The organism is Bradyrhizobium sp. CIR18 (genome assembly GCF_014198295.1).
Classification (GTDB): domain Bacteria; phylum Pseudomonadota; class Alphaproteobacteria; order Rhizobiales; family Xanthobacteraceae; genus Bradyrhizobium.
The window spans coordinates 115,343-173,013 of the sequence record NZ_JACIHF010000011.1 but is presented as its reverse complement, the minus strand read 5'-3'; the positions used below and the strand labels follow the sequence as shown (position 1 = coordinate 173,013).

Here is a 57,671-nt window from a genome sequence, read left to right as displayed (position 1 = left end):
CATGATTGAGGATATGGTTGAAACCATGAGCCGCATTCCCAATTTCGCAGACGTCGCATTCGAGCGTGCCGCCACCGCTGCACCGTCAGGCAGCGCCGAGCCTTGGCTGACGCCCGAGGGCATTCTGGTGAAGCCCGCTTATGGCGAGGCCGATCTTGCCGGGCTCGATTTCCTCGAGACCTATCCCGGCATCGCGCCTTATCTACGCGGGCCCTACCCGACCATGTATGTCAACCAGCCCTGGACTATCAGGCAATATGCCGGCTTCTCCACGGCGGAGGATTCCAACGCGTTCTACCGCCGTAACCTCGCGGCCGGCCAGAAAGGCCTTTCCGTCGCCTTCGATCTCGCCACCCATCGCGGGTATGACAGCGATCATCCGCGTGTCGGCGGCGACGTCGGCATGGCCGGGGTTGCCATCGATTCCATCTACGACATGCGCACACTGTTCGCTGGGATTCCGCTCGACCAGATGAGCGTGTCCATGACCATGAACGGCGCGGTGCTGCCGATCCTCGCGCTCTACGTCGCCGCCGCCGAGGAACAGGGCGTGCCGCCGGAGAAGCTGTCGGGCACCATTCAGAACGACATTCTGAAAGAGTTCATGGTGCGCAACACCTACATCTATCCGCCGGCGCCTTCGATGCGGATCATCTCGGACATTTTTGCGTACACCTCGCAAAAGATGCCCAAATACAATTCGATCTCGATCTCCGGCTATCACATGCAGGAGGCTGGCGCGACGCAGGATCTCGAGCTCGCCTATACGCTCGCCGACGGCGTCGAATATTTGCGCGCCGGCCTAGCTGCAGGTCTCGACGTCGACCGCTTCGCGCCGCGCCTGTCGTTCTTCTGGGCGATCGGCATGAACTTCTTCATGGAAGTCGCCAAGCTGCGCGCCGCGCGCCTGCTCTGGGCGAAGCTGCTCAAGCCCTTCAACCCCAAAGACCCACGCTCGCTGTCGCTGCGCACGCACAGCCAGACCTCGGGTTGGTCGCTGACCGCGCAGGACGTCTTCAACAATGTGATGCGGACGACGGTCGAGGCGATGGCGGCGACGCAAGGCCACACCCAGTCGCTGCACACCAACGCCCTCGACGAAGCGCTGGCGCTGCCGACCGATTTCTCGGCGCGCATCGCCCGCAACACCCAGCTGTTCCTGCAGCAGGAGAGCGGCACCACGCGGATCATCGATCCCTGGGGCGGCTCGTATTACGTCGAGCGTCTGACGCGCGACCTCGCGGCGAAAGCGTGGGGCCACATCCAGGAGGTCGAGGAGCTCGGCGGCATGGCGAAGGCCATCGAGGCCGGCCTGCCGAAGCTGCGCATCGAGGAGGCCTCCGCCAAGACGCAGGCGCGGATCGACGCCGGCAAGCAGGCGGTGATCGGCGTCAACAAGTACAAGCCGACCGACGAGGCGCCGATCGACATCCTCAAGGTCGACAACACCAATGTCCGCCGCCTGCAGATCGACAAGCTGACGCGGCTGAAGAGCGAGCGCAACCAGAAGGACGTCGATGCCGCGCTCGCCGCGCTGACGCGCTCGGCCGGCGAGGGCAATGGCAATCTGCTCGCGCTCGCGATCGACGCGGCGCGCGCCAAGGCGACCGTCGGCGAAATCTCTGACGCGATGGAGAAGGTGTTCGGCCGCCACCGCGCCGAAATCAAGTCCATCACCGGCGTCTACAAGCGGGAGGCGTCCACCATGGGCAACCAGGTCGAGAAGGTTCAGGCGCTGATCGACGCCTTCGAGGAGGCTGAGGGCCGCCGCCCGCGCATCCTCGTCGCCAAGATCGGCCAGGACGGCCACGACCGCGGCCAGAAGGTGATCGCGTCCGCGTTTGCCGACATCGGCTTCGACGTCGACATCGGGCCGCTGTTTGCCACCGCCGATGAGGCCGCGCGGCAGGCGGTCGAGAACGACGTGCACATCCTCGGCGTCTCCTCGCTCGCCGCGGCCCACCTCACCGCCGTGCCGGAGCTGAAGGCGGCGCTCAAGAAGCAGGGCCGCGACGACATCATGATCATCGTCGGCGGCGTGGTGCCGCCGCAGGATTACGACGCGCTCTACGCCGCCGGCGCTGAAGCGATCTTCCCGCCGGGCACGGTGATCGCGGATGCGGCTGAAGAGCTGATCCGCAAGCTGAATGCGCGGCTCGGGCATAGCGAAGCGGCGGAGTAGCTTCGCCGTCTATTTCCCGACAAGAAGGAATTTGCGTGGTGTTTTTCGCGCCAATGTTCATGCGCGCGCTCAGCGTCGCCACGGTTTGCAGCGCGCTGTTCGGTCCCGCCCACGCCGCCGACCCCAAGCCCGACGCCGCCGTCAAGACCAAGAGCATCGAGGCGCGCATGTTCCTCGACGACAGGATCAAGGCGGATACGGCGCTGGTGGCGGATTGCGTCGCGGAGGGCAAAAAATGGCTCAACAAGAATGCCGCCGAAGCTGCCGCCGCGCGCAAAGCCGACCCGCAATTCTTCAAGGACGGTGGCTGGGATTTCGAGCGCAAATATTCGGTCCGCTCCGTCGTTGCCGACCGCTACGTCAGCGTCCTCCGCAACGACTATATGAACACCCGCGGCGCGCATCCCAACTCGGACGTGAACACGATCCTGTGGGACAAGGCCGACAACAAGCGCATCTCGATCCGCCCGCTCTTCACCGATACTGCCGATAACGGGGCGACGATGAAGGCGATGGTGAAGGCCGTGATCGCCTCGCTCCGCACCGAGAAAACGAAGCGCGACGCCAGCGAGACCGCAACCGACGAGTGGTTCAAAGAACTGAAACCGAGCCTGCTCAGAATCGGCGCGGTGACGCTCGCGCCGTCAACCGAGGCAGGCAAGAGCTCCGGGCTGACCTTCCACTATCCGCCCTACGCCGTCGGCCCCTACGCCGAAGGCGAGTATGTCGCCTTCGTGCCATGGGAGACGTTGAAGCCTTACCTCACCGCGGAAGGCGCGCGCATCTTCGGCGGCGCGCGGCCGAAGGGCGACGCCGAGGAGCCGTGAGCGGTCGCTAACTGGCCCGCGCCAGCGTCCGCGCAAGTGAGTCCGTCCAATCAGGAATCCAGGACGCGAATAGCGACTGCCAGCGATCGGCATCCGCCGGCTCGGTATCGAGAGCCACCGACCATTCGATGAGGGTGCGATCGCCCTCGATGATCGGGCGCAGATGCATGGTGCCTTGATAGCGCGTCGGCGCAGGCACCTGGCTTCCGTCATCTTGCGGATACGGCAGCGCGTCGAGACCGGCGTAGGTCAAGCTGTGCTGCCGATCCGAGTGATCGACCAGGCGCTGGCGGATCCAGTTTCCGAGATAGCAGAAGCGCCTGATCGCGCCGACTTCATCCCCGCGCTTGTCGTCTTCGATCTCGCTCTCGCTCACGCCGTCGATGTAAGCGGGATAGTTGTTGAAATCGCGGATCAGCGACCAGACTTCGTCCAGCGGGCGGTCCAGCACGGCGCTATAATAGGCTTGGGTCATCGATGGCTTGCCTTTGGCTTTCGTTACGCGCAGAGGTTGGCGAACTGCGCTAGCAAAACCCACCCGATTTCCGACCGCCCATCCGATGGGCATCATGGTTTCACACAACATGGCGATCTCGTTGGTAGCGCTACCTTGCGGCGGTGCTGCAAAGCCGACTAGAATGGCACATTGAGAAGAGCACCCGACGTCACGGGCGCCGCTGGGAGAGATTCAATGTCCAAGATTTCGCGCCGCACCTTTGCGGCTTCGACCGCCGCCGTTGCCGCGTCCGCGGCATTCGGCTTCAAGCCCGCACTTGCGCAAGCCTATCCGGCCCGGCCGGTCACCGTGATCGTGCCGTGGGGCGCCGGCGGGGGAACCGACGCGACCGCGCGCATTGTCGCAGCACTTCTGGAAAAGGACCTCGGCCAGCCCTTCAATGTGGTCAACCGCACCGGCGGCTCCGGCGTGGTCGGCCATAGCGCGATCGCGACCGCACAGCCCGACGGCTACACCATCGGCATGCTGACCGTCGAAATCTCGATGATGCACTGGCAGGGCCTCACCGAGCTGACGCCGAAGAGCTACACGCCGCTGGCGCTGATGAACGAGGATCCTCCGGGCATCCAGGTCTCCTCGTCCTCGCCCTACAAGACGGTCAAGGAGCTCGCCGACGCGATCAAGGCGGCGCCTCCCGGCAAGTTCAAGGCTTCCGGCACCGGCCAGGGCGGCATCTGGCATCTGGCGCTGGTCGGCTGGATGCAGGCGATGGGCCTGCCCGCCAACCAGGTCGCCTGGGTGCCGTCGAACGGCGCGGCCCCTGCGATGCAGGATCTCGCCGCCGGCGGCCTCGACCTCACCACCTGCTCGGTGCCGGAGGCGCGCGCCATCATCGAGGCCGGCAAGGCCAGGAGCCTCGCCATCATGGCCCCCGCGCGCAACCCGATCTTCAAGGACGTGCCGACGCTGAAGGAAGCGATGGGCATCGACTATGCGACCGGCGCCTGGCGCGGCATCGGCGCCCCGAAGAACCTGCCGCCGGAGATCGCAACCAAGCTCACCGCGGCGCTGAAGAAGGTCTACGAGTCCGCCGAGTTCAAGGACTTCATGAGCAATCGCGGCTTCGGCACCGTGTGGGGCGATGCCGGCCAGTTCGCAGGCTTCATGGACAAGGGCGACGCCCAGATGGGTGAAGCGATGAAAGCGGCGGGCTTGAGCAAGGCGTGACCTTTCACAGCTCTCGCGTGAGATGACTTTGGCTGACGTGGTTGGTTCGCTCACTGCATCACCTCTCCCCGCGTGCGGGGAGAGGTCGAATTCGAGCTTTGCTCGAATTCGGGTGAGAGGGACTCTCCACGCCTCCAACTCTCACCTCGCCCGCGGCGAGCCCCCTTCACCCCAACCCTCTCCCCGCAAGCGGGGAGAGGGAGCGCACCTCCTGTAGGACTCCTCCCCATGCGTCTTCCCGACTCCGTCACGGGATCGTTTCTCGTCGTGCTCGGCGCGGCTGCCGCCTATGGCGGCTATATCCTGCCGCCGGTGCCGGGCCAGCCGGTCGGCCCCAACGTGTTTCCGCTCGTGATCGGCACCGGCCTTGCGCTGTGCGGGCTCGCGATCGTGTTCGGGATCGGCCACTCCTTCGAGGAGGAGGAAGAGCTGATCCCGCTGGAGGACGGCCAGGCGGCCGCTCCACCGCCGCAGGGCAAGCTCTACGGCCTGCGCGCTTTGCTGCCGCCGGCGCTGCTGCTGTTTTACGTCGCCGCGGCCGACCGGCTCGGCTTCATTATCACCGCGGCGATCATGGTCTACGTGACCTCGACCGCGCTCGGTGCGAAGTGGAAGCTGGCGCTGCCGCTTGCCGCGCTGTCGCCGTTCGCCATCCACCTCATCTTCGGCAAGCTGCTCCGCGTGCCGCTGCCCGCCGGCCTGCTGCCGACGCCCTGGTAATCCCATGCTGAAGACCCTGATTGATGCCTTCGCGCTGATCTCCACCTGGGAGGTCATCATTTCGATGTTCGCGGCCTCCGTGTACGGGCTCGTGATCGGCTCGCTGCCGGGCCTGTCGGCGACGATGGCGACCGCCCTGCTCGTCCCCGTCACCTTCTACCTCTCGCCGATCGCGGCGATCGCGACCATCGTCGCGGCGTCCTCGATGGCGATCTTCTCCGGCGACATTCCCGGCGCACTGCTGCGCATTCCCGGCACGCCGGCCTCCGCGGCTTACGCGGACGAAGCTTACGCCATGACGCGCAAGGGCCAGGCCGAGCTCGCGCTCGGGGCCGGCGTGTGGTTTTCCGCGGTCGGCGGCATCGCCGGCGTGCTGTCGCTGATGATCCTGGCGCCGCCGCTTGCCGAGATCGCGCTGTCGTTCTCGACCTTCGAATATTTCTGGCTGGCGCTGCTCGGCCTGATGTGCGCCACCTTGGTGGCGCGCTCCTCCCCGGTGAAGGCGATCGCCGGCATGTTCCTCGGCCTGCTGGTCTCCTGCATCGGCATCGAAAATCCCGGCGGCGTGCCGCGCTTCACCTTCGGCCTCACCGATCTGTTCGGCGGCATCGAGCCGATCCCGGCGCTGGTCGGCGTGTTCGCGGTGGCGCAGGTGATGCGCGCGATGCTGACCCCCGAGCCGCCGCCGCTGCCGCGACGAAAATTCGGAAGCATCATGGCAGGACAGTGGAGGCTGACAAAGCTATATCACTGGCAGATGACGCGCGGGAACATCGTCGGCATCATCATCGGCGTGCTGCCCGGAGCCGGTGCCGACATGGCCGCCTGGGTCTCCTACGCGATGTCGAAGCGTTTCTCCAAGGAGCCGGAAAAATTCGGCACCGGCCATGTCGAGGGCCTGGTCGAGGCCGGCGCCAGCAACAATGCCAGCATCGCCTCGGGCTGGGTGCCCTCGCTGCTGTTCGGCATCCCCGGCGACACCATCGCCGCGATCGCGATCGGCGTGCTCTACATGAAGGGCCTCAATCCCGGCCCGACGCTGTTCACCGAGAAGGCGTCGAGCATGTACGCGATCTATCTGATGTTCATCATCGCGAACATCATGATGATCCCGCTCGGTATCGCCATGATCCGGGTTGCCGCCTACATCCTGCTGGCCCCGCGCTCCGCCATCATGCCGATCATCATGCTGTGCTGCGCGGTCGGCTCGTTCGCGATCGGCAACAACATGTTCGGCGTCGTCACCGTCGCCGCCTTCGGCGTGATCGGCTACGTCATGGAGGCGAACGGCTATCCCGTCGCCGCGATGGTGCTCGGCATCGTCATGGGCACCATGGTCGAGCAGGCCTTCGTGACCTCGCTGATCAAGTCGGACGGCAGTATCCTGCCGTTCTTCGAGCGCCCGGTCGCAGCGATCCTCGCCGCCATGGCGATCGGCGCCCTGCTCTGGCCGGTGATGGTGTGGGTCTGGCGCAAGGTAAAACAGCCGCAAGCCGCGGCAGCCACGAGCCGGTGATATCGGGCGGGCGGGCCTCGCCTGCCCCGCCTCGGCATTGTAAAGCAGGGGCATGACTGAGAAGAAGCCCTCGCTCGACATCAAGACCCTCGCCAAGGAGCTCCGCGGCGGCAGCCGCGCGGCGCTGGCGCGGGCCATCACGCTGGTGGAGAGCCGGCGCGCCGACCATCAGGCGCTGGCGCGGGAGCTGGTGCAGAGGCTTCTGCCGGAGACCGGCAAGGCGTTTCGCGTTGGCATCACGGGATCGCCCGGCGTCGGCAAGTCCACCACCATCGATGTGCTCGGGACCTATCTGATCGAGCAGGGCCACAAGGTCGCGGTGCTCGCGGTCGATCCGTCCTCGGCTCGCAGCGGCGGCTCGATCCTCGGCGACAAGACGCGGATGGCGCGGCTGTCGGCCTCGGACGATGCCTTCATCCGCCCGTCGCCGTCCTCGGGCACGCTCGGCGGCGTCGCCGCGAAAACGCGTGAGGCGATGCTGTTATGCGAGGCCGCCGGCTTCGGCGTCGTGCTGGTCGAGACCGTCGGCATAGGACAGTCCGAGACCGCGGTCTGCGACATGACCGATTTCTTCCTCGCGCTGATGCTGCCGGGCGGCGGCGACGAATTGCAGGGCATCAAGAAGGGCCTGGTCGAGCTCGCCGACATGATCGCGATCAACAAGGCCGATGGCGACAATCTCAAGCGCGCCAACATCACCGCCGCCGATTATCGCGGCGCGCTGCATATCCTCAGCCCCCGATCCGAGCATTGGCACCCACCCGTCGTCACCTATTCGGCGCTGGCCGGCACCGGCATCACCGACCTCTGGCAGAAGGTTTTAGACCATCGCAAGGCGATGAACGCGTCCGGCGATTTCGCCGCGCGGCGGCGCGACCAGCAGGTGAAATGGATGTGGTCGATGCTGGAGCAGCGCATGCTGGCGCGGCTGCGCAGCGAGGCCTCGGTTCGCACCAAGGTCCGGAAGATCGAGACCGAGGTCGCCGACGGCCATCTCACGCCGGCCCTCGCCGCCGAGCAGATCTTGGAGTTGCTGAAATGAGCGAAAAGCTCCGCATTCTCCTCACCGGCTTCGGCCCGTTTCCCGGCGCGCCCTATAACCCGACCCAGCCGCTGGTCGCGCGGCTCGCGCAACTGCGCCGTCCGGCACTCGACGATGTCGCGATCTCCAGCCACATCTTCCCGGTCACCTATGCCGCGGTCGACCGGCAATTGCCGGAGGTGATCGCAAAGGTGAGGCCGGATGCGCTGTTGATGTTCGGCCTCGCCGCGCGCACGCCTTACCTGCGGATCGAGACCCGCGCGCGCAACGCCGTCACCATGCTCTGGCCCGATGCCGCCAACACCCGATCGAGCAAGCGCGGCATCGCCGGCCATGCCGACGCGATGAATTTCGGTCCGCACACGGCAAGGCTGCTGCGCGCTGCGCGCCTCACCGGCATCGATGCGCGCTCCTCGCGCGATGCCGGCGCCTATCTCTGCAACTACCTGAGCTGGCGCGCGATCGAGAACGTGAAGGCGGGCGGCCCGCAGCTCGCGGCGTTCATCCACATTCCCTCGCTCGCACGCAGCGGCGCGGTTCGGCGCAAGGGTGCGCCGCGGATCACGCTGGAAGAGCTGGTGGATGCGGGGGAAGCGATGCTGATGGAGATGGTGGCGTTGGCGAGGAAGGGGCGGAACACGCCGGCTTCGTAGAGTGGGCAAAGGCGCCCCTGCGCCGTGCCCACCATCTCGTTCCATCTCCCGTCAAATCGTGGGCACGCTACGCTTTGCCTACCCTACGGCACCGTCTCTGCGTAAACATTTAACCCTACCGCGAACAATCCCCGCGCCCTCGCCTGCCCTGCGCTACCTAGTCGGCGCGGATGCCCTCCCGCCTCCGCCGGAGGACGCGTCATGGACCTCAATCGCCGTCATCTCATCGGGGCTTCGACCGCAGGCATCGCGGGCGCGCTCGCCATGCCGGCCGACGCCGCGCGCGCGGCACCACTGACATCCCTGCTCGGCCGCGATGCCACACAATACGGCGTGCGGCCCGGCAGCAGCGAAGATCAAACCCGCGCGCTGCAGCGCGCGATCGACGAAGCTGCACGCGCACAGCTGCCGCTGGCGCTACCACCCGGCGTCTATCGCGCCGGGCTGTTGCGGCTGCCCAACGGCGCGCAATTGATCGGTGTGCGCGGGGCGACGAAACTCGTCTTCACCGGCGGCGCCTCGGCGATCCAGAGCGACGGTTCGGACTCCATCGGCCTCACCGGCATCACTTTCGACGGCGGCAGCATTCCGCTGCCGGCGCGGCGCGGGCTGATCCATGTCCTCGGTGGGCGCGACACGCGCATCACTGATTGCGAGATCACGAATTCAGGCGGCAGCGGCATCTGGCTCGAACAGGTGTCCGGCGACATCTCCGGCAACATCTTCACTGACATCATGGTGACGGCGGTGGTCTCGTTCGACGCCAGGGGCCTCAGCGTCTCGCGCAACACGATTCTCGGCACCAACGACAACGGCATCGAGATCCTGCGCACCGCGATCGGCGACGACGGCACGCTGGTTGCCGACAACCGCATCGAGAACATCAAGGCCGGCCCCGGCGGCTCCGGCCAGTACGGCAACGCCATCAACGCCTTTCGCGCCGGCAACGTGATCGTGCGCGGCAACCGCATCAGGAACTGCGATTACTCCGCAGTGCGTGGCAACTCCGCCTCCAACATCCACATCACAGGCAACAGCGTCAGCGACGTTCGCGAGGTCGCGCTCTATTCGGAGTTTTCGTTCGAGGCCGCGGTGATCGCCAACAACACGGTCGACGGCGCCGCGGTCGGCGTCTCCGTCTGCAATTTCAACGAAGGCGGCCGCATCGCGGTGGTCCAGGGCAACATCATCCGCAACCTCGTTCCGAAGCGCCCGATCGGCACCGCGCCGGACGACGATGCCGGCGTCGGCATCTACATCGAGGCGGATACCTCGGTGACCGGAAACGTGATCGAGAACGCACCGTCCTACGGCATCGTCGCCGGCTGGGGCAAATATCTGCGCGACGTCGCGATCACGGGCAACGTGATCCGCAAGGCCCTCGCCGGCGTCGGCGTCTCCGTCGTGTCGGGCGCCGGCATCGCGCTGGTCAACAACAACATGATCTCCGATACCCCGCGCGGTGCCGTGGTCGGGCTGGACCATGCGCGTGCGGTGACGTCGGATCTGTCAGCCGACGGCGCGCAGCGGTTCGCGCAGGTGGTGCTCGGCGGCAATGCGGTGCGGCGCTAAAGCCGCCCGTCGCCTCTGGCCGCCAGACGCTAGAACGCGTTCCTGAGCAGCGGGTACTTGGCTTCGAGGCCGTCGAGGCTGAAGGTGAATTCGACGACGCGCTCGGGGGCTGCGACGATTTCCTCGGCCGGCGGGGTGAACTGCGGCAGGAGCGATGCCATTGCAGCAGGCGCAGCCGTCGGCGGCTTCGCGGCAGGAACCGCGAGTGGCGGCCTCACTTCAGGCGCCGCGCGCGGCGCCATTGCGGCGGGCACGGCGAGCGGTGACCTCACGGCAGGTGCGGTCAGCGGCGCCCTCGCCGCGGGAGCCTTGAGCGGCGGCATCTCGGCAGGCGCGATAAACGACGCCATCGCAGCGGAGGCTGCGGGCGCGGCGAGCGGCGCGATCGGGGCTTCGGTGATCTCGGCGAGAACGTCCGGCTTCGGATCGAGCCTGACCGGCACGGCGGTCTCTGGGGCGATGTTGACGGCCTTTGGCTGTAGGGTCTTGGGCTGCACGATCTGCGCCTGTTGCTCGCGCGGAAACACGCGGGGCATGGTCGCCGGCGACCAGCCGAATGCCGGCGTCACGCTCGCGGCCGCCTCGGCGACGTCCCCACCGGTCGCGAGCGCGCGCCAGGTCTGGACCGCGCGCTTGGCTTCCTGGATGTTTTCGAGGAATGCGATCTCGGAGTGATAACGGCGCCAGCGGCCGGTCTCGAACATTTCGGAGAGATGTTGCAGCCGCTGCTCGGCGAGAGCGCACCAGCGCGCCGCGACGTCGCGGCCAGCAACCACAGCACGCGCAGACGCCCAATCGGACGTGCAGCTAGACTCTTGGCGATGTGTCATGAACCAGCCCGTCAGGGGAAAACACGGACGCGGAGGACGCAACGCACACGAATCAATTTAGACGCGACATGAATATTTTGTGGAAAAGTTTTGACTTGTCCAGCAACGACACGGCATTCGTCGTCAATCACCGTAGTCGTGCGGAGATTTGCTGTGTTTTCGAGTCAAGCCTCGCACAAGCATAGCGGAGGTGCGACGCGCCGGGCGAACAGCCGACTCGAACATGGCGGCGTCCCATCAACCGCAAGCTGAACGACGCGAGGCTTCGAAGAATCGGATGCCGAAAAGAAAAGACCCGTCCGGGGGGACAACCGGACGGGTCAAGCCATATGGGCGCTTGGGGTGGATGGGCGCTCGCGCCTGATATGACTGATGGGGAGGGATGACCGCTCCCACATAATTTGGTCGTGGCAGCTGGCTGAACGTTCAATGCGGGGTTCGATTTTTTGACCTTCGGCCCGCGCGCATCTTTGTCGCAGCCGCTATCGCGTCGCCGGCCTATCCGCCTGAGAAATCGTGGATTTATCGTCCGCACTCGACAACGAAGGTTGTTCGATCGCGCGGGTGCCAGGCTCGTCGCGACGCTTGCCGGCATCTTCACGTTTTGTTGTACCGGACGCAGCCGCAACCGGCGTCGCGCCGTCGGCGGGAACAGCCATGACCGCGGCAAACGCATCGGTCTGGCCGTCGCCGAAAAGCTCGTCACGCCCGGGGGAGCCGAGGTCGCGCGCGGTCTTCGCCAGCGTCACGCGCAGCGCTTCCGGCTTCAAGGTGTAATTGCGCTCGAGCAGCAACGCCGCGACGCCTGACACATAGGCGGCCGAGAACGAGGTTCCCGATGCCATCTGGTACTTGCCGTCCGGCGCCGGCAGGAAGATGTCGACCCCGGGCGCCGCGACGGCAATGTAATTGCCGCGGTTGGACGCGGTGAACAGCCTGTCCTGCTGGTCGGTCGCGCTGACCGCGATCACGTTCGGATTGGCGGCCGGATAGAGCGGCGGCGATTTTGCGCCGGCATTGCCGGCGGCGGCGATCAGCACGAGGCCGCGCGCGGCGGTCGCCGCGATGGCGCGCTCGATCACCGCATCCTTCGGACCGGCAAAGCTCATATTGACGATCTGCGCGCCGTGCTCGGCGGCGTAATTCAGCGACCGCAGGATGATGTAGGACGAGCTCTCGGCGCCGCCATTGCTGCCACCGAAGGCACGGATCGCGATGATGCGCGCCTGGGGGGCGCTGCCCATCAGCCGGTCATGCGCCACGATGGCGCCGGCGATGCCGGTGCCGTGGACGTGCGGCCCCTCCGCGCTGCCGAGTGCATCGAAATTGTCGGCGACGGAATTGGCGAGCTCGGGATGCCTGGTGTCGATGCCGGAGTCGATCACGGCAACCGTGACGTTGGCGCCGTGCGCCAGCGTATGCGCCTGCGGCAAGCGGAGCTTTGTCAGTGCATATTGCGCAGGATCGCCTTCGGTCGGGGGCGGCGATTTCTGGTCCTGCAGCACATAGCGGAAGTTCGCCTGGACCGAGCGCACGCTGCCGTCGGCCGCGAATTCGCGCCGCACCGTCTCGTACGGCCGGCCATCCGTGATGCGGAACAGACCGAACGTAGCCCCGATCAGCGGGAAGCTCTCCGACGAGATCCGCGTCAAGCCGTGCCGGCGGGCCAACGCGTCGGCATCACCGGGCGACAATGTGCCGTCGATCTCGGCCACGAATTCGTTGGCGAAGCTGCGAAGATTGGCGGCGGCCGGCGTGGCGTTGCCGCGGCCCTTGCCGGCGCTCTTCTTGGCGGCTTTGCCCGAGCCACCGCCGCCGGCATTCGGCTGCGCCAGGCATTCGCCGTCGGCATCGCGATAGGGCGCGGTACAGGCCGGATACAGGTTCGGCGAGTAGCGCGCATAGGGCAGCACCGTCGTCGTCGGCCGCAGGCGCGACGTCGTGGTGTGGGGAATGGTCGCCATCGTCCGCGGGCCGCGGTCGACGGACACCGCCCTGGCCGAGATGGTCGGACCGATGCGCGGGGCGATGCTCGGAGAGATGGTCGGCGTTCGCGTGGGCACGCTGATCGTCGGCGTGCGCATGATCGCCTGCGCCTGCGCAACCTCGACGCCGAGACAGGCGGCGATCAGAAGCGCGGCGCCGACCGATGAAGCGTAGGCCCCGGCGCGCACCCTGCTCTCGGACTTGCCTGTCATCGGATCAGCGGCGCGCTCAAGGCGCCGCGACGGCGAGGTTGACGAACTTCTCGCGCTGCATCTTGCCGAGCAGCGAGGCGAGCTCGTCCTGGCTCATCGCCTTGTCGAACTGGAGACGGAACATGCCGCCCTTGGCATCGCCGATGATCGAGGCCTGGTAGCTGTCGAGCAGCGCGGTGATGTCGGCAACGCGGGCCTCGGGCGTGAAGCGCACCAGCGCGCGCGCCGGCGGAACGGTGGTGCCGAGTTCGCGAGTGATCGGACCGCTGGTCGAGAGCGAAGCGGTCTGGAAGGTCGCGGGCTGGTTCTTCATCAGCACGGCGCCGATGATTCCGGCTTGCAGCATCAGCGCGATGGCGCCAAGGCTCGCCGACCAGGCCAGCGTGCGCGGCGACAGGCTCGCGAAGAAGGTCGAGATGCGCGCCGACAGCGGCAGCGAGCCGCTCGCCCGCGCCGGCTCGGCGTCGATCGCGGCGAACAGCTTCTGCAGCGCGCGCGCCGACGGAGCCCCCAAGCTCTCGTTCAGATGAATGGTCTCTTCATACTCGCCGCGGATTGCGGCATATTGCCTGGCAAGCTCGGGATCGCGCGCCAGCGCATCCTCGACCCGCCGCGCATCGCGCGCGTTCAGCGTGCCGGCCGCGTGCCACGGCAGCAGCAGTTCAATTTCACTGGGCTCTTGCTCCAGCATCTTCTTGCTCAAAGCCATCATGGCCAGCCTCGCTCAACGCCGGCTGCCTTCAGCAGTTCGGCCAGTTTCTTGCGCGCATAGAACAAGCGCGTCTTCACAGTGTTTTCCGGTATTCCGACGATTTCGGCCACCTCTTCCACGGACTTCTCGTGGTAGTAGACGAGATCGACGATTTCCCGATGGTCCGGCGAGAGGCCCGTCAGACACTCCCGCAACGCTTCACTGGTATCCTTTTTCTGCACCACCGTTTCCGGATTGTCGGACGTATCCTCGATCGCGTTGGCGGCGTCTTCGTCCAGTTCGAAATCCTTCCTGCGCCGGAGCGCAGACAGGGCCTTGAAACGGGTGATTGCCAGTAGCCAGGTAGAAACGGCGGATCGGCCCTCGAACTTGCCGGCTTGACGCCAGACGTCGAGAAATACCTCGCTGATGAGGTCTTCCGCCGCCTGCTCGTCCCGCACGAGCCTCAGCCCGAACCTGTAGACCCTGACATGGTGCCGCCCGTACAGCACCTGCATGGCGAGCCGGTCACCTTGGGCGATCCTGGCGATCAGGACCTCGTCCGAAGCCGCCTGTGTCACGCTCAATGCCCGTCTCGCAAAGTTGGTCGGGTCGGCGCGGCGGACGGTTCGACCGGGGGCGCAAAATTGTTCAATCTACCGCAGTCGTACGGTCGCCTATGTGACCTACCCCACATACGCGTATTTTTCTTGTCCCACCTCCGGCCATCGGCCGTCTTCATCCAGATCGGTAACATAATACTGCGATACTTCCCTGCGGAATGCCTGTCCGGCACAGGCGGCCCGGCCTCGTTCGGTTCCATAGCAACCCTGCACGACATATGTCTCGCCAAGCCCGGCTTAGGCTCGATCGCATCGCAAACGGATGCCTGATCGCCGGCAAAATTTCCCCGCCAGCAGCCTAGCACCTTGTTCCGCGCTGCATGGTTCGGATTCGGTTTCAAAGGATACCAAACCTAAAGGCTTGCCACGTAGATTTTTACGCTGACATCACCATTGGCGGGACCATGAGCACGGCCGCGACGTCCTTTCCCGAGAGGAATGCCGCTGAGGTCGCGGATCTCGTGCTCACGCCCGAGGCGGCGGCTTCTGAAGTGCTGGCGCGCCGAGCCCGGCAGCGCCGCCAGATGTATATCGGCCAGGTGGCGAGCTATTCGCTCGGCGCCTCGGTCCTGCTGCTCTACGCCTATGGCGGCACGGTCTCCATGGCCGTTCCGTCGCTGTTCTGGCTCGGCGGCCTCCTGATCATCGGTACGTTCACCGTGCTGTCGGAAGCCGGCTTCGGCGACCGGTTTGAGGATCATTACCTCACCGTCTTCCAGATCTCGGCGCATATGGCGCTGCAGCTGCTGTTCCTGCTCGCCGTGCCGACGGCCGGGGTCGCTTTCCTCGCCGTGCTGTTCCTGATCTTCGCGTTTGGCACGCTGCGGATGACCTCGAGCCAGGCGATGGTGACCTGGGGCCTCGCCACCTGCGGGCTCGCTTTGGTCTTCCTGGGCTCGGACCTGCCGATCGGGCTGCCGGTTGCGACCCGGCTGGAGCGAACCGCCTCGATGCTCTGTTTCGTGCTGGTGATCGGCCAGTGCGCCTTCCTCGGCCTGTTCGGCGCCACGCTGCGCAAGATCCTGTACCGGCGCAGCATCGAGCTGAAGGCCGCCTATCAGCGCATCGAGGAGCTGGCCGAGCTCGACGAACTCACCGGCTCCTACAATCGCCGCTGCATCATGCGGCTTCTCGACTCCGAGATCGAAAAGTCGCGGCAGGCATCGACGCCCTGCGCGATCGCGCTGATCGATCTCGACTGGTTCAAACGCATCAACGACGCCCACGGCCATCCCGTCGGCGACGAGGTGCTGCGCACTTTCGCGATCACCATGTTCGCCAACATCCGGCCGGCCGACTGCTTCGGCCGCTACGGCGGCGAGGAATTCCTCCTGCTGCTGCCGGACACAACGGGCGAGGCCGCACAGCGCACGCTCGAGCGCTTGCGCGGCATCGTCGCCGATCTCGACTGGAGCGCATTCTCCCTGAATTTGCGCGTGACCATTTCCGCGGGCGTCGTGACGCTGCGCGACGTCGATACTGCCGATACGTTTCTCGCGCGCGCCGATCGCGCGCTCTATTCCGCCAAGGCGCAAGGGCGCAATCGCATTGCAACGAGCTGACCAATCCATTTCTTCCCGCTGCGACAGAAGCCGCCGCCGGACCGAGCGCTCCAGGACAGGGCCATGAGATCCAGATCCGCAAAAACATCCGAAAATTTGCTCGAGGAACTGCAGGCTGCACTCTCGCACGGCACCGTCGCGCGCCGGGTCAAGACGCTGCGCCGCGTCACCGATCTGTTCGTGGGCAACGCGGTGGATTATTCCGACGACCACATCCGCGTGTTCGACGACGTATTCCAGTGCCTGATCGAGCAGATCGAAACGTCGGCCAAGGCGCTGCTCGCCGACCGCCTCGCACCGATTGCGGCCGCGCCGCCGAAAATCATGCGCACGCTCGCGCTCGACGAGGTCATCGAGGTCTCCGGCCCCGTGCTGTCGAAATCGGAACGGCTCGACGAGACGACCCTGATCGAGATCGCGCGCACGCGAGGTCAGGCGCATCTCAAGGCGATCTCGCTGCGGCGGGTGCTGTCGGAAGCGCTGACCGACGTGCTGGTGACGCGCGGCGACGAGGACGTGGTGCAATCGACCGTCAGCAATCCGGGCGCGCGGCTCTCCGAGGGAAGCCTCACCGATCTCGTCATCCGCGCCGAGCGCGACGACGACCTCGCCACTTGCATCGGGCTGCGGCCGGACCTGCCGCGCCATCACTATTTGAAGCTGGTCGCGAAGGCGTCCTTGAGCGTGCGCAGGAAGCTCGAGGCCGCGCATCCGGAACTCATGGACGAGGTGTCGAGCGTGGTGCAGGAAGTGGCCCAGAGGGTCCGCGCCGCCGCCATGACGAAGCAGACCGAGATGGCGCGCGCGCTGGTGAGGTCGCTGCACGAGGACGGCCGTCTCAACGAATTCCAGATCACCAGTTTCGCCGAGCAGGGCAAGTTCGACGAAACCAATGCGGGGCTCGCGGCGCTCGCGGGCGTCGCGGTCGAGACCGCCGAGACCATGATGATCGAAAGCCGCACCGAGGGCGTGATGATCCTCGCCAAGGTCGCGGGCATGTCCTGGCCAAGCGTGCGCGCCATCATCGCCATGCGCGAGAAGCTCTCCGGCGGCTCGCAGACCGACATGCTGACGCTGCGCGACGTTTACGAGGCGCTGCGCAGCTCGACCGCGCAGCAGGTGCTGCGCTTCCACCGCATGCAGCTGGGCACGACGCCGGCGGCGTGAGGTCGGCGCGCTAGTAACGCAAAACCCTCGCCCCGACCGCCGCGCCGATCGCGGTCACCAGCGCGGTCGCGAGCGTGTACCAGGTCGCGACGAACAGCGGCGAATCGTCAGTGCAGTGCGAGGCATAGAGAGTCGCGGCAAGGCCGGCCGACACCAGGCCGGCGAGCGCTCCGGCAAGCGCCGGCCGCGACGGCGCGCCATGGCGCAGGCCGAACAGCGCCCCCGCAAGCAGCGGCAGCGACATCGCCGGAATTGCGACCAGGCACACCCTTGAGTTCTTGCCCATCAAGCGCATCGTCATCGGCATGGCCGGCGCCATCATCGCCTCACTGCCGATCGCGACCGCGAGCAGTCCGACGGGAAGCAGCAGCAGCCAGCCCCAGCCGCGCAGCAGGGCTTCCGGACGCGACAGATGCAGGCTGACGATGATGGCGGGAATCGCGAGCGACAGCGTCACCGCGAATTTCATGTCGAAGAACGGATTGTGCATCGCGCTCATCACGTCGTGACGCACGCCGAGGAACGTCGCGAAGATCAGGATCGACAAGGGCGCGGCCAGCAGGAGCGCCGTGGTCAGCACGGTGCCGACGCGCGGCGCCCGATGGGCGTTGTCGGCTGCGAGCGAACGGATGAGTTGATCGGTGTCCATGACTACTGATCCCGCAGTTTGGTCGTCAGCGCCGCAAGTCCGCGATGCAGCGCGACCCGCACGGCACCCTCGCTCATCGAAAACTTCGCCGCCGTATCCTTGATCGAGGCGCTCTCGACCGCGATCGACTGCAGCACGTCGCGCTGGCGCTGCGGCAGGGTGTTGAGCTGGGCCGCGACCTCGCCCGCGGAGGCCGTTTCCTCGGGCGCCTCGCCCGGCAGGGTTTCGGCGAAATCGTCGATATTGACGAAGACGCGCCTGCCGCGCCGGCGCAGCGCGTCGATCAGCTTGTTGCGGCCGATGGCAAACAGCCAGGGCGCGAAGGGGGCTTCGCTGTCCCAAGTGTGCCGCTTCAGATGCACCGCCAACAGAATCTCCTGCACGATATCCTCGGCCTGGTCGGGAGGCTGGCCTGCCCGTGCCAGGCCTCGCCTCGCGGCAGCACGCAGCACCGGCGTGACCGCCCTCAACAGGCGATGATAGGCCGCATCATCGCCAGCCATGGCCGACCGCATCAGGCCGGTCCATTCGTCCTCACGTCCGCGCACGCGCGCCCCTCACCATGCAATTCGGCCGTCCGTTCAATTTGTTACGCGGGTCCGACGAGATCACGAATTCGTGATATGCCCCGGACCTCGCGACCGATCCGGCCGTAAACGTCTGCGACGGCTCATAACACCGATCGGCCCGTCCCGCACCCGGCGGCTGGCTTCATGGGGTCCGGTCTGCCCCGGTTTTGCCCGGTGTAGCCCGAAGATTCCCATTTTCTGCCCCGCTGTGGTCACGCCCCGGGGTCTCTGTTCGTTTCCGGGACGGGCGGAATTGGGGAGATCATCACCATGATGAAAGCCAGCGGGCGCGCGGCCCTGATCGTTCTGGCCGGCCTATTGTTGCTGTTCGGAGGCCTTGCACAGGCGGCCCCAAGCTCAACCACAAGCAATTCGGACAGCGCGGGCAAGCAGGCCGACGCGGCCAAGCCGAGCAAGCACCGGCGCCATGAGTCACGCCGCACCACCACCAGCGGCAAGACAGCACAGAAATCCGACGACAAGACCGCCGCTCCGGCCCAGGCCGACGAGGCCAAGTCCGACAACAAGGCGGCCGACAACACGGCCGATGGTAGCGTCCCGGCCTCGAGCCAGATGCCGCCGGCGGTCGCCAACGCCAATGCGCAGGTCGCCACCACCGACACCCCGACTGCGGCAGCGGCCTCGGCGATGACGGACCGCGCCAACACCAATGTCCAGGCAGCGGCCGATAATACCAGTGCCGCGAACGCCGAGAGCCAGGTCGTCGCGCCCGATCAGCTCAACGACATCGACCGCGCTGCGCAACAGGACAACCCGCCGGCGCAGAAGGCGGTGATTGCCGCAACCGAGGCCCAGCCCCGGCCGGCACCGGTGATGGCAAGCGCCCAGCAAAGCTCTGCCTGGGACCAGAGCTCCCTGATCGGCAAGATCTTCATCGGCGTCGGCACGCTGCTGACGCTGGCGTCCGCCGCGCGCATGTTCATGGCGTGATTGCGGGCCCGATCCTGGCCTGAGAAACCTCCCCGGAACGCGCATTTCGCTGCGTGTTCCGGCGGCCGTTAGCCCCTTGAAGCTCACCGCGCCAGCGGGCACATTGCCTGCCCAATCAAAAGCGTGGGTGGAGCATGAGCACGTTCGAACACATCATCGTCGAAAGCAAAGGCGCGGTCGGCATCATCAAGCTGAATCGGCCGAAGCTGCTCAACGCGCTTTCCTTCGGCGTCTTCCGCGAGATCGCAGCTGCCGTCGACGATCTCGAGGCCGATGACGCCATCGGCTGCATCGTCGTGACCGGCAGCGAGAAGGCCTTTGCCGCCGGCGCCGACATCAAGGAGATGCAGCCGAAAGGCTTCATCGACATGTTCTCCGAGGATTTCGCCGCGATCGGCGGCGACCGGATCGCGCGGTGCCGCAAGCCGACGATTGCCGCGGTTGCCGGTTATGCGCTCGGCGGCGGCTGCGAGCTCGCCATGATGTGCGATTTCATCATCGCCGCCGACACCGCAAAGTTCGGCCAGCCCGAGATCACGCTCGGCACCATTCCCGGCATCGGCGGGACCCAGCGCCTGACACGCGCGATCGGCAAGTCCAAGGCGATGGACCTCTGCCTCACCGGCCGCATGATGGATGCGGCGGAAGCCGAGCGAAGCGGGCTCGTCAGCCGCATCGTGCCCGCTGACAAGCTGATGGACGAAGTGATGGCGGCGGCCGAGAAGATCGCCGCGATGTCGCGCCCTGCGGCCGCGATGGCCAAGGAAGCCGTGAACCGCGCCTTCGAGACCACGCTCGCCGAGGGCATGAGCGTCGAGCGCAACCTGTTCCACTCGACCTTCGCGCTGGAGGACCGCTCCGAGGGCATGGCGGCGTTCATCGAGAAGCGCAAGCCGGTGAACAAGAACCGGTAACGTCAGGGAACGGGTCAGGCTGGTGTAAGGCTCGGCCGCGTTCCCGTGAAACCCTGTGACGAAGCTGCAACAAGCACGGATTTCATGGGGGTTTCGCCCGCGGCAGTTTGCCTGCGGGACCTCGGCTGGTTAAACAGTTAAGAGGCCACCGTCGGCGGGGGCGGACAGCCGAGGTTAAGCGGGAATACATGATTGGGCGTACCGCCAGAGCTGGTCGCGAGTTGACGCGGCATCGATCGGGCGTGGGTCCTGTACTTGCGACATGGACCACGCTGGCGCTGTGTTGCGCCCTGCCCTCCGTCGCCTGGGCCGAAGCCCTGCCGGAGGCGCTCGCCAAGGCCTACCAGACCAATCCACAGCTCAATGCCGAACGTGCGCGACAACGCGCCACGGACGAGAACGTGCCGCAGGCCCTCGCCGGTTACCGGCCGCAGATCGTGGCGAGCCTCAGCGCCGGCCTGCAATCGGTGCGCAATCTGCTGCCCGACAACACGATCCAGACCGGCAATTTGAAGCCATGGATCATCGGCGTCACCGTGACGCAGACCCTGTTCAACGGCTTCCGCACCGCCAACAACGTGCGGGCCGCCGAGCTCCAGGTGCAGTCGGGCCGCGAGGCGCTGCGCAATGTCGGCCAGGGCGTGCTGCTCGACGCGGTCACCGCCTACACCAACGTGCTCGCCAACCAGTCGCTGGTCGAGGCGCAGCGTTCCAACGTCGCCTTCCTGCGCGAGACGCTCTCGGTCACCCAGCGCCGTCTCAACGCCGGCGATGTCACGCCGACCGACAGCGCGCAGGCCGAAGCGCGCCTCAACCGCGGCCTTGCCGATCTCAACGCCGCCGAGGTCGCGCTTGCCGTCAGCCAGGCGACCTATGCGCAAGTGATCGGCAATGCACCATCGCAGCTTCGCCCCGCCGAGGCCGTCGATCGCTATCTGCCGAAGAGCCGCGAAGACGCCATGACGATGGCAATCCGCCAGCACCCGGCGGTGATGGCCGCCAGCTTCGACGTCGATGTCGCCTCCACCAACATCCGCATCGCCGAAGGCTCATTGCTGCCGAGCGCCACCATCCAGGGCAGCGCCAGCAAGAGCCGCAACAACGACCCGACGCTCGGCACCTTCGCCGAGGACCAGGCCTCGATCGTCGCCAATGTCACCGCGCCGATCTACGACGGCGGCCAGGCCGCCGCGCAGACCCGGCAGGCCAAGGAGATCACGGCGCAGAGCCGGCTCGTGCTCGACCAGGTCCGCAACCAGGCACGCACGGCGGCAGTGAGCGCCTGGGTCGCCAATGAAGGCGCCAAGATCACCGTGTCGGCCTCGGAATCCGAAGTGAAGGCTGCGACCGTCGCGCTCCAGGGCGTGCAGCGCGAGGCCGCCGGCGGACAACGCACCACGGTCGACGTCTTGAACTCGCAGGCCGATCTAATCCAGGCCAAGGCCCGCCTGATCGGCGCCAACCGCGATCGCGTCATCGCCTCCTACACGCTGCTCAGCGCCATCGGCCATCTCGACGTCAAGACGCTGAGCCTGAACACGCCGGATTATCTGCCCGAGGTTCACTACCACCAGGTCCGCGACGCCTGGCACGGGCTGCGCACGCCGTCGGGGCAGTAGTTTCAATCTATCGGGCCGGTGCCCATGAAAAGCCGCCGCATCCATCTGACGGGCGCTTCGGGCTCCGGCGTGACGACGCTCGGCCGGGCGCTCGCCGGCCGACTTGCGCTGCCGCATCACGATAGCGACGACTATTTCTGGCTGCCGACCGCGCCGCCCTACCAGACGACGCGCCCGGCCGCGGATCGGCTACGCCTGATGCGCGAGATGTTCCTACCGCGGCACGACTGGGTCTTGAGCGGAACCGCCACCGGCTGGGGCGACGAACTTGTCGCGTATTTCGACCTCGTGGTCTTCGTGGTCACGCCCCGCGAACTACGGTTGACGCGGTTGCGCGCCCGCGAGGCCGCGCATTTCGGTGCTGATGCCGTCGCACCGGGCGGCTGGCGTCATGAGCAGACCGAAGCCTTCGTCGAATGGGCTTCGCATTACGAGGCCGGTGACCGCGAAGGTCGCAGTCTCGCCAAGCATGAAGCATGGCTCGCGGGCCTGCCCTGCCCGGTCGTGCGCGTGGACGGCTCACGTCTGCTTGCGGACATTGTCGAGCAGCTATGCAACGAAGCGCAGCTTCGATCCGGCTGACGTGGTACCGTCCCGGCACACTACCAAATAAAACAACCAGGGAGAGAAACCGTGCTTAATCGACGCAGCGTCCTGCTTGCCTCCCTCGCCGCCGGAGTAGCCATGACCAACAGAGCCCACGCCCGCGCGGCGCAGCCTGCGACGCCGGTCAGTTTCGACGTCCCCGCGCATGCCTGCGACTGCCACACTCATATTCATGGCGACGTCGAGAAGTTTCCGTTCTTCGCCGGGCGCGTCTACACGCCCGAGCCGGCAAGCCCCGAAGAAATGGCTGCACTGCACAAGGCGCTGCATATCGAGCGCGTGGTGATCGTCACCCCCAGCGTCTACGGCACCGACAATTCGTCGACCTTGTTCGGCATGAAGGCACGCGGCGCCAATGCGCGCGGCGTCGCCGTGATCGACGACAAGACGACCGAGGCACAGCTCGATGCGATGCAGGCGGACGGTTTCCGCGGCATGCGCCTCAATCTCGCAACCGGCGGCGTCAACGATCCCAATGTCGGCAGGTCACGCTTCACCACCGCCATCGAGCGCATGAAGGCGCGCGGCTGGCACGTGCAGCTCTACACCACGCTTCCTATGATCTCGGCGATCAAGGACCTCGTCGAGACGGCGCCGGTACCTGTCGTGTTCGACCATTTCGGCGGGCTGGAAGCTTCGCTCGGCCTGGAGCAGCCGGGTTTCTCCGATCTCGCTGCGCTGGTGAAGTCCGGCAAGGCCTATGTGAAGATCTCCGGCGCCTATCGCTCGTCCAAGCTCGCGCCGGATTATCAGGACATGGTGCCGTTCGCGCAGGCGCTGATCGCGGCCAACCCGGATCGCGTCGTCTGGGGCACCGACTGGCCGCATCCGGATTCGAGCCGTGTCGAGGGACGCAAAGCCACCGACATCGCGCCGCTCTATCAGATCGACGACGGCCGCCTGCTCAACCAGCTTCCGGTGTGGGCACCGGATGCCGACGTGCGCAAGAAGATCCTGGTCGACAACCCGGCACGACTCTACGGATTTTGACGGTCAGCGCGCGCGGCGCGAGAAGAACGAGATCAGGACCGGCAAGGTCACGAGGATCACGACCGGCGCCAGCATCATGCCGGTGACGACGACGACCGCGAGCGGCTTCTGCACCTGCGAGCCGATGCCCTCGGACAGCGCCGCCGGCAGCAGCCCGACGCCGGCGACGACGCAGGTCATCAGCACCGGCCGGAGCTGCAACTCACCGGTGCGCACCACCGCGCTCGCGCGGTCCATGCCCTCTTCGATGAGCTGGTTGAACTGCGACAGAATGATGATGCCGTCCATCACGGCGATGCCGAACAGCGCGATGAACCCGATCGCTGCGGAGACGCTGAACGCAGTGCCGGTAATCAACAGGCCCAGCACGCCGCCGAAGATCGCCATCGGGATCACGCTCATCGCGAGCAGCGTGTCGGTCATCGAGCCGAAATTGAACCAGAGCAGCACGCCGATCAGCGCCAGCGAGATCGGCACCACGATCGACAACCGCCGGATCGCGTCCTGGAGATTGCCGAACTCGCCGACCCAATCCATGTGCGAGCCCGGCGGCAGCTGCACCTGCTCGGCAATCTTCTGCTGCGCCTCGCGGATCGCACTGCCGAGGTCGCGCTCGCGCACCGAGAACTTGATCGGCAGATAGCGCTCCTGCTGCTCGCGATAGATGTAGGCCGCGCCCGAGACGAGGCTGATGGTGGCGACCTCGCTCAGGGGAATCTGCGTGACGGTGCCGTTCGGCCCGGGTGCGCCGATGCGCAAATTCTGGATCGCCTCGGCACTGCGGCGGTATTCCGGCGCGAGGCGGACGATGATCGGGAAGTGGCGATCGGAGCCGGACTCGTAGAGATCGCCCGCCGTGTCGCCGCCGATCGCGACCTTGATCGTGGCGTTGATGTCGCCCGGCGCAAGGCCGTAGCGCGCGGCCTTGGCGCGGTCGATGTCGATCTGGACGGTCGGCTGCCCGAGCGAGGTGAACACCGCAAGGTCGGTGACGCCCTGCACCGTGGCCAGCACCGACTTGATCTTGTTGGCGGTGTCGGTGAGCGCCTGAAGGTCGCTGCCGAACAGCTTGATCGAGTTTTCGCCCTTCACGCCGGACACGGCCTCGGAGACGTTGTCCTGGAGATATTGCGAGAAGTTGAACTCGACGCCCGGGAAGCGATCGTCGAGCTGCTTGAGCAATTGCGCGGTCAGCTCTTCCTTGTCGCGGGTGCCGGGCCACTGGCTGATCGGCTTGAGCGGCGCGAAGAACTCGGCATTGAAGAAGCCGGCTGCGTCCGTGCCGTCGTCGGGACGGCCGTGCTGCGACACGACGGACTCGACTTCGGGCCGGGCGCGGATCACCTTGCGCATCTCGTTGACGTAGCTGTTGCCTTCCTGCAGCGAGATGGTCGGCGGCAGCGTGGCGCGAATCCAGAGATTGCCCTCTTCCAGCTTCGGCAGGAATTCGAGGCCGAGCAGCCGGCTGAGCGCCACCGTCATCAGCACGAGGCCGACCGCACCGCCGAGCACGATGTTGCGGTTGGCGACCGCCCATCGCAGCAACGGCGAATACAACCGGTGCAGGATCCGCATCACCCTGGTCTCGGTTTCCTCGACATGCGCGGGCAGGATGATCGCGGACAGCGCCGGCGTGACGGTGAAGGTCGCTAGCAGCCCGCCGGCCAGCGCATAGGCGTAGGTGCGGGCCATCGGCCCGAAGATGTTGCCCTCGACGCCGGACAGCGTGAACAGCGGCAGGAAGGCCGCGATGATGATCGCCGCGGCGAAGAAGATCGAGCGCGAGACGTCGGCGGCCGCGCTGAGGATGGCGTGGCTCTTCATGCCGAACAGCGTCTCATGGGACATATGCTCGGTCTCGGACATCGGCGTCGTCTGGGTCAGACGGCGGAAGATCGCCTCCACCATGATGACGGTGGCATCGACGATCAGGCCGAAATCGATCGCGCCGACCGAGAGCAAATTGGCCGATTCCCCGCGCAGCACCAGGATGATGACGGCGAAGAACAGCGCGAACGGAATGGTGGCGCCGACGATCAGCGCGCTGCGCAGATCGCCGAGGAACATCCACTGCAGCAGCACGATCAAGAGAATGCCGACCACCATATTGTGCAGCACGGTGTGGGTGGTGAGCTCGATCAGATCGCCGCGGTCGTAGATGCGCTCGATGCGCACGCCGGGCGGCAGGATGCTGGAATTGTTGATCTGCTGAACGAGCTGATGGACCCGCTTGATGGTCGGCGAGCTCTGCTCGCCGCGGCGCATCAGGACGATGCCCTGCACGATGTCGTCGGACTCGTCGAGTCCGGCAATGCCGAGGCGCGGCTTCTGACCGACGGTGACGGTGGCGACGTCCTTGACCAGCACCGGATTGCCGCCGGTCTGCGCCACCATGGTATTGGCGAGATCGTCGATCGAGCGGATCAGGCCGACGCCGCGCACCACGGCCGATTGCTGGCCGATATTCACGGTGTTGCCGCCGACATTGACGTTGGAATTGCCGACCGCCTGGAGCAATTGCGGCAGCGTCAGACCGTTGGCGACCAGCTTATTGAAGTCGACCTGGAGCTCATAGGTCTTGCTCTTGCCGCCCCACCCCGTGACGTCGATGACCCCCGGCACGGCGCGGAAGCGGCGCTGCAGGATCCAGTCCTGGATGGTCTTGAGATCGAGCACGCTGTAGTTCGGCGGACCCACGAGACGGTAGCGGAAGATCTCGCCGATCGGGCTAAGCGGCGAGATCTGCGGCTGCACGTTGCCCGGCAGCGGCGCCAGCTGCGCCAGGCGGTTCAGCACCTGCTGCAACGCCTCTTCGTAAGTATAGGCGAAGGAGAATTGGATTTTGACGTCGGAGAGACCATAGAGCGAGATGGTGCGGATGGTCGTGATGTTCTTCAGGCCTGCGACCTGGGTCTCGATCGGGATCGTGATGTAGCGCTCGATCTCCTCCGCCGACAGCCCCGGGCTCTGCGTCACGATGTCGACCATCGGCGGGGTCGGATCGGGATAGGCCTCGATGTTGAGCTGGTTGAAGGCGATGACGCCGCCGATCAGCACGGCGACGAACATCCCGACCATCAGGAAGCGCCGGTTGACGGCAAGGGCGACGAGACGATCCATTCAAGCTTCAGTTTGTCTGCAATTTTTTGGGTCGTCGATCAGCTGCCGGACGCCGCGCGGTCGATGAACAGGCTGCCTTTGGTGACGATCTGCTCGCCGGGCTTCAGATTGCTGGTGACCTCGACGAGGTTGCCGTTGATGAGGCCGATCTTGATCTGGCGCAGCTCGACCGACTTGTCCTCGCGCGCGACCCAGATGCGGACCTTGTCGGCCTCGTAGATCAACGCCTGCTTCGGCACAGCGGGCGCTGCGCGATCGCCGGCCGAATAAATCGTGACGTTTGCGAACATCTCGGGCTTGAGCAGCCCGTCCTTGTTGTCGATGGTGGCGCGAACCTGCAGGCGGCGGGTGTTGGGGTCGATCGCGGCAGCAACGTAATTGATCTTGGCGGTCAGGGGGCGGCCCGGCAGCGCCATCACGTTGACCGTGATGTCCTGCCCGATGCAGATCGCGGCCGCATCGCTCTCGCGCACGAAGGCGGTGAGCCAGACCGTGGAGAGATCGCCGACCACGAAGACCGGATCGCTGGCGCCGGAATTGACGTACTGGCCCGGGCCGATCTTGCGCTGCACGACCGTGCCGGCGATCGGCGAATAGATCGTGACTTCCCGATTGATCACGCCCTTGTCCTGGAACGCCTTGATGGTCTCGTCGGTGAAGCCGAGGATGCGCAGCTTGTTGCGCGCGGCTTCCAGCGCAGTCTCCGACGAGCGCATGTCGTTGCGCGCCTGAACCTGGGTCGCTTCGGCCTGCTGATAATCCTTCAGCGGAATGGCATGGCCCTCATAGAGGTCCTTGGCGCGCTTGAACTGGATGTCGGAGAGCTCGAGCGCCGACTTCGCCTTGTTCTGCGAGGTCATCGCCGCGATGAAATCGTTCTGGGCCTGCACGGTGTCGGCGGCCTCGATCGTGAACAGCGGTTGGCCCTGCTTCAGCATCTCACCCGGCTTGGCCAGCAGCTTGGTGACGCGGCCGGCATAGGGCGAGAACACCGGTGTCGAGCGGTCCTCGTCGACGGCGACCTTGCCTTCGGTGACATATTCGGCGCGGAAGGCCTTGGCCTTGACCGGCTCGATCGTCAGCGTCGCCCATTCCGACGGCGTCGGCGTGAAATTCTGCGCATTCCTGCGCGACTGGCTGGAGATCTCGGAGTGCTTCTTTTCTTTGGCGCCGACGTAGCGAAAGCCGTAGGCCCCAACGCCGGCAAGAGCTAGTAAAACTACGGATGTGATCACCCGTTGTTTTGTAAACACCTGCAATCGCTTGGTATTTTCAACTACCATGGAGCCCGGTCGTGTCTGCGACGATCTCGGCAGATGCCTGCCTTATCGGTTGCGCTAATAGTGCCGAATTGCAATTCCAAACAACCTAAAAAACGCTGCGCGCCTTTCGGTTTGCGTTAAAATTTCGCGACATGTCAGCTTCACGTCAGCTTCGCGCCGGCCACTGTGCCGGATGACTGCCGAGCGGCATTGCCGGGCGGCTCCATTGCGCCGGCGTCTTCGACAGCATCGCCGCATGGCGCACCGCCTTCAACATGCCGAAGCCAGATGGCATGCTCTCGATGAACGCAGTATGTACGGCTTCGCCCGTAAGATCCGGGGTATGCAGTCCGCCATCGAGCCGGCGGAGATCCCAAAGCCAGCGCCCGGTCTGCGCCAGCGACACACGCACGTGCCAGCTGCCGCCTTCGCGCGCCTGACGCGCTTTGGCCATCATCGCACCGAACGCCATCAGATAGCCGGTGGCGTGATCGAGCATCTGTGCCGGCAATTCCTTGGGACCATCGAGACCGGCAGCACGTCCCTCGGCATGATTGAATCCGGTCGTGGTCTGCACGAGGGAATCGAAGCCGCGCCGCTCGGCCCAGGGGCCGGCGTGGCCATAGGCCGACAGCGTCACATAGACGATGCCCGGATTGATCTGCGCTGCATCCTCGGGAGCAAAGCCGAGGGCGGCGAGCGCGCGCGGGCGATAGCCCTGCGAGAAGATGTCGGCGTTCCGCAACAGTTCGCGCATTTGCGCCCTGCCCGTCTCGCCCTTCAACTCGACGAACGTGGTGAGCTTGCCGCGGCCGGTGTCGATGGTGAGCCAGGGAATGGCGGGCAGCTCCGGCCCTGACACCAGCAGAACGTCCGCACCATGCGCAGCGAGCGTGCGGCCGGCGACGGGCCCCGCGATGACGCGGGAGAGATCGAGCACGCGCAGGCCCGCAAGCGGACGATCGCCTTTTGGCCACGGCTTTGGCGGGGCCTCGCCGATCTTCTCGATCGAGAGCAGCGGCAACCCGGCGAGCGCGCGCGCCTGCGGCAGAGCCGACCATTCGTCGTAGCTCCGCATCAGAGCGACCACGCCGCCCGCGGCGTAAGCCGCAGTCTCGAAATCCTCGCCCTTCCACTGCATCAGCGCGGCCTGCACCTTGTCGCGCTCCGCCTCGCAGCCGAGCACCTTGCAGACGGCGTCGCGGTGATGCGGGAAATTGGTGTGGCAGCGGACGAAGCGGCCATCGCCGGTCCTGTAGACGCCGGCGATCGCGTCCCAGGCCGGCGGCGGCGGCTTGTCGTCGAGGCGCAGATAGCGCTCGGAGCGACATTCGGCGACGGCGTGGCGCATGTCGACGGAGACGTTTTGGGTTTCGCCGCTGCGTTGTCTCCATATCTCGGCCGCTGCAAGGCCCGCCGCAGCAATCGTGGTTTGGCCGGCAACAGCAACACGAAAGGAGGATGGAATCTGCGGCTCCTCTCCGGTCAAGCGCACACGTTCGAGCGCGGACGCATCGCCGCCGGCGGAGGTCCAGATATCCCTGAGAATGTCGGCGGGGCTTTGCATGACCCTTCTCTCCCTTTAGCTTTCAACATCCTATTAGCATATAAGGACATGCAATGGCCGCCATCGATCCTCTCACCGCAGGTGCCGTGTTCATCGCAACGGCGGCCACAGACGCGGTCTATGTGATGTTCACCTCGGCTGTAATCGCGCGCAAGCGCATGTCAGCTGCGAACTGGAGCGCGGTCTGGTACATGCTCTCCTCCTACGCCGTGATCAGCTACACCGAAAACGCGTTCTATGTCGCTTTCGCGGCGATCGGCTCCTGGGCCGGCGCCTACGCCTCGCTGACCTTCCTGCACCGCCCGCCCGGCGGCCCGCCGGTCGGCGCTGCGCCGGAGTGAGGACGTAAAGTGGTGGCATGTCCTCCAATGCTAATCCCGTCATCCTGAGGTGCGAGGCTTGCGATGCATCGCGTCGCAAGTCGAGCCTCGAAGGATGCACGGCCGAGGTGGCAGCCGGGCTGTCGCTCTTCGAGGCCTCCGCTACGCTCCGGCACCTCAGGGTGACGGTCGAACAATGGGATTTGCGGCGATGCCGCGCACGCGGCTACACTCTCCACGACCAACAAAAAGGAAACCCAACAATGGATCTCGGTCTCAAAGGCAAGAACGCCATCGTGCTCGGCGGCACGCGCGGCATCGGGCGGGCGATTGCGGAGACGCTCGCCGGGGAAGGCACCAATGTCGCGGTGTGCGCGCGCAATGCCGATCAGGTCGCGACCACCGTTGCCGAGCTGAAGGCGAAGGGCGTCAACGCCACCGGCGGCCCGGTCGACGTGACCGACGGCGCGGCGCTGAAATCCTGGATCGAAGGTGCCGCAAAAGAGCTCGGCGGCATCGACATGCTGTTCTCCAATGCCGGCGCGATGGCGCAGGGCCACGATGCCGCATCCTGGCAGCAGAATTTCCAGCTCGACGTGCTCGGCGCCGTGCACGCGTTCGATGCCGCGCGGCCGTTCCTTGAAGCCAGCGGCGAGAAGAGCGGCGACGCCGCCTTCGTCATCATCTCCTCGATCTCGGCGGCGCAGGCGGACACGGCCAGCTCCTACGGCCCGATCAAGGCGGCGCTGATCCACATGGCCAAGGGACTGGCGCGGCAATTTGCGAAGAAGAAGATTCGCGTGAATGTGGTGTCGCCCGGCACCGTCTATTTCAAGGGCGGCGTCTGGGAGATGGTCGAGAAGAACATGCCCGAGCGTTACAACGACGCGATGAAGCGCAATCCGACCGGCCGGATGGCAACGCCGCAGGAAATCGCGAGCGCCGCGGTGTTTCTGGCAAGCCCGGTGTCGGGGTTTACGACGGGGTCCAATCTCGTCGTGGACGGCGCGATCTCGAACCGGGTGAATTTTTAGAAGGGCACACTGTCATCGCCCGACTTGATCGGGCGATCCAGTATTCCAGAGACGGCGCGGCTAGAGCCGAGAAGCCGCGGCGTACTGGATACCCCGCTTTCGCGGGGTATGACGGCTGAGCGTGGGGCACGCTACTTCAACAGATTCGTCATTGCGAGCGTGAAACTCGTAGGGTGGGCAAAGCGACTTGTCCGCCGTAGCTCGAAGAGCGAAGGCGGAAGCGTGCCCACGTCTTCGCGACGAGCCGCAAAAGGAGGTGGGCACGGCGCTTAGGCGCCTTTGCCCACCCTACGGCAGCCGTACGTGGCAGCACTCCGCGCCACCCCTCAATGAAAATCCCGCGATGGCGGCAGGATGCGGACGTTGCGGGGGTGGCGGTGTTTTTGCGCCGGCATGTCCGTGAGCGCGCGAGGGTCTTCGTTAAGCGGCTCGACCACGGTGGCACCTGCCGGCACCGGATGCTTGCGGCTCAGGGCGTCGTTGGCGAGGCCGACCAGATCGTGCGAGCGATCGATCATGCGCTGGGCGATGAGATGCGTCACCTTCTCGGGACTGCTCTGGATATAGCCTTCGACCAGGATGAGGCGCGCGCCCATCACCTCTTTCCGGTACTGCTCCATGATCTTGGGCCACACCACGACATTGGCGATGCCGGTTTCGTCCTCCAGCGTCATGAACACGACGCCGCTGGCGCTGCCCGGCCGCTGCCGCACCAGCACCACGCCGGCGCAGCGGACGCGCCGCCGCTCGTTCGCGTGGCTGACATCCTTGCAGGCGACGACGCGCTCGCGCGAAAACATCTCGCGCAAGAATTCCATCGGGTGCCCCTTCAGCGATAGCCGGATGGTCTGGTAGTCCGCGACCACCTGCTCGGAACGCGGCATCACCGGCAGCGGTTGCGCGTGCTCGTCCGGCTGCTCGCGCGCGGTCGCCGCCTCGAACAGCGGCAGCGGCACGTCGTCGGGCAGCCGCCGCACCTGCCACAGCGCCTCGCGACGGTCGAGCCCGAGCGAGCGAAACGCGTCGGCATCGGCCAGCAGGATCAGCGCGCGCTTGGGCAGGCCGGTGTCGCGGGCGAAATCCTCCAGCGAGGTGAAGGGGCGACGGTTACGGGCGGCGATGATGCGGTCGGCCCAGTCCTCCTGAGTGACGTAGACTTTGCCTTGCCGCTTCGCCTGCTCCTTCTTGAGGACCTCCTCATCGGGATCGAGCCAATGGAAGCCGTCGATCTGGCGAAAGCCAAGGCGGACGGCACAATACCTGCCGTCAGTATTCTCCAGCGTGTTCTGCGCAAAACTATAGGACACGTCGATATCGCGCACCTCGACGCCGTTCTTGCGGGCATCGCTGACGATCTGTGCCGGCGCATAAAAGCCCATCGGCTGCGAGTTCAGGAGGCCACAGCAGAAGGCGTCGGGGTGATGATATTTCAGCCATGACGAGATGTAGACGAGCTGGGCGAAGCTCGCGGCGTGGCTCTCCGGGAAGCCGTAGGAGCCGAAGCCCTTGATCTGGTCAAAGCAGCTTCTGGCAAAGTTGGCATCGTAGCCGCGCGCGACCATATTGCCGATCAGCTTCTCCTCGTATTGGCCAATGGTGCCGACATTGCGGAAGGTCGCCATCGAGCGGCGCAGGCCGTTGGCTTCCTCGGACGTGAATTTTGCCGCCTCGATCGCGATGCGCATGGCCTGCTCCTGGAACAGAGGCACACCCTTCGTCTTGTGCAGCACCTTGTAGAGCTCGTCCGCGGGGCCATGCTCGGGCGATGGTGAAGGATAGGTCACTTTCTCAAGCCCGTTCCGCCGCCGCAAATACGGATGTACCATGTCGCCCTGGATCGGACCCGGGCGCACGATGGCAACTTCGATGACGAGATCGTAGAAGATCCGCGGCTTCAGGCGCGGCAGCATGTTCATCTGGGCGCGGCTCTCTACCTGGAACACGCCGAGCGATTCCCCGTCACACAGCATGTCGTAAACCTTGGGGTCGTCCTGGGGAACGCTCGCCAGCACAAAACGCTCGCCTTTGTGGTCTGCGATCAGATCAAAACATTTCCGGATGCAGGTCAGCATGCCCAGCGCGAGCACGTCGACCTTCATCATGTTGAGCGCGTCGACGTCGTCCTTGTCCCATTCGATGAAAGTGCGGTCGTCCATCGCCGCGTTGCCGATCGGGACATAGGTGTCGAGCCGGTCCTGCGTCAGCACATAGCCGCCGACGTGCTGGGACAGGTGGCGCGGAAATTCGATCAGCTCGGTCGCAAGCTCGACAGCAAGGTTGATCATGGGATTTTGTGGATCGAGCCCGGCCTGCCTGACCTGCATGTCGTTGAGACCCTTGCCCCAGCTGCCCCAGACGGTGTCGGCGAGCGCGGCAGTGACGTCCTCGGTCAGGCCCAGCGCCTTGCCGACGTCGCGGATGGCGCTGCGCGGGCGATAGTGGATGACCGTTGCGATGATCGCGGCACGGTGGCGGCCGTAGCGGCGATAGACATATTGCATCACCTCCTCGCGCCGCGAATGCTCGAAATCGACGTCGATGTCGGGCGGCTCCAGCCGCTCCTTGGAGATGAAGCGCTCGAACAGCAGATCGACCTTGGTCGGATCGACCGAGGTGATGCCGAGCACGTAGCACACCGCCGAATTCGCCGCCGATCCCCGCCCCTGGCACAGAATGTTCTGGCTGCGCGCGTAGTGCACGATGTCGTGCACGGTGAGGAAATAATGTGCGTATTTCAGCTCGGCGATCAGCGCGAGCTCTTTGTTCAACGTCGCGCGCAGCTTGTCGTCGATCTTACCTCCAAAATATTTATCGACGCCCGCCCAGGTCAAATCCTCCAGATGCCCTTGCGCGGTCTTGCCCGGCGGCACCGGCTCGTCCGGATACTGGTATTTGAGCTGGTCGAGCGAGAAGTCGATCTTCCCCGCAAAACGCATGGTCTCCGCGATCGCCTCGGGGATATCGCGGAACAGCCGCGCCATCTCCCTGGGCGTCTTCAGAAACCGCTCGGCATTGGCTTCCAGCTTCCGTCCGACTGCCTCGATCGTGGTCTTTTCCCGAATGCAGGTCAGCACGTCCTGAAGCGGACGGCGACCGGGATCGTGATAAAGCACCTCGTTGGTCGCGAGCAGCGGCACTTTTGCTTCGGCGGCGAGGTCATCGAGCCGTGCCAGGCGGCGCCGGTCGTCGCCGCGATAGATCAAGCTCGCGGCCAGCCACACGCCTTCGGCGCGGCTCGCCTTTAGTTTTGCAAGCACATCCAGCGCCTGCGCCGGCTCGAAGCGATGCGGCAACGTCAGGACCAGGAGCTGGCCTTCCGAAAATTCCAGGAGATCGGCGAAGGTGAGACGGCACTCGCCCTTCTCGATCCGCGTGATGTCGTCGCCGCGCTTGCCTTTGGTCAGGAGCTGGCACAGCCGGCCATAGGCGGCGCGGTCGCGCGGGTAGACAAAAATGTCGGGCGTGCCGTCGATGAAGACGATGCGCGCACCGATCAGCAGTTTCGGCTTGTGCAACACCTTGTCATTGTCGAGCTCATTCCAGGCCCGCACCACGCCGGCGAGCGTGTTGTGGTCGGCGATTCCGATCGCGGGAATGCCGAGCTTGCTCGCCTGATGCACATAGGCTCGCGGATCCGAGCCGCCGCGCAGGAAGGAGAAGTTCGTGGTGATGCCGATCTCGGCATAGGCGGGGCTATTCATGCGAAAAGACCGTGCACATACCAGCCGGGAGAAGCAGGCTCACCGTCGCCGTCGAACACCTCCCCCTCGTAAAGTCCATCGCGAAAAATCCAGAAGCGCAGGCCCTCGGCGTCCTCGATGCGAAAGTAATCCCGCGTCAGCTGCTTGCCGTCCTGCCGCCACCATTCCATCGCGATACGCTCGGGTCCTTCCACCCGCACCACGGCATGCAGCGCGCGGCGCCAGGTGAACTGATGCGGCGGACCATCCGGCACGGCCGCGAACGGCACCTTGATCGGCTCCGGCTTGTCGAACAGCCTTAAGGGACGCAGCGGCGGCTCGCTTTCGGTCCGTGCCGGCCATTCGGCCTGCATGGCGGCGGCGAGATGATGCTGCGCCGGCGCGGCCATCACAGCGCATTCGGGGATATGGGTATCCTCAGGCAGGTGCACGACGACGCGCTTTCCGCCGATGCGCGCGGCGATGCGGTCGATCAGCGCGGCAAGCTCGTCATTGTCGTGGACATGGGCGTCGAGATCGCGCTGCTCCTGCACCACGATCTCGGTGCGGCTCGCCGACAGGCGAACCATGTCGAAGCCGAAACCGGGATCCAGCGGATCGGCGAGCGCGTCGAGGCGCTCGCGAAACAGCCGGTCGATCACCGCGCTTCGCGTCACCGGACGTCCGGTCTCGACCATGATCGCGCGCACCACGCCGTCGGTGCGGAAGAACGCGGCTTCCAGCCGGCGCGCGCCCTTGCCCTGCTTCTCCATCGACGCGATCAGCGTGTCCGTCAGCCGCGACAGCGTCATTGCGATCATGGTGTCGGTCGCGATCGGCTCGGCGAAACGCTTCTCCACGATGTAATCGGGCAGCGGCTTTCGCGGGTTGATCGGCGCATCGCCCTGCCCTAGCGCATGTGCGAGCAGCGTGGAGAACCGCGCCCCGAACCGCGCCGTGATCTCGCTCGGCGAGCGCGCGGCGACGTCGCCGATGGTCTTGAGGCCGGCGCGGCGCAGGCCGGTGGTGATGGCTTCGTCCGCACCGAGCGCGGACACCGGAAACCGGCTGATCGCCCTCGCCTCTTCGCCATCGGCAACGATGGTGCCCGTGGCCTGCCGCGTCAGCGTGCGCGCGCAGACCGAGGTGCCGGCGATTGCCGCGCTGACGGCAAAGCCTTGTCGGCCGAGCGCACGAACCAGCGCTTGCAGCAACGCAGCCTCGCCGCCGAACAGATGCGCACAGCCGGTGATGTCGAGGAACAGCCCATGCGGCGGGTCGAGCGCGACCAGCGGCGTGAAGCGGTCGCACCAGTCGGCGATGTCGCTAAGCGTCTTCGCATCGGCCGCGACATCGGCATCGAACACTTTCAGGTCCGGGCACATCGCCCGCGCATTGGCCAGCGGCTGACCGATGTACAGGCCGAGGCGCTCGGCAGCCTCGTCCAGCGCATGGATCACCAGCGCATTGTTGTCCTTGATGACGACGATGCTCGGCTCATTATTGGTTTTACCCAGCCCGGCGCTGTTGAAGAACCGCTGGATCCGGTCGATGGGCAGGCGCGGCAGCCACAGGCTGAGAATACGTCGACGGTTCACTGAACTGGCACTCATCACAATTCCATTCCATGATCCACCGGCCGCAGGGGCCATGACGATTACGCAAGAGTTCGGCATCGAAACGCGGCGCGCCCCATGCGTCCCACACCGATCCCGGCGGCGAATGCGCCGCGCGCAGCATCCACCTGGTCTCCGCGGTCGAAGGCAGCGGCTGCGCCGCCATCCGCAGCATCAGGCCGGTGACGCCGGAGCTTTGCGCGGCCAGCGTCAGCTTGCGGCTCGCCACGAGATCGAACTGCCTGGTCTCGCCCCAGAGCTCGAGCACGACGGCGCCGAGCGCATCGCAAGCGAGCGCATCGGCCGAGGTACGCAGCGCGCTCTCGACATCGGCGGCGCGCACCATCACCACGCGGCGCGGATCGAGGCCGAGCTCGGCGAGCCCGCTCATCGACAGCGCGCCTGCCTCTATCTCCAAGAAATCCTGCCGTACCCACAGCAACGGCCGCTGCGCCGAGACGCGCCCGGCAAGCCCCATGACGAAGCCGGTCGCGGCCGTCCCCTGCCGTCCCTCACAAAACACCTCGTGGATCGCCGCGCGCGCGAGCCCGCCCTTCAGCGCGTTGTCGGCTTCGCTATGACCGAGTGCGACGCGATCGTGCGGATGCACGACCGTCGCCGTCTCGATACGCTCGATCTGGCCGCGCAAGGTCGCAAGCGCGCTTGTCCGTGCGCCGCTCATGCTCGCCGCTCCTTCAGAGGTGATTGCCGATGGCTCTCAAAAAGAGAACCAGCGGCTGGCTCATTTGTTCATGATATGTTCTAATATAAAGCTAACGGCGCGTAGAGAGTCAATCGAATTGGCGCGCAAGCGGATTCATGAGCTGAATCAAAGGGATTCCAAGATGGACGTACAACGCAAGCTGGAAATCCTGGCGGACGCCGCCAAATACGACGCGTCCTGCGCCTCCAGCGGCACCGAGAAGCGGGATTCCAGCGACGGCAAGGGCATGGGCTCGACCGCGCCCGGCATGGGCATCTGCCATTCCTATGCGCCGGATGGACGCTGCATCTCGCTGCTCAAGGTGCTGCTGACCAACGCCTGCAATTACGATTGCCTCTATTGCGTCAACCGCGCCTCCTCGAATGTGCCGCGCGCCCGCTTCACCGTCGACGAATTGGTCAAGCTCACGCTCGACTTCTACCGTCGCAACTACATCGAGGGCCTGTTTCTCTCCTCCGGCATCATCCGCAGCCCCGACTACACTATGGAGCAGGTGGTGAGCGTCGCGCGAAAGCTGCGCGAGGAGCATCACTTCCGCGGCTATATCCATCTCAAGACCATTCCCGAGGCCGACGATGCGCTGATCGCGGAAGCCGGCAAATATGCCGATCGTCTCTCCATCAACATCGAGATGCCCGAGGAGACGAGCCTGCAGCAATTCGCGCCGGAGAAGGACGTGCGCGCGATCCGCCGTACAATGGGCCGGCTGCGGCTGAAGCTCGACGAGGCCGAGGAAGGCCGCAGTGCGAAGACCAGGGCCAAGCCGCAGCGCTTCGCGCCGGCGGGCCAAAGCACGCAGATGATCGTCGGCGCTGATGCTGCCTCCGACCACACCATTCTCCACACCAGCGCCAATCTCTACGGCGCCTACCGCCTGCGGCGCGTCTACTACTCCGCCTTCAGCCCGATCCCCGACGCCAGCCGCGCCTTGCCTCTGGTGCAGCCGCCGCTGCTGCGCGAGCACCGGCTCTACCAGGCCGACTGGCTGATGCGGTTCTACGGCTTCGACGTTGCGGAGATCGTCGACGACAGCGCGATGCTGCCGCTCGACATCGATCCAAAACTCGCCTGGGCGCTGCGCCATCGCGACCGCTTCCCGCTCGACGTCAACCGCGCCAGCCGCGAGGAGCTGCTGCGCGTGCCGGGCTTCGGCACCAAAACGGTCGAGCGCATCATTACGACGCGGCGCACCACCACGATCCGTCTCTCCGATCTCGCGCGGCTGCACGTGCCCAAGCACAAGGCCCTGCCATTCATCGTCCTCAGCGATCACCGCCCCTCGCCGCATCGTCTCGATGCCGCCGGGCTGATCGAGCGCTTCAAGCCGAAAGCAACTCAATTGGGATTTGGCTTCTGATGCAATACATCACCCTCGACAACGAAACCGATTTCGACGGCTGGCGCAAAGCCGCGCGCAGCCTCGTGCTTCATCATGTGCAGCCCACCGATGTCACCTGGACCGTGCGGGGCGGCGAAGTCGATTTGTTCGCGCCGCAAGCGCCGTCTCCGATCCTCGAGGTGAACGACGGCACCTTCAATGTCTCCGCAAAATTTGTCGAACTCGCCCAGGCCGCAATCCTGCACCGCGATATCAAGCGCTTTGCGATCCTCTATCGGCTGCTGTTTCGGCTGAAGGACAACCACGACCTCATCGAGGTCGCGACCGACCCTGATGTCGCGCAGGTCACGGCGATGGCGCGAGCGGTCCATCGCGACGAGCACAAGATGCACGCCTTCGTCCGCTTCCGCGAGGTCGGACGCGAGCGCGCAGCGCATTACGTCGCCTGGTTCGAGCCGGAGCATCACATCGTCGAGCTCGCCGCGCCGTTCTTCGCCAAACGCTTCGCAGACATGCCCTGGTCGATCCTGACGCCGGACCTCTGCACACATTGGGACGGCCACGCGCTCGCGTTCACGCCGGGCGTCAGCAAGAGCGATGCGCCGGGCGAAGACCGGCTGGAGGAAACCTGGCGGCGCTATTACGCCAGCATCTTCAATCCAGCCCGGCTCAAGGTGAAGGCGATGCAGGCCGAGATGCCGAAGAAATATTGGAGGAACCTCCCCGAGGCTTCGATCATTAAGCCCTTGATCGAGGACGCCGAGCGCATGACCGGCGCCATGATCGCCAATGCCGCAACCGATCCGCACAAGCCTCAGAAGCGGCCGGAGGCTCCGATGAAACGCAAGCGAGCTGCCGACGATCTCGAAGCGCTCCGCGAGGAGGCCGCGCATTGCCGCGCCTGCCATCTCTACAAGGACGCGACCCAGACCGTGTTCGGCGAGGGCCCGAGATCCGCCAATATCATGCTGGTCGGCGAGCAGCCCGGCGACAAGGAAGATCTGGCCGGCCATCCGTTCGTCGGTCCGGCCGGCCAGATGCTCGACCGTGCGCTGGAGGAGGCCGGTGTCGATCGCAAGAAGGTCTATGTCACCAATGCGGTGAAGCACTTCAAATTCGTGCCGCGCGGAAAGATCCGCCTGCACCAGAAGCCGAATACGCCGGAGATCCGGGCCTGCCGGCAATGGTATGAGCGGGAAGTCTTGGCAATTCAGCCTGATCTAATCGTGGCGATGGGTGCCACCGCCGCGCAAAGCGTGTTCGGCAAGATCACCCCCATCGGCAAGACCCGCGGCCGGCTCATCGACCTTCCCGACGGACGCAAAGCGCTGGTGACGGTGCACCCGTCCTATCTGCTGCGGCTGCCCGATCCGGAAGCCAAGGTGCGGGAATATCAGCGCTTTGTCGACGATTTGAAGATCGCTGCCGGCTTGCAGAAGAGAGCCGCGCGGGCCGCCTAAATACTGGCAGGAAAACGGTTTTCAACCGCCGCTTGTCATCCAGCCTTCAAATCCATCGCGGACAATACCCTTACTTCAAAGTTAAGGGGCGTCCAGACATGACCGATGTAGCATTCGACCGCGCGGTAGCCGATCCCGCGCCGATCCAGCCGGCCTCGCGGCCAAATCTCGACAAGGGCTTCAATCCGCTGACGATGATCCTGTTCTTCGGCATCCTCGCCGCGGGCCTGCTGTTCGTCGCCTACAGCATCTATGTCGACGTCAACGCGACCGGCGCGCGCGTGACGAGCTACCTGCCCTACATCCTGTTGTTCGTCGCGCTGCTGATCGCGCTCGGCTTCGAATTCGTCAACGGCTTCCACGACACCGCCAATGCGGTGGCGACCGTGATCTACACCCATTCGCTGCCGGCCGAAGTCGCGGTGATGTGGTCGGGCTTCTTCAACTTCCTCGGCGTGCTCATGTCCTCCGGCGCGGTCGCCTTCGGCATCGTCTCGCTGCTGCCGGTCGAGCTGATCCTGCAGGTCGGCTCCAGCGCCGGCTTCGCGATGGTGTTCGCGTTGCTGATCGCCGCGATCCTGTGGAATCTCGGCACCTGGTTCTTCGGCCTGCCCGCCTCCTCGTCGCACACGCTGATCGGCTCGATCATCGGCGTCGGCGTCGCCAACGCCGTCATGCGCGGCCGCGACGGCACCTCGGGCGTGGACTGGACCAAGGCGACCGAGATCGGCTACGCGCTGCTGCTCTCGCCGCTGTTCGGCTTCATCTGCGCCGCGACGCTGCTGCTGCTGCTCAAGTTCGTCGTGCGCAATCCGGCCCTGTATGCCGCGCCCGAGGGCAACAAGGCGCCGCCGCTCTGGATCCGCGGCCTCTTGATCGCGACCTGCACCGGCGTCAGCTTCGCGCACGGCTCGAACGACGGTCAGAAGGGCATGGGCCTGATCATGCTGATCCTGATCGGCACCGTGCCGACCGCCTACGCGCTCAACCGCGCGCTGCCGGAATCCCAGGTCGCCCAGTTCCAGAAGGTCTCGGATGCTGCTTCCAAGGTGATCGCGGCCAAGGGTGCCGGTCACTCGATCATCGGCGATCCCCGTCCTGCGGTGACGCAGTACATCACCTCGCACCACATCAGCGAAGGCACCTACCCCTCGCTGTCGGTGCTGGTGAAGGATGTCGGCGACCAGGTCGCGAAATACGGCTCGCTCAACAAGGTGCCGGCGGAAGTGGTCGGCAATACCCGTAACGACATGTACCTGACCTCGGAAGCGATCCGCTTCCTGATGAAGGACAAGGAAAACGACCTCAACAAGGAAGAGGTCGCGACCTTGAACGCCTACAAGGGCGGGCTCGACAGCGCCACGAAGTTCATCCCGACCTGGGTGAAGGTCGCCGTCGCCATCGCTCTCGGCCTCGGCACCATGATCGGCTGGAAGCGCATCGTCATCACGGTCGGCGAGAAGATCGGCAAGAGCCATCTCACCTACGCGCAAGGCGCCTCGGCCGAGCTGGTGGCCGCCGCTACGATCGGCGCCGCCGACGTGTTCGGCCTCCCGGTCTCCACCACCCACGTGCTGTCGTCCGGCGTCGCCGGCACCATGGCCGCGAACGGCTCGGGCCTGCAAATGGCGACCATCCGCAATCTGCTGATGGCCTGGGTGTTGACGCTGCCCTGCGCGATCATGCTGTCGGCCACGCTCTACGTGATCTTCTCGCGGATCTTCTGAGCAATCACGCTCCTCAAAGACAAAGGACCCGTGCGATGCACGGGCCCTTTTCATTTGCGCTTGAAGCTCGGCGTTACGACGCCGCGAGCGATTCCTCGACCAGCTTGACCCAGTAGGACGTGCCGAACACGATCGCCTCGTCGTTGAAATTGTAGGCGGGGTGATGCAGGCCGGCGCTGTCGCCGTTGCCGCAGAAGATGAAGGCGCCGGGCCGTGCTTCCAGCATGTAGGCGAAATCCTCGCCGCCCATCAGCGGCGGCATCTCGTGCACATTGGCATCGCCGGCAACCTGCTTTGCAATGCGCCGCGCCACCTCGGTCTCCGCGGCGTGGTTGTTCACGACCGGATAGTTGCGCTGGTAGCGCAGGTCGATCTTGGCGCCGGTGATTTGCGCGACGCCCGCCACCACCTCATGCACGCGCTTCTCGACCAGCTTGCGCACCTCGGGCGAGAGCGTGCGGATGGTGCCCCTCAGTGTCGCGGTCTGCGGAATGACGTTGCGGGCGTTGCCGGCGTGGAATTCGCAGATCGAGATCACGGCCGATTCCAGCGGATCGACGCTGCGCGCGACGATCGACTGCAGCGCGGTGATCACCTGCGCGCCGACCAGCACGGAATCGACGCATTTGTGCGGACGCGCGGCATGACCGCCGAGGCCCTCGATCATGATATCGACCTCGTCGGTCGCTGCCATGATCGGGCCCGGCCGGATCGCGAACGAGCCGATCGGAATACCGGGGCCATTGTGCATGCCGTAGACCTGCTCGATGCCGAAGCGCTCCATCAGGCCGTCCTTGACCATGGCCGCGCCACCGGCGCCGCCCTCCTCGGCGGGCTGGAAGATCACGACCGCATCGCCGGCGAAATTGCGAGTTTCGGCGAGGTAGCGGGCGGCCCCGAGCAGCATCGCGGTGTGGCCGTCATGGCCGCAGGCGTGCATCTTGCCCGGGGTCTTGGAGGCGTAAGGCAGGTTGGTCTGCTCCTCGACCGGCAGCGCATCCATGTCGGCGCGCAGGCCGATCGTCTTGAGCCCCTCGCCAGCCGGCTTGTTGCCCTTGATCACGCCGACCACGCCGGTCTGGCCGAGCCCGCTGACGACCTCGTCGCAACCGAACTCGCGCAACCGGTCCGCGACGAATGCTGCAGTGCGATGAACATCGTACAGCAGCTCGGGATGCTCGTGGATGTCCCGGCGCCAGGCCTGAATATCGGGTTGAAGGTCGGCGACGCGGTTCACGATGGGCATGGAAGGTCTCAAGCTTTGTTGAAAATGCAGGATTGTCTACCATGCAAGCGCCAGTCCACCCAACTGCCGCGGGCCGAGGGTAACCCTGTCCTCTCGTCATGGCCGGGCTTGTCCCGGCCGTCCACGTCTGACTATTAGAACAGAAAGTGCGTGGATGCCGGGACAAGCCCGGGCATGACGCCGGTTGGGTGGAAGCAGAATGCCGAGACGGCTCGAGGGTGAATTTGATTACATTGTCGTCGGGGCCGGTACGGCGGGCTGCATCGTCGCCAACCGGCTGTCGGCCGATCCCGGCAATCGCGTCCTCGTCCTCGAAGCCGGCGGCGACGACAACTGGATCTGGTTCCACATCCCGGTCGGCTATCTCTTCGCGATCGGCAATCCGCGCTCGGACTGGATGTTCAAGACCGAGGCCGAGCCTGGCCTGAACGGCCGTTCGCTCGCCTATCCCCGCGGCAAGGTCATCGGCGGCTGCTCGGCGATCAATGCCATGATCTCGATGCGCGGCCAGGCCGCGGACTATGACCACTGGCGACAGCTCGGCATGACCGGCTGGGGTTATGACGACGTGCTGCCGCTGTTCAAGAAGCTCGAAGACCACTTCCTCGGCGCCAGCGAGCATCACGGCGCCGGCGGCGGCTGGCGCATCGAGGCGCCGCGGCTGTCCTGGGACGTTCTCGATGCCGTCGGCGATGCCGCCGAGGAGATGGGCATCAAGCGCATCCCGGATTTCAACACCGGCGACAACGAAGGCACGAGCTACTTCCACGTCAACCAGAAGCGCGGCCGGCGCTGGTCCTCGGCGCGCGGCTTCCTCAAGCCCGCCTTGAGGCGCCCCAATTTGCGGCTCGAGAAGCACGTGCTGGTCGACCGCCTGATCATCGAGCAGGGCCACGCCGTCGGCGTGCGCTTCATCCAGAACGGAGAGCTGATCGAAGCGCGAGCGAAACGCGAGGTGGTCCTGTCGGCCGGCTCGATCGGCTCGGTGCAGGTGCTGCATCGCTCCGGCATCGGCCCTGCCGACTGGCTGTCGCCGCTCGGCATCGACATTGTCATGGACAAGCCCGGCGTCGGCCGCAATCTGCAGGATCACCTGCAGCAGCGTGCGATCTACAAGGTCGAGGGCGTGCGCACGTTGAACGAGACCTATTACAATCTGTTTCGCCGCGGATTGATGGGCCTCGACTACGCCTTCCGTCGCCGCGGTCCCCTGACCATGGCGCCGTCGCAGCTCGGCATCTTCACGCGCTCCGACGCGACGCGCGCCCGCGCCAACATCCAGTTCCACGTGCAACCGCTGTCGCTCGACAAGTTCGGCGATCCCCTGCACCGTTTCCCGGCCATCACGGTCAGTGCCTGCAATCTTCAGCCGACCTCGCGCGGCACCGTGCGGCTGCGTTCGGCGAGCCCTGACGAGAAGCCGATCATCGCGCCGAATTATCTGTCGACCGACGACGACCGCCAGGTCGGCGCCGACGCCATCCGCACCACGCGCCGCCTGATGCAGCAGAAAGCGCTGGCACGATACCGCCCGAGCGAGTATCTGCCCGGCCCCTCCGTCGGCGACGACGATGCCTCGCTCGCAAAGGCTGCCGGCGATATCGGCACCACCATCTTCCATCCCGTCGGCACGGCGAAGATGGGCGCGGTGAGCGATCCCATGGCGGTGGTCGACGAACGCCTGCGATTCTACGGGCTCGAAGGCCTACGCATTGTCGATGCTTCGATCATGCCGACCATCACCTCCGGCAACACGAATACGCCGACGGCGATGATCGCCGAGAAGGGCGCGACGATGATTTTGGAGGATGCGAAGTAGCATCCTGTCGCATGATCAATCCTCACCGCTTTTCAATCGGCCCCGCCGACGCAGCGATCGCCATGCTGCAATGGGGTGAAAGCGGCAAGCCGCCTGCTCTGCTCGTGCATGGCACCGGTTTCGTCGCCGACGTCTGGGACGAAGTCGCGCGCGAGCTAGCATCGACCTATACGGTCTATGCGCTCGACCGCCGCGGCCATGGCGCCAGCCACAAGCCCGGCGCCTATCACTTCCTGGACTATGCCGAGGATGTCTGCCGGGTGATCGATGCACTCGAGCTGCGCGACGTCTACGGCATCGGCCACAGCGCCGGCGCCACCGACCTGCTGCTGGCGGCAAATCTCTTGCCCGGACGCTTCACACGCCTGTTCGTGATGGAGCCGACTATCATGGACCCGCGCGCGGCGCGCCCTGGAGGGTTGGGCGAGGAATCCCTGTCGCGAGTCCAGGGCACGCTGCGCCGGCGCGCCGAATTCGACAGTGCTGAGGCCGTCTTCGAACGCTATCGCACCGCGCCGGCGTTTGCGGATTGGACCGAGACCTCGCTGCGGGCCTATGTGCGCCACGGCTTCGTGCCGCTCGACGATGGCCGGGTGCGGCTCTGTTGCACGCCGGAGATCGAGGCCGCAATCCTGCGTCCGATCTACGAGGCGATGGAGCAGGTCTATGTCGGCGATGCCCGCGGTAATCCGTTTGCCTCGCTCACCGAAATCGACTGCCCGGTGCGCGTCACGACCGCGGCGAAGTCCGGTCCGATCTACTGGGAGATGGCGCGACGCGCGGTGTCGCTGATTCCGCGCGTCAGCACGCTGGTGTTCGAGAACGCCGGGCATTGCGTGGCGCAAGAAGTGCCGGAGCGTGCGGCCGAGGCCGTGAGAGAGTTCGCAAAATAGTCTCGTGCCCCGGACGCAGCGCAGCACGCAGTGATGCGCTGCTGAGCCGGGGCCCATCTCACCGCGTGCCGTGCCGCCTTCTGGGTCCCGGCTCTGCACCGCATCACCAAGAGGTGCTGCGTTGCGCCCGGGACACGAGACTTCCCCTCACGAAATCGTCATCACCTCCCGCGAATAAGCCCCCTCCTCCGCTGATCACCTCCTCTGAAAGCCCAATTCCGGGCGACGTGGAGAGATGCGATGAGCGGACATGATCACGGCGGCGACGGCGTCAGCCGCCGCAAGGTGCTGGAATGCATGACCTGGGCCGGCACCGGGGTGCTCTGGACCGTCGCCGGCGGTGTGCCGCGCTCGCTCGGCATCATCGATTCCGCACAGGCTGCGATCGAAGCCGCGCCCGGCATGAGCTTCCTCCAGATCAGCGACAGCCATGTCGGCTTCGACAAGCCGGCCAATCCCAACGCACTCGGCACGCTGGAGGAGGCTGTGGGCAAGATCAACGCGATGCCGGCCAAACCGTCCTTCATGATCCATACCGGCGACATCACGCATCTGTCCAAGGCCGCCGAATTCGACAATGCCGAGCGCATCATCTCGCAGAGCAAGCTCGATGTGCACTACGTGCCCGGCGAGCATGACTTCCTCGACGAGGAGGTGAAGTTGTATCGCGAGCGCTATGGCCGCGGCACCAAAGGCCAGGGCTGGTATTCCTTCGATGCCGGCGGCGTGCACTTCATCGGCCTCGTCAACGTCGTCGACCTCAAGGCCGGCGGCCTCGGCAATCTCGGCGCCGAGCAACTTGCCTGGCTCCAGGACGATCTGCGCGGCAAGTCGAAATCGACGCCGATCGTGCTGTTCGCCCACATCCCGCTCTGGACCGTCTATCCGGAATGGGGCTGGGGCACCGAGGACGGCGGCCGCGCGCTGGAACAGGCGAAGGGTTTTGGCTCGGTCACCGTGCTGAACGGACACATTCACCAGGTGATGCAGAAGGTCGAGGGTAACGTCACCTTCCACACCGCGCGCTCCACCGCCTTCCCGCAGCCGGCGCCGGGAGCCGCCGCCTCGCCCGGACCGATGAAGGTCGAGGACGCCAGGCTCCGCGGCATGCTCGGCGTTGCCAGCATCAACTTCAAGCAGAACGAGCAGCGGCTCGCCATCATCGACACGCCGCTCCAGGGCTAAGGTGGAAGCTGACAATGAAGACCCTCAACCGCCGCGCCTTCGGCATCGATCTCGGCCTCGCTCTGGCCGCGGCCATCCTGCTGCCCGCAACAAGCGCTCGTGCCGACGACATGGAGATCCATATCGACAATTTCGTCTTCCAGCCGGCCGAGCTCAAGATCAAGGCCGGCACCACCGTGACCTGGACCAACCGGGACGACATCCCGCACACCGTGGTGTCGGCCGGCAAGTTCAGGTCCAAGACCCTGGACACTGACGACAAGTTCTCTTTCACCTTCACCAACGCGGGCGATTACAAGTATTTTTGTTCGCTGCACCCGCACATGACGGGGATGATCAAGGTTGAGTAACGTCTCCAACCAAGGCATCAACGTCTTGCCCGGCCGGTGGTCCCACGCCGGCCGGGCTCCTGCGTCTCCGGCGACATCAGGCGAAACGGCAAATCGAGCGGCGATGCCACCGACAAGCGACGATCTGGACAAGGCGCAACGCTTCCGCGAAGCGGCGCTGCCCCATCTCGACGACGTCTACACGCTCGCCCGCTACCTACTGCGCGATGCCTCCGACGCGGAAGATGCGGTGCAGGAGTGCTATCTGCGCGCGCTGAAGCACTTCGCCAGCTATCGCGGGCCGGCGATGAAGCCATGGCTGTTCGCGATCCTGCGCAATGTCTGCAACGCCGAGTATGCGCGGCGCGCGCATCGGCCCAGCGCGATCGAGGACACGCCCGGCGCCAACGAGCAGACGCCGATATGGCAGGAGAGCGAGGCAAGTCCCGAGACCGAAGTGCTGCGCAGCCGCGATGCTGGCGCCATCCGCAGGCTGATCGACGCGCTCGCCGAACCGTTCAGGGAAGTCTTCGTGCTGCGCGAGATCAACAACCTGTCCTATCGTGAAATCGCCGAGACCATCGGCGCGCCCATCGGCACTGTGATGTCCCGCCTCGCCCGCGCCCGTACCCTGCTGCGCGCGGCCTGGACGGCGGAGGAGGAGCAAGCGAAATGACCTGCGACGAAGCAAGAATTATGCTTCACGCGCTGCTCGACAGCGAGCTCGATGCCGGCCACGCGCGCGAGGTCGAAGCCCATATCGCCAGCTGCCCGGACTGCGCGGCGGAGCTTGCCGCACAGCGCGAGATGCAGGGCGTGCTCGCCAATACCAGTCTGCGCTACACCGCGCCGGCAAGCCTGCGCACGCGGATCGAGGCCTCGCTACCGAAGCCGCAGCCCCAGCCGACCCGCCGCTCCGTGCTGCGTGGCTTTGCGATGGGCTCGGCGGTCTCCGCGCTCGCCGCAACCGGAATCGTCGCCATCGTGCTGCGCCAGGACGATCAGCAGCGCATCCTCTCGGAAGTCGTCTCCGCGCATCTGCGCTCGCTGCAGGCCGGCCACCTCACCGACGTGATCTCGACCGACCAGCACACGGTCAAGCCGTGGTTCAACGGCAAGCTCGATGTCGCCCCGCCCGTGATCGATCTCACCGCGCAGGGTTTTACCCTGGTCGGCGGCCGGCTCGACTATATCGACGCCCGCGCCATCGGCGCCGTCGTCTACAAGCGTCGCCAGCACGTCATCAATTTGTTCGTGGCGCAGACCGCGAGCACTGAGCATCGGCCGCCGAAGACCCAGACCATGCAGGGCTTCAACTGCCGCCGCTGGGGCGAGCGCGGCCTGAACTTCTGGGCCGTCAGCGATATCGGCGCCGACGAGCTCGCCGAGTTCGTCGACAAGTTCGAGACAGCGATGAAGGCGAATGTGGAGGGGTAGATCTTGCTACACCATCATTGCGAGGAGCTCGCGATAAAATTGCGAAGCAACTTTGCGCTAGCGACGAAGCAATCCCCAGGTTGCCTCCGCAGAGACAGTCTGGATTGCTTCGCTTCGCTCGCAATGACGATTGCCGGGATAGCTCGGCCGGATTCAGGCCGACCGTCGCACCGCGTTGTCCACCAGCGTCTTGCCGAGCGACCAGATCGCGCCGGGGACCTTATGGCTGCCGGCGATGACGTCGTCGAACGCCTTTTCGATCCAGCTGCAATCTTCCTCGGTGATGGTGAGCGGCGGCAGCAGCTTGATGGTGTGGCTGCCGTGACCGGCCACTTGCGTGAGGATCTTGTGATCCTTGAACAGCGGCACGGTGATGAGCTGGCAGAACAGGCCCTTGTTGGCTGTCTCCAGCACGTTCCAGGAGGCGCGCAGCCGCAGCGACTTCGGCGGGCCGAACTCGACGCCGATCATCAGGCCCTTGCCGCGCACTTCCTTCATCAGCTCATAGCCGGGCACCATGCGCGTCAGCGCGAGGCGCAGCTCGGCGCCGCGCTTGGCGGCGGACTCGATCAGCTTCTCTGACTCCATCACGTCCAGCGTGGCGATGCCTGCGGCCATCGCGAGGTCGTTCTTGGAGAAGGTGGAGCCGTGCACCACAGCGCGGTCCATCTGGTTGAAGATCTTGTCGAAGATGGCCTTGCGCGTCAGCACCGCGCCGACCGGCACGTGGCCGCCAGATAGTGACTTCGACAGCAGCACCATGTCGGGCTCGACGTTCCAATGCTCGACCGCGAGGAAGCGGCCGGTGCGGCCCATGCCGGTCTGGATTTCGTCGGCGACGAACAGCGTGCCGTACTTCTTGCAGAGCGCGGCCGCGCCCGGCAGGAACTCGTCGGTGGGCATGTTGACGCCCTTGCCCTGGATCGGCTCGACCACGAACGCCGCGACCTCGCGCGAGGCCAGCGCCTTTTCCAGCGCGGCCAGATCGTTGAACGGGATCGAGGTGCAGCCCGGCAGCAGCGGCTCGAAACCGGTGCGGAAGTTCGAATCACCCGTCAGCGACAGCGCGCCATAGGTCAGGCCATGATAGCCGTGGGCGCAGTAGACGATGCCGGGGCGGCCGGTGGCGCCGCGCGCGAACTTGATCGCGGCTTCGACGCATTCGGCGCCGGAATTGGCGAAGAACGCCTTGTCCAGATAGGGGACATATTTCAGCAGCCGCTCGGCGAGCACACCGGCAAGCACGGAGACGTCGAACTGGACGAGGTTGGGCAGGTCGGCATCGAGCACGCTCTTGAGAGCGTCGCGCATGACCGGATGATTGCGCCCGATCGCAAACACGCCAAAGCCGGACAGCAGGTCGAGATAGCGCGCGCCGTCGCGATCGTAGAGATACTGCCCCTGCCCCTTCTGGAAGCCGACATCGTAGCCGATGGTCTTGAGAACCCGAACGAACTGCTCGTTCAGATACCGATTATGCAGGGTGCTGCGCTGGGCCTGACGGTCCGCGAAAAGCTCAGACATGTCTGGATTTGGGCTGTGCATCCGTTACATACTTCGGTTGAGGGCCGTCTCGTCAACTGAAAAGGGACCGTTACTGAAAACGGTCTGTGCGGCCTTTTGCCCTTTTTCGGACCATCTTCGCAAGCACAGCTTTAGCCCATGTTGCACTGCCAAGGAACTATCATGCGTTTAGCCCTTTACACCGGACTAATACTGGTTGGCGGTTACACCTGCCTGACCCCGGCGCTCGCCGCGGATCCCACCGGCGACTGGCGGGTTGCCGACGGCGTCGCCAACATTCGCGTCGCCCAATGCAATGGCAGCATGTGGGGCGCGGTTTCCTGGGAAAAGCAGCCCGGCGGCCGCGACGAGAACAATCCGGATGCCTCGAAAAAGACCAGGCCGACGCTGGGCATGGCGACGCTGATCGACATGAAGAAGAAGCCCGGCGCCGATCAATGGGAAGGGCAGGTCTACAACGCCAAGGACGGCCAGCTCTATAGCGCCACCATCACGCCAGCCGGCGCCGACCAGCTTGAAATCAAGGGCTGCGTGATGGGCTTCCTCTGCGGCGGCGAGACCTGGACCCGGGTCGGCCCGCCGATCCCCTTGAGCACCGCCAATGCCATGGCCAAGGGCGCGCCCAAGTCCACCGGCGCGGCGCCGAAGGCTCAGGGCACGATGGGCGCGACAGCGGCGCCTGCGCCGGCGGCGGCCCAAAAGAGCGCCACCGCCCCCGCAAAGCCGGGTCAGAAAGGTGCCGCCGACCCGGTCGGCGACATCTGCCTACTCCCTGAGATTGCGGGGTTTGCCCATTAGGGCCGGCTGGAACAGCAGCACGGCGGCGAGCGTCGTCACCAGCGAGAGTGCCAGCAGCTTGCCCATGCTGGACGTGCCGGGATGGCTCGACAGCCACAGGCTGCCGAACGCGGTCGCCGTCGTCAGCGCGCTGAAAAAGATCGCGCGTGTCAGGCTGGTCTGGAGCAGATTTGTCCTGCCCGAGCGCCAGGCCACGACATAATAGATCTTGAAGGCGACGCCGACGCCGAGCAGCAGCGGGAACGCGACGATGTTGGCGAAGTTGAGCGGCAGGCCGATCAACACGCAGATCTCGAGCGTCACCGCGCCGGCGACCAAGAGCGGCACCAGCGTCATCAGCACGTCGACGAAGCGGCGCAGCGTGATCCACAGCAAGAGGCCGATCACCAGCAGCGCGTAGATGCCGGCGTGGATGAACGCCCGCACCACGGTGTCGCCGGATTTCAGGATCGAGACCGGCCCGCCGATCGCGGTCGGCTCGGCAACGAGCACCGCCGCTGCAAATCTGCGCAGCGTGTCGTTGTCGTTGGGATCGCCCTTGGGCAGCGCCTCGACGCGGATGATGCCGTCCTTGCTCTTCCAGGCACTGACGAGATCGGGCGGCAGTGAGCTCAGGGTGACGGGCCCGGCCTGCATCGCGTTCCTGAGCTGGTCAAACACGATCTTCATCGGCGTGACGAACACGTCCTGCGCCTTGTTGCGCGTGGCCTCGTCGCCATTGGCGAGCTTTTCGAGCGCGTCTGCCAGACGGCGCGAGGCGATCGAGCCCGGCCCCTTCGCATCGCCCGCGGTCCGGCGCAGATTGTCGATCGAGGATTTCAGCGCCTCGACGTTTTCCTTGTCAGTCGGCGCCGCATCGATCTGATCAGGGTTGAGTGCGGGGTTCAGCACCTTGGCGCCCTGCGCGAGCAGCTTCAGCTTCGGCGGCTGATCCTCCGGCACGAAGCTGTTGAGCGACATCACCCGCAGCACCTCGGGCACCTTTTCGAGCTTCGCCTCGACCTGCTTTGCCTGCTCCTCGGACGTGGTCATCACGTTGATGGCATTGGCGCCGGTGTTGGGATCCTTGCGCAGGTCGAGGAAGGTCGCGATCGATTCCGCCCTCGGGTTGCGCAGGTTCATCGGGTTGAAGTCGAACTTCATGAAATAGAGTAGCGGCAGGCCGGCGAGCGCCAGCATCAGCGTGCCGCCCACGACCAGCACGCGGTGCTTCTCCAGAAAGTGATCGAGCGGCGCCAGGAAGGCGTAACCGACTGGCTCCTTCTCGCCGGGTGGATTCAGCAGCTTCAGCATGGCCGGCAGAACGGTGATCGAGGAAAGGAACGCCACCAGCATGCCGACGCCGGCGATCTGGCCCAGCTCCGCGATGCCCTTGTAGTCGGTCGGCATGAAGCAAAGGAAGCCGGCCGCGGTCGCCATCGCCGCGAGCGACAGCGGCACCGCCGAGCGCTTCGCCGCCAGCACCAGCGCGCCCGTGAGATCGTTGTGCTTGTAGCGCTCGGAGCGGTAGCGGACGCTGTACTGGATGCCGAAATCGACGCCGAGGCCGACGAAAAGCACCGCGAATGCGATCGACAGCAGATTGAACGATCCGACCATCATCAGGCCGGCGGCGGTCGTCAGCGCGAGGCCGACGAAGAGATTGACGAACACCGCGAAGATGATCTTCGACGAGTGCAGCGCCAGCCACAGGATCAGCAGCACGACGAGGACCGTGCCGACGCCGTTGACGACGGCGCCTTCCTGGACGGTCGCATATTCCTCGTTGGCGATCGGGACCGGACCGGTCAGCCGCACCCGGGCCTGGTATTTGGTCGCAAAATCCAGATCCACTGCGGCCTTGCGGATCGCGTCGGTGGCATCCTTGCCGGGCTCCAGCGCGTTGTAGTCGAGGATCGGCTTGAACTCGATGAAGGCGCGCTTGTCCGAATCCTTCAGCGGCTCGTCACTGACGAGCTCGCGCCAGGAGAAGCTCGCATTGCCCTTGTTGAGCACGGTCTCAACCGTCTGCGCGATCAGGTTGAACGGACGCTCGGTGTTATCGAGCTTGACCTGCCCGCGCTTGACGCCGGCGAGTCCCGTCTCCAGCGCGCCGGTCAGGCCGCGGATCGAGGGATCGCCAGCCATGATCTCGATCAGGGGCGCTGCAGATTCGAATTGGCTGGTGATCTTGCCGACCTCTTCGGTCGGCAGGAACAACAGTCCGTTCTTTTCGAAGAACTCGCCGCTGCCGAGCTGCTGCAGGGACTGGAAGTTGGTCTTGTCGTCCTTCAGCCTGGCATAGAGCGCGTCCGCCGCGGCGCTCGTCATCTCCGGGGTCCGGGCCTCGATCACAGCCAGGATCGTTTCGTTTTGATCGAACGCCTTGTCGAACTGCTGGTCACGCTTGCGCCAGTCGAGGTTCTGGGAAATCAGCGAATTGATGTCGGTGTTGATGGCGAAGTGGCGCGCAGCGTAATAGCCCGCTCCCACCGACAGCAGGAGCCCGAGAACGACGACGAGGGAGGCAAACCGGGTGCAGGCCCTGACGATGGCAACGACTACGCTTTGCAGCACTTCTTTTCTTTCTGCGGTTAACAGCTTGCCGGAAACGCCCGCTGTTTATCGGAGTTCCCGGGCGAAACCTATTGCTGTTTTGAGAGGCTCTCGCCGCCAGAAGGTTCGAGGTAAACGGCGGCAGACCGTGGCAAAATCATGCGGGGCGGTCGGTATAGCCGGGGAGTTGAGGCGGGAACGTGACGAAGAGCTGGTCACTGATGTCGCTGGCTTGCATTCACCCATGCCTCTACTATAATACCGTAAAATTAGCCCGGCGGGGAACCCAGGTCCATTCGACCTTCCCTTGCCGCCGATTTTTTGCCACAGAGTATTGCGCCTCCATGCGCCGGAGCCCCGACGGGGGTGGGTGGCTACCGCGTGCGCGGACCAATGGTGCGGATATTGCAACGCATTGGTCAGTATCGAGGTGCCGCCGGGACTTACGAAGCGGATTGGTGCAACTTGCGTGATGGGCGACCAATGGAAGTTTATCTGGCGCAACCGCGCGGCTTCTGCGCGGGCGTGGTGCGTGCGATCGAGATCGTAGAACGGGCGTTGCAGAAGTACGGCCCGCCCGTCTACGTGCGCCATGAGATCGTGCACAACAAATACGTCGTCGAGAGCCTGAAAAACAAAGGCGCCATCTTCGTCGAGGAGTTGTCCGAGGTGCCGCCGAAGGCGGTGACGGTCTTCAGCGCTCACGGAGTCGCCCGCAGCGTCGAGGAAGAGGCCGCCGCTCGCGACCTTCCCGTGCTCAATGCCACCTGCCCGCTGGTCACGAAAGTTCACAATCAGGGGAAGCGCTACATCACCAAAGGCCGCACGCTGATCCTGATCGGCCATGCCGGCCACCCCGAGGTCGAGGGCACGATGGGCCAGGTTCCCGCCCCCGTGCTGCTTGTCCAAAGCGTTCAAGAGGTTACGGCCCTGACGCTGCCGGCGGATACGCCAGTGGCCTACATCACCCAGACCACCCTGTCGGTCGACGACACCAAGGATATCATCGCGGCCCTTCAGACCCGCTTTACAGATATTCAAGGTCCGGATATCCGGGATATCTGCTATGCGACACAGAACCGCCAATCTGCGGTAAGGGACTTGAGCAAGCTGGTCGACGTGATCTTGGTGGTGGGCGCTGCCAATAGCTCGAATTCGAACCGGCTTCGCGAAATCGGCACCGAAGCCGGCGTTGCGAGTTATTTGATTGCCGACGGCAGCGAGCTCAATCCGGAGTGGTTGAAAAATGCCAGGACCGTCGGCATCACGGCCGGCGCTTCGGCGCCCGAGGTACTCGTGGATGACGTGATCGAAGCGATGCGGCGAATCGGACCGGTCAAGGTCCAGGTGTTGCCGGGCCGCGAGGAAAACATCGAATTCCGGCTTCCGGCCCAACTGGCTGCGAGCTGACCCACCCGAATTGAAAAGCCCAGAAAGAAACTTGTAATGGCCATCCCCTTCTTCAAGGAAATGCGTATCGGCGGCTATTTGCTCAAGCAGAAACTGCTTGGCCGCAAGCGCTATCCGCTCGTGCTGATGCTGGAGCCGCTGTTTCGCTGCAACCTCGCCTGCGTCGGCTGCGGCAAGATCGATTATCCGGATGCGATCCTCAACCGCCGCATGACCGCGCAGGAGTGCTGGGACGCGGCCGACGAGTGCGGCGCGCCGATGGTCGCCATTCCCGGCGGCGAGCCGCTGATCCACAAGGAGATCGGCGAGATCGTGCGCGGCCTCGTTGAGCGCAAGAAGTTCGTCTCGCTCTGCACCAACGCGCTGCTGCTCGAGAAGAAGCTCGATCTGTTCGAGCCCTCCCCGTATCTGTTCTTCTCCGTGCATCTCGACGGCCTGAAGGACCATCACGACAAGGCCGTGTCGCAGAAGGGCGTGTTCGACCGCGCCGTCTCCGCAATCAAGGCGGCCAAGGCGCGCGGCTTCACTGTCAACGTCAACGCCACCATCTTCGACGGCCATCCGGCCGAGGAGATCGCGAAGTTCCTCGACCTCACCGTCGAGCTCGGTGTCGGCGTCTCGATGTCGCCCGGCTACGCCTATGAGCGCGCGCCGGACCAGGAGCACTTCCTCAACCGCACCAAGACCAAGAAGCTGTTCCGCGACGTCTTTGCGATGGGCAAGGGCAAGAAGTGGAATTTCATGCATTCCGGCCTGTTCCTGGACTTCCTCGCCGGTAACCAGGAATACGAGTGCACGCCCTGGGGCATGCCCGCGCGCAATATCTTCGGCTGGCAGAAGCCCTGCTACCTGCTCGGTGAAGGCTACGCCAAGACCTTCAAGGAGCTGATGGACACCACCGACTGGGAGACCTACGGCACCGGCAAGTACGAGAAGTGCGCCGACTGTATGGCCCATTGCGGCTACGAGCCGACCGCGGCGACCGCAGCCCTCAACAACCCGCTGAAGGCGATGTGGGTGTCGCTGCGCGGCATCAGGACCTCTGGTCCCATGGCGCCGGAGATCGACATGAGCAAGCAGCGCCCGGCGCAGTACATTTTCTCGGCGGAAGTGCAGAAGCGCCTGTCGGAGATCCGCAAGGACGAGGCCGAGGCCGCGCAGGCGAAGGCCGCGCAGAAGGCTTCGACCGCGGCGTAAAGCGCCAATCATATCTACAACCGAGAAAGGCCCGATCGCCAACGCGACCGGGCCTTTGTCTTGTGCGCCGTCAGACGAGCGGCCCGTGTCCCGGACGCGCTGCAGCGCTCTTTGCGCTGCTGCGCAGAGCCGGGACCCAGCAGCCGCGTGCTGTATCGATGCATGGGCCCCGGCTCTGCAGCGCACCGCCGAAGAGGCGCTGCGCCGCGTCCGGGGCACGAGTCGCGAGTGTGTTGCCCGCTCTCTCCACGCCGTCATTGCGAGGAGCTCTTGCGACGAAGCAATCCCGACTGCCTCCGCGGAAAGATTCTGGATTGCTTCCGCCTTCGCCGAGGCTTCGGCGGACAAGTCGCTGCGCTCGCAATGACGGAGAGGGCGGCACCAGCTTGCTTTTGCCATGCGCTCTTGCTCGCAGACACGCGTCAACATTCTCGCGGCTTCTTTCGCCCGAGCTTTGCTGTTTCGTTTCGCCCTGTGAAAGACCAGAGGGCGCAGGGAAGGCCGGGCGCCGGCGGCACCCGCGGTCCGCGTGCATGGAAAAACGCACACGGGGTGGACTACAGGCGTTGCCGGTCGCCCGGCCTTCCCTGCGCGGATGGTTTTAACGGTGTCCTTCGTGCTCTCCTCGGGGAGCGATGCACTGTTGCCCCCGTCGCCTTGCGGATGACCGATGCGCGTGCCCGGTCGGGCCGCCGCATCACCGCTAGGCTTGACGCCAGCCTGCGGGCGTCAGGACCACACGACTTCTCCGTCCGCGGACGGTTTGACCTGATCGCCGAGAGCTAGCGTGTGCTCGCCCCCGGACGACGACCAAAACCGCTGTGACCGCGCCGTTCGTCCCGCGTCGCGCATGACTCACGGTTGCCCGCCCTGTCCCCGCCTTCCGCGCCGGCGCTGCCGCGTCCACCGCACCCCGACCCGCATCTCGTGACGATCGCGAAGCGCCCCTCTGGGAGGGCCGGGATAAGCGCTCTATGCCATAAATCCGAAATTCGGTAAAGTAGAATGTTTTTGTGGGGAGGGGTTGACGGGTTTGGGGTGCTTTGCCCGACGGTGTTCAAGTCCGGCAATTCGCAGGCGGTCCGGCTGCCGAAGGATTTTCGTTTTGCGGTCGAGGAAGTCGAGGTTTCACGCGAAGGCGATGCCGTGATCCTGCGCCCCGAAGCGGAGTGCCACCGGCCCCTGGGCTTCGCTTCGAGCGGCCGTGGCGCGCGGTTCAGCCCCGACTTCATGGCTGAAGGCCGAGAGCAGTCCGACGAGCAGGCGCGCCCAGCTCTTGACCGAGCGTTTCGATGACGAAATGGCTGCTCGACACCAACGCCGTGATCGCGCTTGTCGCACGCCGGTCAGAACCTCTCCTGCGCAGAGTCGAAGCCAGCGAGCCTGGCGCGCTCGCGATCTCGGCCATCGTTGCCCACGAACTCTACTTCGGCGCCTACCGCAGCCAGAAGGTCGAATTCAACCTCGAAATCCTTCGCCTTCTCTTCACAGATCTTGAAATCCTCGACCTCAACCAAGAGGACGCGAGCCGCCGGCGAGATCTGGACGGAACTGGCGCGGCGCGGCATACCCATCGGCCCCTACGATATCTCGATCGCCGGGCAGGCGATGGCGCGCGGCCTGCCGCTCGTCAGCAACAACACTGCCGAATTTCAGCGCATCGCCGGATTGCGGCTGGAGGACTGGACGAGGGACTGATGCTCGCAGGCATTGGCGTGACAGCCTGCAAAGCGCGAACGGCGTCAACTAAGTGCAATGTCACCGTAATATTGAGACACTCCTCGTCCATCGCGGCGGCGCTGAACCAGCCTACAAGAAATGTCCGGTCGCGCCTGGGTGATCGCGGCATGGCTGCGGTGGAGGCGCGCGAGCGCACGGAGCCCG

Annotated in this window: 47 protein-coding genes and 1 pseudogene (1 of these 48 cut by a window edge); 32 read left to right on the top strand and 16 right to left on the bottom strand. The window is 65.2% G+C overall.

The window, feature by feature from the left end; translation table 11 throughout:
• The 3 genes in view from GGD65_RS28805 to GGD65_RS28795 are tightly spaced (at most 59 nt apart) and all read left to right on the top strand, a layout consistent with a single transcriptional unit that may run on beyond the window.
• On the top strand, window positions 1-9 hold the 3' portion of the coding sequence (locus GGD65_RS28805; RefSeq protein ID WP_018315747.1) for a GFA family protein. It extends 456 nt beyond the left edge of the window; the window shows 9 of its 465 coding nt (coding positions 457-465); the start codon falls outside the window, past its left edge; it ends in the stop codon at window positions 7-9.
• Between the two features lie 16 nt (window positions 10-25).
• Window positions 26-2,182: a methylmalonyl-CoA mutase gene (scpA, locus tag GGD65_RS28800; protein WP_026201546.1), complete on the top strand. Its 2,157-nt coding sequence runs from the start codon at window positions 26-28 to the stop codon at window positions 2,180-2,182.
• Between the two features lie 59 nt (window positions 2,183-2,241).
• Window positions 2,242-3,009, top strand: a complete 768-nt coding sequence (locus tag GGD65_RS28795) for an RsiV family protein (protein ID WP_409362763.1) — start codon at window positions 2,242-2,244, stop codon at window positions 3,007-3,009.
• A gap of 7 nt (window positions 3,010-3,016) precedes the next feature.
• On the opposite strand, the gene GGD65_RS28790 is transcribed toward GGD65_RS28795, so the two are convergent.
• Window positions 3,017-3,484, bottom strand: coding sequence for an SRPBCC family protein (locus GGD65_RS28790; RefSeq protein ID WP_183237384.1), 468 nt, complete (start codon window positions 3,482-3,484; stop codon window positions 3,017-3,019).
• A gap of 216 nt (window positions 3,485-3,700) precedes the next feature.
• On the opposite strand from GGD65_RS28790, the gene GGD65_RS28785 reads away from it, so the two are divergent.
• From GGD65_RS28785 to GGD65_RS28760, 6 genes are all read left to right on the top strand, one after another.
• The gene (locus GGD65_RS28785) at window positions 3,701-4,693 is read left to right on the top strand and encodes a tripartite tricarboxylate transporter substrate binding protein (RefSeq protein WP_183237383.1); all 993 of its coding nucleotides are present in this window, start codon (window positions 3,701-3,703) and stop codon (window positions 4,691-4,693) included.
• Window positions 4,694-4,921: 228 nt separating this feature from the next.
• On the top strand, window positions 4,922-5,413 hold the full coding sequence (locus GGD65_RS28780) for a tripartite tricarboxylate transporter TctB family protein (RefSeq protein WP_183237382.1): 492 nt from the start codon (window positions 4,922-4,924) through the stop codon (window positions 5,411-5,413).
• A gap of 4 nt (window positions 5,414-5,417) precedes the next feature.
• On the top strand, window positions 5,418-6,929 hold the full coding sequence (locus GGD65_RS28775) for a tripartite tricarboxylate transporter permease (RefSeq protein WP_183237381.1): 1,512 nt from the start codon (window positions 5,418-5,420) through the stop codon (window positions 6,927-6,929).
• Between the two features lie 52 nt (window positions 6,930-6,981).
• Window positions 6,982-7,971 carry a methylmalonyl Co-A mutase-associated GTPase MeaB gene (gene meaB / locus GGD65_RS28770; RefSeq protein WP_018315740.1) on the top strand — a complete coding sequence of 330 codons (990 nt, stop codon included), beginning with the start codon at window positions 6,982-6,984 and terminating at the stop codon, window positions 7,969-7,971.
• Window positions 7,968-8,624, top strand: a complete 657-nt coding sequence (locus tag GGD65_RS28765; protein WP_183237380.1) for a pyroglutamyl-peptidase I — start codon at window positions 7,968-7,970, stop codon at window positions 8,622-8,624. Before meaB ends, GGD65_RS28765 begins: the two co-directional genes overlap by 4 nt.
• A 201-nt stretch (window positions 8,625-8,825) precedes the next feature.
• A complete protein-coding gene (locus tag GGD65_RS28760) occupies window positions 8,826-10,196 on the top strand; it encodes a TIGR03808 family TAT-translocated repetitive protein (RefSeq protein WP_183237379.1) in 1,371 nt (456 codons plus the stop codon).
• A gap of 29 nt (window positions 10,197-10,225) precedes the next feature.
• On the opposite strand, the gene GGD65_RS28755 is transcribed toward GGD65_RS28760, so the two are convergent.
• From GGD65_RS28755 to GGD65_RS28740, 4 genes are all read right to left on the bottom strand, one after another.
• The gene (locus GGD65_RS28755) at window positions 10,226-10,972 is read right to left on the bottom strand and encodes a TIGR03809 family protein (protein ID WP_183237442.1); all 747 of its coding nucleotides are present in this window, start codon (window positions 10,970-10,972) and stop codon (window positions 10,226-10,228) included.
• Between the two features lie 536 nt (window positions 10,973-11,508).
• Window positions 11,509-13,224 carry a S8 family serine peptidase gene (locus tag GGD65_RS28750; RefSeq protein WP_018315735.1) on the bottom strand — a complete coding sequence of 572 codons (1,716 nt, stop codon included), beginning with the start codon at window positions 13,222-13,224 and terminating at the stop codon, window positions 11,509-11,511.
• A 16-nt stretch (window positions 13,225-13,240) separates the two neighbouring features.
• On the bottom strand, window positions 13,241-13,936 hold the full coding sequence (locus tag GGD65_RS28745) for a hypothetical protein (RefSeq protein ID WP_018315734.1): 696 nt from the start codon (window positions 13,934-13,936) through the stop codon (window positions 13,241-13,243).
• The gene (locus GGD65_RS28740) at window positions 13,933-14,502 is read right to left on the bottom strand and encodes a sigma-70 family RNA polymerase sigma factor (RefSeq protein WP_018315733.1); all 570 of its coding nucleotides are present in this window, start codon (window positions 14,500-14,502) and stop codon (window positions 13,933-13,935) included. Before GGD65_RS28740 ends, GGD65_RS28745 begins: the two co-directional genes overlap by 4 nt.
• 440 nt (window positions 14,503-14,942) lie before the next feature.
• On the opposite strand from GGD65_RS28740, the gene GGD65_RS28735 reads away from it, so the two are divergent.
• A complete protein-coding gene (locus tag GGD65_RS28735; protein WP_183237378.1) occupies window positions 14,943-16,100 on the top strand; it encodes a GGDEF domain-containing protein in 1,158 nt (385 codons plus the stop codon).
• A gap of 63 nt (window positions 16,101-16,163) precedes the next feature.
• The gene (locus GGD65_RS28730; protein ID WP_183237377.1) at window positions 16,164-17,267 is read left to right on the top strand and encodes a DUF2336 domain-containing protein; all 1,104 of its coding nucleotides are present in this window, start codon (window positions 16,164-16,166) and stop codon (window positions 17,265-17,267) included.
• Window positions 17,268-17,277: 10 nt separating this feature from the next.
• Here GGD65_RS28730 and GGD65_RS28725 read toward each other — a convergent pair whose 3' ends face one another.
• Window positions 17,278-17,916, bottom strand: a complete 639-nt coding sequence (locus GGD65_RS28725) for an NrsF family protein (RefSeq protein ID WP_183237376.1) — start codon at window positions 17,914-17,916, stop codon at window positions 17,278-17,280.
• Window positions 17,917-17,918: 2 nt separating this feature from the next.
• Window positions 17,919-18,464, bottom strand: a complete 546-nt coding sequence (locus GGD65_RS28720) for a sigma-70 family RNA polymerase sigma factor (protein WP_092256690.1) — start codon at window positions 18,462-18,464, stop codon at window positions 17,919-17,921.
• A gap of 291 nt (window positions 18,465-18,755) precedes the next feature.
• Between GGD65_RS28720 and GGD65_RS28715 the strand changes: the two genes are divergently transcribed.
• From GGD65_RS28715 to GGD65_RS28695, 5 genes are all read left to right on the top strand, one after another.
• A complete protein-coding gene (locus tag GGD65_RS28715; protein ID WP_183237375.1) occupies window positions 18,756-19,436 on the top strand; it encodes a hypothetical protein in 681 nt (226 codons plus the stop codon).
• Window positions 19,437-19,570: 134 nt separating this feature from the next.
• Window positions 19,571-20,350, top strand: a complete 780-nt coding sequence (locus GGD65_RS28710; protein ID WP_183237374.1) for an enoyl-CoA hydratase — start codon at window positions 19,571-19,573, stop codon at window positions 20,348-20,350.
• Window positions 20,351-20,538: 188 nt separating this feature from the next.
• Window positions 20,539-21,969, top strand: a complete 1,431-nt coding sequence (locus GGD65_RS28705) for a TolC family outer membrane protein (RefSeq protein ID WP_179734008.1) — start codon at window positions 20,539-20,541, stop codon at window positions 21,967-21,969.
• 24 nt (window positions 21,970-21,993) lie between these two features.
• Complete coding sequence (locus GGD65_RS28700) at window positions 21,994-22,551, top strand: hypothetical protein (protein WP_183237373.1); 558 nt, start codon at window positions 21,994-21,996, stop codon at window positions 22,549-22,551.
• A gap of 51 nt (window positions 22,552-22,602) precedes the next feature.
• Window positions 22,603-23,565, top strand: a complete 963-nt coding sequence (locus tag GGD65_RS28695) for an amidohydrolase family protein (protein WP_183237372.1) — start codon at window positions 22,603-22,605, stop codon at window positions 23,563-23,565.
• 3 nt (window positions 23,566-23,568) lie between these two features.
• Here GGD65_RS28695 and GGD65_RS28690 read toward each other — a convergent pair whose 3' ends face one another.
• From GGD65_RS28690 to GGD65_RS28680, 3 genes are all read right to left on the bottom strand, one after another.
• Window positions 23,569-26,685 carry an efflux RND transporter permease subunit gene (locus GGD65_RS28690; protein WP_179734002.1) on the bottom strand — a complete coding sequence of 1,039 codons (3,117 nt, stop codon included), beginning with the start codon at window positions 26,683-26,685 and terminating at the stop codon, window positions 23,569-23,571.
• A 38-nt stretch (window positions 26,686-26,723) separates the two neighbouring features.
• Window positions 26,724-27,968 carry an efflux RND transporter periplasmic adaptor subunit gene (locus GGD65_RS28685; protein ID WP_183237371.1) on the bottom strand — a complete coding sequence of 415 codons (1,245 nt, stop codon included), beginning with the start codon at window positions 27,966-27,968 and terminating at the stop codon, window positions 26,724-26,726.
• A 145-nt stretch (window positions 27,969-28,113) separates the two neighbouring features.
• Window positions 28,114-29,514 (bottom strand): CoA transferase, encoded by a 1,401-nt coding sequence (locus GGD65_RS28680; protein WP_183237370.1) that lies wholly within the window; start codon window positions 29,512-29,514, stop codon window positions 28,114-28,116.
• 53 nt (window positions 29,515-29,567) lie between these two features.
• Here GGD65_RS28680 and GGD65_RS28675 point away from each other — a divergent pair, with 53 nt between their 5' ends.
• Both GGD65_RS28675 and GGD65_RS28670 read left to right on the top strand, forming a co-directional pair.
• Window positions 29,568-29,855 carry a hypothetical protein gene (locus GGD65_RS28675; RefSeq protein WP_028146977.1) on the top strand — a complete coding sequence of 96 codons (288 nt, stop codon included), beginning with the start codon at window positions 29,568-29,570 and terminating at the stop codon, window positions 29,853-29,855.
• 242 nt (window positions 29,856-30,097) lie between these two features.
• On the top strand, window positions 30,098-30,868 hold the full coding sequence (locus GGD65_RS28670) for an SDR family NAD(P)-dependent oxidoreductase (protein WP_183237369.1): 771 nt from the start codon (window positions 30,098-30,100) through the stop codon (window positions 30,866-30,868).
• Window positions 30,869-31,194: 326 nt separating this feature from the next.
• Here GGD65_RS28670 and GGD65_RS28665 read toward each other — a convergent pair whose 3' ends face one another.
• From GGD65_RS28665 to GGD65_RS28655, 3 genes are read right to left on the bottom strand one after another with little or no spacing between them, the layout of a single operon-like run.
• On the bottom strand, window positions 31,195-34,569 hold the full coding sequence (locus tag GGD65_RS28665) for an error-prone DNA polymerase (protein WP_183237368.1): 3,375 nt from the start codon (window positions 34,567-34,569) through the stop codon (window positions 31,195-31,197).
• Window positions 34,566-36,161: a DNA polymerase Y family protein gene (locus tag GGD65_RS28660; protein ID WP_183237367.1), complete on the bottom strand. Its 1,596-nt coding sequence runs from the start codon at window positions 36,159-36,161 to the stop codon at window positions 34,566-34,568. Before GGD65_RS28660 ends, GGD65_RS28665 begins: the two co-directional genes overlap by 4 nt.
• Window positions 36,058-36,846 carry an ImuA family protein gene (locus tag GGD65_RS28655; RefSeq protein ID WP_183237366.1) on the bottom strand — a complete coding sequence of 263 codons (789 nt, stop codon included), beginning with the start codon at window positions 36,844-36,846 and terminating at the stop codon, window positions 36,058-36,060. The genes GGD65_RS28660 and GGD65_RS28655 overlap by 104 nt, the downstream gene beginning before the upstream one ends.
• A gap of 163 nt (window positions 36,847-37,009) precedes the next feature.
• Between GGD65_RS28655 and GGD65_RS28650 the strand changes: the two genes are divergently transcribed.
• The 3 genes from GGD65_RS28650 (at window position 37,010) to GGD65_RS28640 (ending at window position 41,414) form a co-directional block, all read left to right on the top strand.
• The gene (locus GGD65_RS28650) at window positions 37,010-38,245 is read left to right on the top strand and encodes a putative DNA modification/repair radical SAM protein (RefSeq protein WP_179733992.1); all 1,236 of its coding nucleotides are present in this window, start codon (window positions 37,010-37,012) and stop codon (window positions 38,243-38,245) included.
• On the top strand, window positions 38,245-39,687 hold the full coding sequence (locus GGD65_RS28645; RefSeq protein ID WP_183237365.1) for a UdgX family uracil-DNA binding protein: 1,443 nt from the start codon (window positions 38,245-38,247) through the stop codon (window positions 39,685-39,687). Before GGD65_RS28650 ends, GGD65_RS28645 begins: the two co-directional genes overlap by 1 nt.
• Before the next feature lie 98 nt (window positions 39,688-39,785).
• Window positions 39,786-41,414, top strand: coding sequence for an inorganic phosphate transporter (locus tag GGD65_RS28640; protein WP_179733988.1), 1,629 nt, complete (start codon window positions 39,786-39,788; stop codon window positions 41,412-41,414).
• A 73-nt stretch (window positions 41,415-41,487) separates the two neighbouring features.
• Here the strand turns inward: GGD65_RS28640 and GGD65_RS28635 are convergent, their stop codons facing one another.
• Window positions 41,488-42,660 (bottom strand): M20 aminoacylase family protein, encoded by a 1,173-nt coding sequence (locus GGD65_RS28635; RefSeq protein WP_183237364.1) that lies wholly within the window; start codon window positions 42,658-42,660, stop codon window positions 41,488-41,490.
• Between the two features lie 199 nt (window positions 42,661-42,859).
• Here GGD65_RS28635 and GGD65_RS28630 point away from each other — a divergent pair, with 199 nt between their 5' ends.
• From GGD65_RS28630 to GGD65_RS28605, 6 genes are all read left to right on the top strand, one after another.
• Window positions 42,860-44,479 (top strand): GMC family oxidoreductase, encoded by a 1,620-nt coding sequence (locus GGD65_RS28630; protein ID WP_183237363.1) that lies wholly within the window; start codon window positions 42,860-42,862, stop codon window positions 44,477-44,479.
• A gap of 11 nt (window positions 44,480-44,490) precedes the next feature.
• Entirely contained in the window at window positions 44,491-45,372 is an 882-nt protein-coding gene (locus GGD65_RS28625; protein ID WP_183237362.1) for an alpha/beta fold hydrolase, read from the top strand.
• A gap of 240 nt (window positions 45,373-45,612) precedes the next feature.
• On the top strand, window positions 45,613-46,557 hold the full coding sequence (locus GGD65_RS28620) for a metallophosphoesterase (protein WP_183237361.1): 945 nt from the start codon (window positions 45,613-45,615) through the stop codon (window positions 46,555-46,557).
• A gap of 14 nt (window positions 46,558-46,571) precedes the next feature.
• The gene (locus GGD65_RS28615; protein ID WP_183237360.1) at window positions 46,572-46,907 is read left to right on the top strand and encodes a cupredoxin family copper-binding protein; all 336 of its coding nucleotides are present in this window, start codon (window positions 46,572-46,574) and stop codon (window positions 46,905-46,907) included.
• Between the two features lie 103 nt (window positions 46,908-47,010).
• Window positions 47,011-47,562, top strand: coding sequence for a sigma-70 family RNA polymerase sigma factor (locus GGD65_RS28610; RefSeq protein WP_183237359.1), 552 nt, complete (start codon window positions 47,011-47,013; stop codon window positions 47,560-47,562).
• Complete coding sequence (locus tag GGD65_RS28605) at window positions 47,559-48,323, top strand: anti-sigma factor (protein WP_183237358.1); 765 nt, start codon at window positions 47,559-47,561, stop codon at window positions 48,321-48,323. The genes GGD65_RS28610 and GGD65_RS28605 overlap by 4 nt, the downstream gene beginning before the upstream one ends.
• Before the next feature lie 153 nt (window positions 48,324-48,476).
• Here GGD65_RS28605 and hpnO read toward each other — a convergent pair whose 3' ends face one another.
• A complete protein-coding gene (hpnO, locus tag GGD65_RS28600; RefSeq protein WP_018315705.1) occupies window positions 48,477-49,868 on the bottom strand; it encodes an aminobacteriohopanetriol synthase HpnO in 1,392 nt (463 codons plus the stop codon).
• 141 nt (window positions 49,869-50,009) lie between these two features.
• On the opposite strand from hpnO, the gene GGD65_RS28595 reads away from it, so the two are divergent.
• Entirely contained in the window at window positions 50,010-50,645 is a 636-nt protein-coding gene (locus GGD65_RS28595) for a DUF2147 domain-containing protein (protein WP_018315704.1), read from the top strand.
• On the opposite strand, the gene GGD65_RS28590 is transcribed toward GGD65_RS28595, so the two are convergent.
• Window positions 50,613-53,201: an MMPL family transporter gene (locus tag GGD65_RS28590; protein WP_183237357.1), complete on the bottom strand. Its 2,589-nt coding sequence runs from the start codon at window positions 53,199-53,201 to the stop codon at window positions 50,613-50,615. The genes GGD65_RS28595 and GGD65_RS28590 overlap by 33 nt on opposite strands.
• Window positions 53,202-53,663: 462 nt before the next feature.
• On the opposite strand from GGD65_RS28590, the gene ispH reads away from it, so the two are divergent.
• The 4 genes and pseudogenes from ispH to GGD65_RS28570 all read left to right on the top strand — a co-directional run bounded on the left by ispH (window position 53,664) and on the right by GGD65_RS28570 (window position 57,485).
• Window positions 53,664-54,590 (top strand): 4-hydroxy-3-methylbut-2-enyl diphosphate reductase, encoded by a 927-nt coding sequence (ispH, locus tag GGD65_RS28585; RefSeq protein ID WP_183237356.1) that lies wholly within the window; start codon window positions 53,664-53,666, stop codon window positions 54,588-54,590.
• Window positions 54,591-54,626: 36 nt separating this feature from the next.
• Entirely contained in the window at window positions 54,627-55,787 is a 1,161-nt protein-coding gene (hpnH, locus tag GGD65_RS28580; protein WP_018315701.1) for an adenosyl-hopene transferase HpnH, read from the top strand.
• 1,053 nt (window positions 55,788-56,840) lie between these two features.
• The gene (locus GGD65_RS28575; protein ID WP_312017735.1) at window positions 56,841-57,083 is read left to right on the top strand and encodes a type II toxin-antitoxin system VapB family antitoxin; all 243 of its coding nucleotides are present in this window, start codon (window positions 56,841-56,843) and stop codon (window positions 57,081-57,083) included.
• A pseudogene (locus GGD65_RS28570) lies at window positions 57,080-57,485 on the top strand (type II toxin-antitoxin system VapC family toxin). The gene GGD65_RS28575 and the pseudogene GGD65_RS28570 overlap by 4 nt, the downstream one beginning before the upstream one ends.
• The last annotated feature ends 186 nt before the right edge of the window (window positions 57,486-57,671 follow it).

Excerpts from the sequence above, each read along its gene's own strand:
- scpA (WP_026201546.1), top strand. The coding sequence starts at position 26 with ATGAGCCGCATTCCCAATTTCGCAGACGTCGCATTCGAGCGTGCCGCC.
- GGD65_RS28795 (WP_409362763.1), top strand. The coding sequence starts at position 2,242 with ATGCGCGCGCTCAGCGTCGCCACGGTTTGCAGCGCGCTGTTCGGTCCC.
- GGD65_RS28790 (WP_183237384.1), bottom strand. The coding sequence starts at position 3,484 with ATGACCCAAGCCTATTATAGCGCCGTGCTGGACCGCCCGCTGGACGAA.
- GGD65_RS28785 (WP_183237383.1), top strand. The coding sequence starts at position 3,701 with ATGTCCAAGATTTCGCGCCGCACCTTTGCGGCTTCGACCGCCGCCGTT.
- GGD65_RS28780 (WP_183237382.1), top strand. The coding sequence starts at position 4,922 with ATGCGTCTTCCCGACTCCGTCACGGGATCGTTTCTCGTCGTGCTCGGC.
- GGD65_RS28775 (WP_183237381.1), top strand. The coding sequence starts at position 5,418 with ATGCTGAAGACCCTGATTGATGCCTTCGCGCTGATCTCCACCTGGGAG.
- meaB (WP_018315740.1), top strand. The coding sequence starts at position 6,982 with ATGACTGAGAAGAAGCCCTCGCTCGACATCAAGACCCTCGCCAAGGAG.
- GGD65_RS28765 (WP_183237380.1), top strand. The coding sequence starts at position 7,968 with ATGAGCGAAAAGCTCCGCATTCTCCTCACCGGCTTCGGCCCGTTTCCC.
- GGD65_RS28760 (WP_183237379.1), top strand. The coding sequence starts at position 8,826 with ATGGACCTCAATCGCCGTCATCTCATCGGGGCTTCGACCGCAGGCATC.
- GGD65_RS28750 (WP_018315735.1), bottom strand. The coding sequence starts at position 13,224 with ATGACAGGCAAGTCCGAGAGCAGGGTGCGCGCCGGGGCCTACGCTTCA.
- GGD65_RS28745 (WP_018315734.1), bottom strand. The coding sequence starts at position 13,936 with ATGATGGCTTTGAGCAAGAAGATGCTGGAGCAAGAGCCCAGTGAAATT.
- GGD65_RS28735 (WP_183237378.1), top strand. The coding sequence starts at position 14,943 with ATGAGCACGGCCGCGACGTCCTTTCCCGAGAGGAATGCCGCTGAGGTC.
- GGD65_RS28730 (WP_183237377.1), top strand. The coding sequence starts at position 16,164 with ATGAGATCCAGATCCGCAAAAACATCCGAAAATTTGCTCGAGGAACTG.
- GGD65_RS28725 (WP_183237376.1), bottom strand. The coding sequence starts at position 17,916 with ATGGACACCGATCAACTCATCCGTTCGCTCGCAGCCGACAACGCCCAT.
- GGD65_RS28715 (WP_183237375.1), top strand. The coding sequence starts at position 18,756 with ATGATGAAAGCCAGCGGGCGCGCGGCCCTGATCGTTCTGGCCGGCCTA.
- GGD65_RS28710 (WP_183237374.1), top strand. The coding sequence starts at position 19,571 with ATGAGCACGTTCGAACACATCATCGTCGAAAGCAAAGGCGCGGTCGGC.
- GGD65_RS28705 (WP_179734008.1), top strand. The coding sequence starts at position 20,539 with ATGATTGGGCGTACCGCCAGAGCTGGTCGCGAGTTGACGCGGCATCGA.
- GGD65_RS28700 (WP_183237373.1), top strand. The coding sequence starts at position 21,994 with ATGAAAAGCCGCCGCATCCATCTGACGGGCGCTTCGGGCTCCGGCGTG.
- GGD65_RS28690 (WP_179734002.1), bottom strand. The coding sequence starts at position 26,685 with ATGGATCGTCTCGTCGCCCTTGCCGTCAACCGGCGCTTCCTGATGGTC.
- GGD65_RS28685 (WP_183237371.1), bottom strand. The coding sequence starts at position 27,968 with ATGGTAGTTGAAAATACCAAGCGATTGCAGGTGTTTACAAAACAACGG.
- GGD65_RS28680 (WP_183237370.1), bottom strand. The coding sequence starts at position 29,514 with ATGCAAAGCCCCGCCGACATTCTCAGGGATATCTGGACCTCCGCCGGC.
- GGD65_RS28675 (WP_028146977.1), top strand. The coding sequence starts at position 29,568 with ATGGCCGCCATCGATCCTCTCACCGCAGGTGCCGTGTTCATCGCAACG.
- GGD65_RS28670 (WP_183237369.1), top strand. The coding sequence starts at position 30,098 with ATGGATCTCGGTCTCAAAGGCAAGAACGCCATCGTGCTCGGCGGCACG.
- GGD65_RS28665 (WP_183237368.1), bottom strand. The coding sequence starts at position 34,569 with ATGAATAGCCCCGCCTATGCCGAGATCGGCATCACCACGAACTTCTCC.
- GGD65_RS28660 (WP_183237367.1), bottom strand. The coding sequence starts at position 36,161 with ATGAGTGCCAGTTCAGTGAACCGTCGACGTATTCTCAGCCTGTGGCTG.
- GGD65_RS28655 (WP_183237366.1), bottom strand. The coding sequence starts at position 36,846 with ATGAGCGGCGCACGGACAAGCGCGCTTGCGACCTTGCGCGGCCAGATC.
- GGD65_RS28650 (WP_179733992.1), top strand. The coding sequence starts at position 37,010 with ATGGACGTACAACGCAAGCTGGAAATCCTGGCGGACGCCGCCAAATAC.
- GGD65_RS28645 (WP_183237365.1), top strand. The coding sequence starts at position 38,245 with ATGCAATACATCACCCTCGACAACGAAACCGATTTCGACGGCTGGCGC.
- GGD65_RS28640 (WP_179733988.1), top strand. The coding sequence starts at position 39,786 with ATGACCGATGTAGCATTCGACCGCGCGGTAGCCGATCCCGCGCCGATC.
- GGD65_RS28635 (WP_183237364.1), bottom strand. The coding sequence starts at position 42,660 with ATGCCCATCGTGAACCGCGTCGCCGACCTTCAACCCGATATTCAGGCC.
- GGD65_RS28630 (WP_183237363.1), top strand. The coding sequence starts at position 42,860 with ATGCCGAGACGGCTCGAGGGTGAATTTGATTACATTGTCGTCGGGGCC.
- GGD65_RS28625 (WP_183237362.1), top strand. The coding sequence starts at position 44,491 with ATGATCAATCCTCACCGCTTTTCAATCGGCCCCGCCGACGCAGCGATC.
- GGD65_RS28620 (WP_183237361.1), top strand. The coding sequence starts at position 45,613 with ATGAGCGGACATGATCACGGCGGCGACGGCGTCAGCCGCCGCAAGGTG.
- GGD65_RS28615 (WP_183237360.1), top strand. The coding sequence starts at position 46,572 with ATGAAGACCCTCAACCGCCGCGCCTTCGGCATCGATCTCGGCCTCGCT.
- GGD65_RS28610 (WP_183237359.1), top strand. The coding sequence starts at position 47,011 with ATGCCACCGACAAGCGACGATCTGGACAAGGCGCAACGCTTCCGCGAA.
- GGD65_RS28605 (WP_183237358.1), top strand. The coding sequence starts at position 47,559 with ATGACCTGCGACGAAGCAAGAATTATGCTTCACGCGCTGCTCGACAGC.
- hpnO (WP_018315705.1), bottom strand. The coding sequence starts at position 49,868 with ATGCACAGCCCAAATCCAGACATGTCTGAGCTTTTCGCGGACCGTCAG.
- GGD65_RS28595 (WP_018315704.1), top strand. The coding sequence starts at position 50,010 with ATGCGTTTAGCCCTTTACACCGGACTAATACTGGTTGGCGGTTACACC.
- ispH (WP_183237356.1), top strand. The coding sequence starts at position 53,664 with ATGGAAGTTTATCTGGCGCAACCGCGCGGCTTCTGCGCGGGCGTGGTG.
- hpnH (WP_018315701.1), top strand. The coding sequence starts at position 54,627 with ATGGCCATCCCCTTCTTCAAGGAAATGCGTATCGGCGGCTATTTGCTC.